At 64.7% G+C, this 57,671-nt stretch carries 51 protein-coding genes and 1 tRNA gene (2 of these 52 cut by a window edge); 27 read left to right on the top strand and 25 right to left on the bottom strand.

Annotated features, from left to right (window positions below; all coding sequences use genetic code 11):
- On the bottom strand, window positions 1–268 hold the 5' end (the start) of the coding sequence (locus AC5WEY_RS14715; RefSeq protein WP_057478713.1) for a TVP38/TMEM64 family protein. Its footprint begins 449 nt before the window's first position; the window shows 268 of its 717 coding nt (coding positions 1–268); its start codon is at window positions 266–268; its stop codon lies beyond the left edge, outside the window.
- Between the two features lie 169 nt (window positions 269–437).
- Here AC5WEY_RS14715 and mutA point away from each other — a divergent pair, with 169 nt between their 5' ends.
- Genes mutA through meaB form a run of 3 tightly spaced genes read left to right on the top strand, consistent with a single transcriptional unit; the run spans window position 438 to window position 5,619 of the window.
- On the top strand, window positions 438–2,330 hold the full coding sequence (gene mutA / locus AC5WEY_RS14720) for a methylmalonyl-CoA mutase small subunit (protein WP_495646377.1): 1,893 nt from the start codon (window positions 438–440) through the stop codon (window positions 2,328–2,330).
- Entirely contained in the window at window positions 2,327–4,597 is a 2,271-nt protein-coding gene (gene scpA, locus AC5WEY_RS14725; RefSeq protein ID WP_495646378.1) for a methylmalonyl-CoA mutase, read from the top strand. The genes mutA and scpA overlap by 4 nt, the downstream gene beginning before the upstream one ends.
- A gap of 2 nt (window positions 4,598–4,599) precedes the next feature.
- Window positions 4,600–5,619 carry a methylmalonyl Co-A mutase-associated GTPase MeaB gene (gene meaB, locus AC5WEY_RS14730; RefSeq protein WP_495646379.1) on the top strand — a complete coding sequence of 340 codons (1,020 nt, stop codon included), beginning with the start codon at window positions 4,600–4,602 and terminating at the stop codon, window positions 5,617–5,619.
- A 15-nt stretch (window positions 5,620–5,634) separates the two neighbouring features.
- Here meaB and AC5WEY_RS14735 read toward each other — a convergent pair whose 3' ends face one another.
- Window positions 5,635–6,672 (bottom strand): nucleoside hydrolase, encoded by a 1,038-nt coding sequence (locus tag AC5WEY_RS14735; RefSeq protein WP_495646380.1) that lies wholly within the window; start codon window positions 6,670–6,672, stop codon window positions 5,635–5,637.
- Window positions 6,669–7,139, bottom strand: a complete 471-nt coding sequence (locus AC5WEY_RS14740) for an OsmC family protein (protein WP_495646381.1) — start codon at window positions 7,137–7,139, stop codon at window positions 6,669–6,671. The genes AC5WEY_RS14735 and AC5WEY_RS14740 overlap by 4 nt, the downstream gene beginning before the upstream one ends.
- A 201-nt stretch (window positions 7,140–7,340) precedes the next feature.
- Between AC5WEY_RS14740 and proP the strand changes: the two genes are divergently transcribed.
- On the top strand, window positions 7,341–8,855 hold the full coding sequence (proP, locus tag AC5WEY_RS14745) for a glycine betaine/L-proline transporter ProP (RefSeq protein ID WP_495646382.1): 1,515 nt from the start codon (window positions 7,341–7,343) through the stop codon (window positions 8,853–8,855).
- Here proP and AC5WEY_RS14750 read toward each other — a convergent pair.
- The 6 genes from AC5WEY_RS14750 to AC5WEY_RS14775 all read right to left on the bottom strand — a co-directional run bounded on the left by AC5WEY_RS14750 (window position 8,762) and on the right by AC5WEY_RS14775 (window position 14,453).
- Window positions 8,762–9,295 carry a CoA transferase gene (locus AC5WEY_RS14750; protein ID WP_495646583.1) on the bottom strand — a complete coding sequence of 178 codons (534 nt, stop codon included), beginning with the start codon at window positions 9,293–9,295 and terminating at the stop codon, window positions 8,762–8,764. The genes proP and AC5WEY_RS14750 overlap by 94 nt on opposite strands.
- A complete protein-coding gene (locus AC5WEY_RS14755) occupies window positions 9,192–9,815 on the bottom strand; it encodes a hypothetical protein (protein ID WP_495646593.1) in 624 nt (207 codons plus the stop codon). Before AC5WEY_RS14755 ends, AC5WEY_RS14750 begins: the two co-directional genes overlap by 104 nt.
- Window positions 9,815–11,080, bottom strand: a complete 1,266-nt coding sequence (locus AC5WEY_RS14760) for a saccharopine dehydrogenase family protein (RefSeq protein WP_495646383.1) — start codon at window positions 11,078–11,080, stop codon at window positions 9,815–9,817. The genes AC5WEY_RS14755 and AC5WEY_RS14760 overlap by 1 nt, the downstream gene beginning before the upstream one ends.
- A gap of 43 nt (window positions 11,081–11,123) precedes the next feature.
- Window positions 11,124–12,620: a glutamate-cysteine ligase family protein gene (locus AC5WEY_RS14765; RefSeq protein WP_495646384.1), complete on the bottom strand. Its 1,497-nt coding sequence runs from the start codon at window positions 12,618–12,620 to the stop codon at window positions 11,124–11,126.
- Between the two features lie 126 nt (window positions 12,621–12,746).
- Window positions 12,747–14,207, bottom strand: a complete 1,461-nt coding sequence (locus tag AC5WEY_RS14770; protein WP_495646385.1) for an SDR family NAD(P)-dependent oxidoreductase — start codon at window positions 14,205–14,207, stop codon at window positions 12,747–12,749.
- A 160-nt stretch (window positions 14,208–14,367) separates the two neighbouring features.
- A tRNA-Leu gene (locus tag AC5WEY_RS14775) sits at window positions 14,368–14,453 on the bottom strand.
- Window positions 14,454–14,631: 178 nt separating this feature from the next.
- Here AC5WEY_RS14775 and AC5WEY_RS14780 point away from each other — a divergent pair.
- The gene (locus tag AC5WEY_RS14780; RefSeq protein ID WP_495646584.1) at window positions 14,632–15,990 is read left to right on the top strand and encodes a M20/M25/M40 family metallo-hydrolase; all 1,359 of its coding nucleotides are present in this window, start codon (window positions 14,632–14,634) and stop codon (window positions 15,988–15,990) included.
- A gap of 16 nt (window positions 15,991–16,006) precedes the next feature.
- Window positions 16,007–16,534 (top strand): YbhB/YbcL family Raf kinase inhibitor-like protein, encoded by a 528-nt coding sequence (locus AC5WEY_RS14785; RefSeq protein WP_032377863.1) that lies wholly within the window; start codon window positions 16,007–16,009, stop codon window positions 16,532–16,534.
- Window positions 16,535–16,591: 57 nt separating this feature from the next.
- Here the strand turns inward: AC5WEY_RS14785 and AC5WEY_RS14790 are convergent, their stop codons facing one another.
- The 3 genes from AC5WEY_RS14790 to AC5WEY_RS14800 form a co-directional block, all read right to left on the bottom strand.
- The gene (locus AC5WEY_RS14790; protein ID WP_057478811.1) at window positions 16,592–17,662 is read right to left on the bottom strand and encodes a quinone-dependent dihydroorotate dehydrogenase; all 1,071 of its coding nucleotides are present in this window, start codon (window positions 17,660–17,662) and stop codon (window positions 16,592–16,594) included.
- A 94-nt stretch (window positions 17,663–17,756) separates the two neighbouring features.
- Window positions 17,757–17,978, bottom strand: coding sequence for a DUF5703 family protein (locus AC5WEY_RS14795; protein ID WP_495646585.1), 222 nt, complete (start codon window positions 17,976–17,978; stop codon window positions 17,757–17,759).
- 94 nt (window positions 17,979–18,072) lie between these two features.
- On the bottom strand, window positions 18,073–19,098 hold the full coding sequence (locus AC5WEY_RS14800) for a YncE family protein (RefSeq protein WP_495646386.1): 1,026 nt from the start codon (window positions 19,096–19,098) through the stop codon (window positions 18,073–18,075).
- Window positions 19,099–19,258: 160 nt separating this feature from the next.
- Here AC5WEY_RS14800 and AC5WEY_RS14805 point away from each other — a divergent pair, with 160 nt between their 5' ends.
- Window positions 19,259–19,624, top strand: coding sequence for a hypothetical protein (locus AC5WEY_RS14805; RefSeq protein ID WP_495646387.1), 366 nt, complete (start codon window positions 19,259–19,261; stop codon window positions 19,622–19,624).
- Between the two features lie 27 nt (window positions 19,625–19,651).
- On the opposite strand, the gene AC5WEY_RS14810 is transcribed toward AC5WEY_RS14805, so the two are convergent.
- On the bottom strand, window positions 19,652–20,584 hold the full coding sequence (locus AC5WEY_RS14810; protein WP_495646388.1) for an aldo/keto reductase: 933 nt from the start codon (window positions 20,582–20,584) through the stop codon (window positions 19,652–19,654).
- 259 nt (window positions 20,585–20,843) lie between these two features.
- On the opposite strand from AC5WEY_RS14810, the gene AC5WEY_RS14815 reads away from it, so the two are divergent.
- The 5 genes from AC5WEY_RS14815 to mshC all read left to right on the top strand — a co-directional run bounded on the left by AC5WEY_RS14815 (window position 20,844) and on the right by mshC (window position 25,209).
- Window positions 20,844–21,674: an undecaprenyl-diphosphate phosphatase gene (locus AC5WEY_RS14815; protein ID WP_032378487.1), complete on the top strand. Its 831-nt coding sequence runs from the start codon at window positions 20,844–20,846 to the stop codon at window positions 21,672–21,674.
- A gap of 25 nt (window positions 21,675–21,699) precedes the next feature.
- Window positions 21,700–22,407, top strand: coding sequence for a histidine phosphatase family protein (locus tag AC5WEY_RS14820; RefSeq protein WP_495646389.1), 708 nt, complete (start codon window positions 21,700–21,702; stop codon window positions 22,405–22,407).
- Between the two features lie 136 nt (window positions 22,408–22,543).
- A complete protein-coding gene (locus AC5WEY_RS14825; protein ID WP_057478728.1) occupies window positions 22,544–23,134 on the top strand; it encodes a DUF3090 domain-containing protein in 591 nt (196 codons plus the stop codon).
- 35 nt (window positions 23,135–23,169) lie between these two features.
- Window positions 23,170–23,943 (top strand): SCO1664 family protein, encoded by a 774-nt coding sequence (locus AC5WEY_RS14830; protein WP_200936639.1) that lies wholly within the window; start codon window positions 23,170–23,172, stop codon window positions 23,941–23,943.
- A 24-nt stretch (window positions 23,944–23,967) separates the two neighbouring features.
- Entirely contained in the window at window positions 23,968–25,209 is a 1,242-nt protein-coding gene (gene mshC, locus AC5WEY_RS14835; protein WP_495646390.1) for a cysteine--1-D-myo-inosityl 2-amino-2-deoxy-alpha-D-glucopyranoside ligase, read from the top strand.
- Here the strand turns inward: mshC and AC5WEY_RS14840 are convergent.
- The 8 genes from AC5WEY_RS14840 to AC5WEY_RS14875 form a co-directional block, all read right to left on the bottom strand.
- Entirely contained in the window at window positions 25,206–26,444 is a 1,239-nt protein-coding gene (locus AC5WEY_RS14840; RefSeq protein WP_495646391.1) for a DUF2399 domain-containing protein, read from the bottom strand. The genes mshC and AC5WEY_RS14840 overlap by 4 nt on opposite strands.
- Window positions 26,434–30,618, bottom strand: coding sequence for a TIGR02680 family protein (locus AC5WEY_RS14845; RefSeq protein ID WP_495646392.1), 4,185 nt, complete (start codon window positions 30,616–30,618; stop codon window positions 26,434–26,436). The genes AC5WEY_RS14840 and AC5WEY_RS14845 overlap by 11 nt, the downstream gene beginning before the upstream one ends.
- Window positions 30,619–30,622: 4 nt before the next feature.
- Window positions 30,623–32,041: a DUF2398 family protein gene (locus AC5WEY_RS14850; RefSeq protein WP_495646393.1), complete on the bottom strand. Its 1,419-nt coding sequence runs from the start codon at window positions 32,039–32,041 to the stop codon at window positions 30,623–30,625.
- Window positions 32,038–33,534 carry a TIGR02677 family protein gene (locus tag AC5WEY_RS14855; protein WP_495646586.1) on the bottom strand — a complete coding sequence of 499 codons (1,497 nt, stop codon included), beginning with the start codon at window positions 33,532–33,534 and terminating at the stop codon, window positions 32,038–32,040. Before AC5WEY_RS14855 ends, AC5WEY_RS14850 begins: the two co-directional genes overlap by 4 nt.
- A 73-nt stretch (window positions 33,535–33,607) precedes the next feature.
- Entirely contained in the window at window positions 33,608–33,907 is a 300-nt protein-coding gene (locus AC5WEY_RS14860; protein WP_495646394.1) for a Rieske (2Fe-2S) protein, read from the bottom strand.
- The gene (gene nirB, locus AC5WEY_RS14865; RefSeq protein WP_495646395.1) at window positions 33,904–36,393 is read right to left on the bottom strand and encodes a nitrite reductase large subunit NirB; all 2,490 of its coding nucleotides are present in this window, start codon (window positions 36,391–36,393) and stop codon (window positions 33,904–33,906) included. The genes AC5WEY_RS14860 and nirB overlap by 4 nt, the downstream gene beginning before the upstream one ends.
- Window positions 36,393–36,740, bottom strand: a complete 348-nt coding sequence (locus AC5WEY_RS14870; protein WP_495646396.1) for a molybdopterin oxidoreductase — start codon at window positions 36,738–36,740, stop codon at window positions 36,393–36,395. Before AC5WEY_RS14870 ends, nirB begins: the two co-directional genes overlap by 1 nt.
- A 101-nt stretch (window positions 36,741–36,841) precedes the next feature.
- Window positions 36,842–37,744, bottom strand: a complete 903-nt coding sequence (locus tag AC5WEY_RS14875) for a PAC2 family protein (protein ID WP_495646587.1) — start codon at window positions 37,742–37,744, stop codon at window positions 36,842–36,844.
- A gap of 173 nt (window positions 37,745–37,917) precedes the next feature.
- On the opposite strand from AC5WEY_RS14875, the gene metH reads away from it, so the two are divergent.
- The 4 genes from metH to hisG are packed head-to-tail and all read left to right on the top strand — an operon-like array spanning window position 37,918 to window position 43,372.
- Complete coding sequence (gene metH, locus AC5WEY_RS14880; protein ID WP_495646397.1) at window positions 37,918–41,487, top strand: methionine synthase; 3,570 nt, start codon at window positions 37,918–37,920, stop codon at window positions 41,485–41,487.
- On the top strand, window positions 41,480–42,148 hold the full coding sequence (locus AC5WEY_RS14885; protein WP_495646398.1) for an HAD family hydrolase: 669 nt from the start codon (window positions 41,480–41,482) through the stop codon (window positions 42,146–42,148). The genes metH and AC5WEY_RS14885 overlap by 8 nt, the downstream gene beginning before the upstream one ends.
- Before the next feature lie 59 nt (window positions 42,149–42,207).
- Window positions 42,208–42,471 carry a phosphoribosyl-ATP diphosphatase gene (locus AC5WEY_RS14890; protein ID WP_027497080.1) on the top strand — a complete coding sequence of 88 codons (264 nt, stop codon included), beginning with the start codon at window positions 42,208–42,210 and terminating at the stop codon, window positions 42,469–42,471.
- 49 nt (window positions 42,472–42,520) lie between these two features.
- On the top strand, window positions 42,521–43,372 hold the full coding sequence (hisG, locus tag AC5WEY_RS14895) for an ATP phosphoribosyltransferase (RefSeq protein WP_057478738.1): 852 nt from the start codon (window positions 42,521–42,523) through the stop codon (window positions 43,370–43,372).
- A 20-nt stretch (window positions 43,373–43,392) separates the two neighbouring features.
- On the opposite strand, the gene AC5WEY_RS14900 is transcribed toward hisG, so the two are convergent.
- Together AC5WEY_RS14900 and AC5WEY_RS14905 are read right to left on the bottom strand one after the other, a co-directional pair.
- Window positions 43,393–44,220 (bottom strand): thioesterase family protein, encoded by an 828-nt coding sequence (locus AC5WEY_RS14900; RefSeq protein ID WP_495646399.1) that lies wholly within the window; start codon window positions 44,218–44,220, stop codon window positions 43,393–43,395.
- Window positions 44,217–45,056 carry a RecB family exonuclease gene (locus AC5WEY_RS14905; protein ID WP_495646588.1) on the bottom strand — a complete coding sequence of 280 codons (840 nt, stop codon included), beginning with the start codon at window positions 45,054–45,056 and terminating at the stop codon, window positions 44,217–44,219. The genes AC5WEY_RS14900 and AC5WEY_RS14905 overlap by 4 nt, the downstream gene beginning before the upstream one ends.
- A 305-nt stretch (window positions 45,057–45,361) precedes the next feature.
- Here AC5WEY_RS14905 and AC5WEY_RS14910 point away from each other — a divergent pair, with 305 nt between their 5' ends.
- The gene (locus AC5WEY_RS14910; protein ID WP_057478816.1) at window positions 45,362–46,261 is read left to right on the top strand and encodes a tRNA (adenine-N1)-methyltransferase; all 900 of its coding nucleotides are present in this window, start codon (window positions 45,362–45,364) and stop codon (window positions 46,259–46,261) included.
- A gap of 2 nt (window positions 46,262–46,263) precedes the next feature.
- On the opposite strand, the gene AC5WEY_RS14915 is transcribed toward AC5WEY_RS14910, so the two are convergent.
- Window positions 46,264–46,458, bottom strand: coding sequence for a hypothetical protein (locus tag AC5WEY_RS14915; RefSeq protein WP_495646400.1), 195 nt, complete (start codon window positions 46,456–46,458; stop codon window positions 46,264–46,266).
- A gap of 184 nt (window positions 46,459–46,642) precedes the next feature.
- Between AC5WEY_RS14915 and arc the strand changes: the two genes are divergently transcribed.
- The 5 genes from arc to prcA all read left to right on the top strand — a co-directional run bounded on the left by arc (window position 46,643) and on the right by prcA (window position 52,095).
- Entirely contained in the window at window positions 46,643–48,406 is a 1,764-nt protein-coding gene (gene arc, locus AC5WEY_RS14920; protein WP_057478740.1) for a proteasome ATPase, read from the top strand.
- Window positions 48,407–48,486: 80 nt separating this feature from the next.
- Complete coding sequence (gene dop, locus AC5WEY_RS14925) at window positions 48,487–49,986, top strand: depupylase/deamidase Dop (RefSeq protein WP_057478741.1); 1,500 nt, start codon at window positions 48,487–48,489, stop codon at window positions 49,984–49,986.
- A 194-nt stretch (window positions 49,987–50,180) separates the two neighbouring features.
- Window positions 50,181–50,375, top strand: coding sequence for a ubiquitin-like protein Pup (locus AC5WEY_RS14930; protein WP_008716348.1), 195 nt, complete (start codon window positions 50,181–50,183; stop codon window positions 50,373–50,375).
- The gene (prcB, locus tag AC5WEY_RS14935) at window positions 50,372–51,313 is read left to right on the top strand and encodes a proteasome subunit beta (protein WP_495646401.1); all 942 of its coding nucleotides are present in this window, start codon (window positions 50,372–50,374) and stop codon (window positions 51,311–51,313) included. Before AC5WEY_RS14930 ends, prcB begins: the two co-directional genes overlap by 4 nt.
- Window positions 51,310–52,095 (top strand): proteasome subunit alpha, encoded by a 786-nt coding sequence (gene prcA / locus AC5WEY_RS14940; protein WP_057478743.1) that lies wholly within the window; start codon window positions 51,310–51,312, stop codon window positions 52,093–52,095. The genes prcB and prcA overlap by 4 nt, the downstream gene beginning before the upstream one ends.
- A gap of 36 nt (window positions 52,096–52,131) precedes the next feature.
- Here prcA and AC5WEY_RS14945 read toward each other — a convergent pair whose 3' ends face one another.
- The gene (locus AC5WEY_RS14945) at window positions 52,132–53,601 is read right to left on the bottom strand and encodes a bifunctional phosphatase PAP2/diacylglycerol kinase family protein (protein WP_495646402.1); all 1,470 of its coding nucleotides are present in this window, start codon (window positions 53,599–53,601) and stop codon (window positions 52,132–52,134) included.
- Between the two features lie 76 nt (window positions 53,602–53,677).
- On the opposite strand from AC5WEY_RS14945, the gene pafA reads away from it, so the two are divergent.
- The 5 genes from pafA to tatC all read left to right on the top strand — a co-directional run.
- Entirely contained in the window at window positions 53,678–55,036 is a 1,359-nt protein-coding gene (pafA, locus tag AC5WEY_RS14950) for a Pup--protein ligase (protein WP_170944814.1), read from the top strand.
- A gap of 70 nt (window positions 55,037–55,106) precedes the next feature.
- Entirely contained in the window at window positions 55,107–56,099 is a 993-nt protein-coding gene (locus AC5WEY_RS14955) for a helix-turn-helix transcriptional regulator (protein WP_057478745.1), read from the top strand.
- Window positions 56,096–57,091 carry a helix-turn-helix transcriptional regulator gene (locus AC5WEY_RS14960; protein WP_495646403.1) on the top strand — a complete coding sequence of 332 codons (996 nt, stop codon included), beginning with the start codon at window positions 56,096–56,098 and terminating at the stop codon, window positions 57,089–57,091. Before AC5WEY_RS14955 ends, AC5WEY_RS14960 begins: the two co-directional genes overlap by 4 nt.
- Window positions 57,092–57,176: 85 nt before the next feature.
- Window positions 57,177–57,443 (top strand): Sec-independent protein translocase subunit TatA, encoded by a 267-nt coding sequence (gene tatA, locus AC5WEY_RS14965; protein WP_495646404.1) that lies wholly within the window; start codon window positions 57,177–57,179, stop codon window positions 57,441–57,443.
- A 110-nt stretch (window positions 57,444–57,553) separates the two neighbouring features.
- Window positions 57,554–57,671 carry the start of a twin-arginine translocase subunit TatC gene (gene tatC / locus AC5WEY_RS14970; RefSeq protein ID WP_495646405.1) on the top strand. It continues 854 nt past the right edge of the window, so the window shows 118 of its 972 coding nt (coding positions 1–118); the start codon lies at window positions 57,554–57,556; its stop codon lies off the right edge, out of view.

Consider the following 57,671-nt stretch of genomic DNA (forward strand, 5'->3'; position numbering starts at 1 on the left):
CCGTCGATGCTCCGATTGTGACGGCCAGACCGGTCAACGGTCCGAACAGAACTCCGGCACTGAGTGTGAACAGGGTTCTCGGAACCGGCGCAATGGTCACGATCGCGTGCACGGCGAAGAAGGCCAACGGAAACGCAGGCCCTACGGCTGTTCCCCACTGCCGAATCTGCTCGACACTCGGATGAGGAGCGAACACGGCCACGAGGGCGAAGACGACGATCACCGCCAGCAGCGCGATCAGTCGTAGGTCGCGCAGGTGCCGGGTCACGAGAGGCCAGCGTACCGGCGCAGGGTGACACCTTCGCTATCTCGGAGTTCGACGACCGGGCGGTACGACCGAACGTGAGGTGATCCTCACGATAACCTGCAAGGAAGTGGGGTTAGCATCACTTCAAGTCGGGTGTAGAACTGCCCGCCGAACCGAGGGAGCAGCACACGTGTCCATCGCGTCGCACGAAGATGCCGCACGCAGTGCTCATGCGGCCTGGCAGAAGTCAGTGGCCGGAGTGCTGGCAAAGTCCCGCAGGATCGAGGTGGCCGATCTGCCCGACGATCCCGAACATCTTCTCGATTCCACGACCTACGACGGGATCACAGTTACCCCGTTGTACACCGCGTTCGACGAGCGACCGGAAGGTCCTCTACCGGGGCAGTTTCCGTACGTACGGGGTCGTGATCCCCATCGCGACGTCAATGCAGGTTGGAAGGTGTGCACTCGGCACGGCTCGACTGCCCGTGACGCTGCCGACGGTGACCCGTCCGTTCTCAACACCCAGATTCTCGACTCGCTGTCGAACGGCACCAGCGCTCTGTGGTTGACGGTTGGCCGTCGCGGAGTCGACCCCGCCGCACTTGCGGAGGCTCTCGGTGGGGTGTTTCTCGAGCTCGCACCGCTGACGATCGACGCCGGCAGCGATGCAGCCGCAGCGGCAGCGGCCGTGTTCTCGTTGCTCGACTCGGCGGACATCGACGATCGCGCCGCAGTCGATGTCCGACTCGGAGTGTCCACCTTGACCGCACAGTTGAGCGGAACCGAGTCGATCGAGCTCGCCGAGGCGCTCGAGCTGGTCCACGAATCGATCGGCCGCGCCGAGACGGTTCGTACGATCACCGTCGACGGCACCGTCTTCCACAATCTCGGAGCCGGCGACGCGCAGGAACTCGGTGCGTCGATCGCCGCCGGGCTCGAGTACGTCCGCTCCATGACGAACGCGGGCGTCGGCATCTCGGATGCTCTGCGCCAGATCGAATTCCGATCGGCCGCCACCGACGATCAGTTTCAGACCATCGCCAAGTTCCGGGCCGCGCGCACACTGTGGGCGCGCGTGGCGCAGGTGTGTGGAGCCCCGGACGCCGGTGATGCTCCACAGCACGCGGTGACCTCGGAAGCGATGATGTCGCAACGAGATCCGTGGGTGAACATGCTGCGCACCACTCTCGCGTCGTTCGGTGCCGGGGTGGGCGGCGCGGATTCGGTGACGGTACTGCCGTTCGACGCTGCGCTACACGGCGGCGCAGCGGGAGTGTCGAAGACGTTCGCGGCCCGCATCGCCAGAAACACCCAATTGCTGCTGCTCGAAGAAGCCCATCTGGGGCGGGTGCTGGATCCGGGTGCCGGGTCCTGGTACATCGAGGAGCTGACGGCCGCGGTCGCCGCGAAGGCGTGGGAGTTCTTCCAGACCATCGAAGCGTCGGGTGGATTCCGCGCCGCCGTCGACGACGGTTCTCTCGTGGCGGCGATCGAGAAGACCCGCGCAGAGCGCGATTCCGACATCGCCCACCGGCTCACCCCACTGACCGGTGTCAACGAATTTCCCAACCTGGCCGAGGCTCCACTGAGTCCCGAGCAGACCGCACAGCAGGGCTCGGCGGCGGTACACCGGTACGGCCGAGCTTTCGAGGCGCTCCGGGATCGGTCGGATGCATTTCTGGCCGAGCGTGATTCGCGGCCCACCGTGCTCCTGATACCGCTGGGAAGCGTCGCCGAACACAACGTCCGAACGACGTTCGCATCGAACATGATGGCCTCGGGCGGAATCGAGGCCGTCAATCCAGGTCCACTGACCGTGGACGGAATCGCCGCGGCGGTCGAGTCCTTCCAGGCCTCCGTTGCCGTGGTGTGCGGTACCGACAAGCGATACGCCGACGAGGCCCCCACAGCCGTGGATGCAGCACGTGCCGCTGGTGTTTCTCGGGTTCTGCTCGCCGGACCCGAGAAGATCTTCGCCGGCATCGACGGCGCGTCGCGCCCGGACGGATTCCTGACCGCGAAGGTCGATGCCATCGCGGTGCTGACCGAACTTCTCGACACCCTGGGAGCCTCGAAGTGACGACCGACGAGAACCGCATCTCGCACACCATCGGCAGTTTTGCCGACGTGCCCCTGGTCGATCCCGACGAGCCGACGCCATCGCCGCCGTCGGCCGAGGACGTCACCGCTCATGTGGAGCAGGGCGCGAAGGCAAATTTCTACACCCCGGAGCAGGTGGTGTGGTCCACCCCCGAGGGCATCGACGTCAAGCCGGTGTTCACCGAGGCGGATCGTGACGCCGCGGAGGCCGAGGGCTATCCGCTGCACAGCTATCCGGGTGCCCCGCCGTTCCTCCGCGGGCCGTATCCCACGATGTACGTCAACCAACCGTGGACCATTCGTCAGTACGCCGGATTCTCCACCGCGGCCGAGTCCAACGCCTTCTACCGCCGCAACCTCGCGGCCGGCCAGAAGGGCCTGTCGGTGGCGTTCGACCTGGCCACCCACCGCGGGTACGACTCCGATCATCCGCGAGTGCAGGGTGACGTCGGAATGGCCGGTGTGGCAATCGATTCCATCTACGACATGCGTCAGCTGTTCGACGGTATCGACCTCGGTAGCGTCTCGGTGTCGATGACGATGAACGGTGCGGTGCTGCCGATCCTGGCGCTGTACGTCGCCGCCGCGGAGGAGCAGGGCGTCGGACCGGAGAAACTCGCCGGCACCATCCAGAACGACATTCTCAAAGAGTTCATGGTGCGCAACACCTACATCTATCCGCCGAAGCCGTCGATGCGCATCATCTCGGACATCTTCGCGTACACCAGCGAGAAGATGCCGAAGTACAACTCGATCTCCATCTCCGGCTACCACATCCAAGAAGCCGGTGCCACAGCCGATCTCGAACTGGCCTACACCCTCGCGGACGGTGTCGAGTACATCCGCGCCGGTCTCGACGCGGGCATGGACATCGATACGTTCGCACCGCGACTGTCGTTCTTCTGGGCCATCGGAATGAACTTCTTCATGGAGGTCGCCAAGCTCCGCGCCGGGCGCCTGCTGTGGGCCGAGCTCGTCCAACAATTCGAGCCCAAGAGCGCCAAATCCCGTTCGCTGCGCACTCATTCGCAGACATCGGGTTGGTCGTTGACCGCCCAGGACGTGTTCAACAACGTCTCGCGTACCTGCGTCGAAGCCATGGCCGCCACCCAGGGGCACACCCAGTCTCTGCACACCAATGCGCTGGACGAAGCACTGGCACTGCCGACGGACTTCTCGGCTCGTATCGCGCGCAACACCCAGCTGCTCATCGCTCAGGAATCCAACACCGTTCGGCCGATCGATCCGTGGGGCGGTTCGCATTACGTCGAGTGGCTCACCCATCAGCTCGCGAATCGGGCCCGGGCGCACATCGCCGAGGTCGAGGAAGCGGGCGGAATGGCTCAGGCCATCGGTGAGGGAATTCCCAAGCTGCGCATCGAGGAGGCAGCCGCTCGAACCCAGGCGCGCATCGATTCCGGTCGTCAGCCCCTGGTGGGCGTCAACAAGTACGTGCCCGACGAGCCCGACACCATCGAGGTGCTCAAGGTCGAGAACTCGAAGGTCCGCCGAGAGCAGATCGAGAAACTCGAGCGACTGCGGGCTGAGCGCAACACGGCCGATGTCGAGGCCGCGCTGGAAAATCTGACCCGAGCCGCGGCCTCGGACCAGCCGGGAATGGAGAACAACCTGCTCGCTCTCGCCATCGACGCTGCACGCAAGATGGCCACCGTCGGCGAAATCTCCGACGCGCTCGAAAAGGTCTACGGGCGCCATCAGGCGGAAATCCGGACAATCAGTGGTGTGTACCGCGACGAAGCAGGTAAATCCGAGAACATCACCCGCGCCACCGCGCTGGTCGAGCAGTTCGCCGAGGACGAAGGCCGTCGGCCTCGCGTCCTGGTGTGCAAGATGGGGCAGGACGGGCACGACCGTGGCCAGAAGGTCATCGCAACGGCGTTCGCGGACATCGGCTTCGACGTCGATGTCGGCCCTCTGTTCCAGACGCCGGAAGAGGTGGCCCGCCAGGCCGCCGACAACGACGTGCACGTGGTCGGTGTGTCGTCCCTAGCAGCCGGGCATCTGACGCTGGTCCCGGCACTGCGCCAGGCACTGGCCGACGTCGGCCGTGAGGACATCATGATCGTCGTCGGTGGCGTCATCCCGCCCGGAGACTTCGACGAGCTCTATGCGGCCGGTGCCGCTGCCATCTTCCCGCCGGGTACCGTCATCGCCGACGCTGCAATCGGGCTGGTGGAGAAGCTGTCGGTTGCGCTCGGACATGCACCCCGCGAGGCCAACGCCTGAACATGGCTTCTCCGAACGACAACACGAATTACTCGAGCAGGGGCCGCACCATAGACATCGACGCGGTCGCGGAATCGGTCCGAGCCAACGAACGATCCGGCCTGGCACGCGCCATCACGCTCGTCGAATCGACTCGATCGGATCATCGAGATCTAGCGCAGCAATTGCTCTTGCGGGTGCTGCCCGATGCGGGTGGTTCGCACCGGGTCGGCATCACCGGAGTGCCGGGCGTCGGCAAGTCGACCTTCATCGACGCGCTGGGGATGCGGTTGATCGAGAAGGGACACCGAGTCGCGGTGCTTGCGGTCGATCCGTCGTCGACGCGTACCGGTGGTTCCATCCTGGGCGACAAGACCAGAATGTCGCGGTTGGCGGTACAGGAGAACGCCTACATTCGGCCGTCTCCGACATCAGGGACTCTGGGCGGAGTGGCGCGTGCGACCCGGGAGACCATCGTCTTGCTCGAAGCAGCCGGTTTCGACGTCATCCTGGTCGAGACAGTGGGCGTCGGACAGTCGGAGGTGACGGTCGCGAACATGGTCGACTGCTTCACGTTCCTGACGCTTGCACGAACCGGAGATCAGTTGCAGGGCATCAAGAAGGGTGTTCTCGAACTGGCCGATCTGGTGGCTGTCAACAAGGCCGACGGCAAGCACGCGACCGACGCGAAGAACGCCGCGCGGGAGTTGGCGGGCGCCCTACGGCTCATCTATCCGCACGACGCCATCTGGAAGCCTCCGGTGTTGACGATGAGTGCCATCGAGGGCACCGGACTCGACGAGTACTGGGATACTGTGCTGCGCCACCAGCAAGTGCTCAGTGACGCGGGCGAATTCGCGGAGAAACGTCGAAAGCAGCAGGTCGATTGGACGTGGACGATGGTCAACGACCAACTGCTTCGCCGACTGGCGCAGAATCCCTCCGTCAAAGCCATCCGCGGCGACGTCGAGGCCCGGGTGCGCGACGGTTCCCTGACCGCCGCGCTCGCGGCCCAGGAGCTACTCGACGCATTCGATTCCTGATTCGATTCCTGGTCGCTACACAGCGGGGTAGAGCCGGGCGGCGAGAGCTCCGACACGATCGATCAGGCGGTCGAAGAACGCTTCCGGATCGGTGTGTGTCGCGATCGCCACGTTCGCGTCCCTGCCCCACATACCGCGCCAGTCCGCGACCGTCGTTCCGCGCGTGAGGGTTCCGGCGAGTTCGACGTCGACGGTCGCGTGTCGGTAGGTGGCGATATCCGCATCCAGTGCGACAGCGGCCGCAAACGGATCGTGCATGTGCGCCAGGAATCCTTGATCGTGGTCGCGATGAAACTCCATGTAGAACCGCACCGCGTCGGAGAAGTGCCGAACGATCGGATTCGACGCGGTCGACCGAATTCCTGGTGCATCGTCGGGCGAGATCACCTCGCCCGGAGAGCTCGCGGCCCGTTCGGCAAGCCGCCGGACATGTTCCGGCGTCATCTCGATGGTCTCGGTGATGTCGAGCGCACAGACGATGGGTCGACGGTCTGCAGGCAGTCCGTCGAAGGCCGCGAACACCTCTGCGGCTGCCTCCGGGTCCACCGCGATGTTCCATTCGCTGGTCGGCGTCGTGTTGCCCTGGTGTTGAAACGCTCCTCCCATGAGCACCAACCGCTTCAACAATCGGGGCAACTCGGGATCGCGGCGAATCGCCGACGCGAGATTGGTCAGCGGACCGGTAACGAGCCCGGTGATCTCGCCCGGACGTGAACGCACGAGCTCGATCCACATCGTGGTGGCATCTCGGGATGACAGCAGACGAAGGGAGACCGGTAGCTCTGCATACCCGATCCCTTGCGGTCCATGGGTCTCCTCCGTGGTCATCAGCGGTGCTACCAGCGGCACCTGGGCGCCGAGCGCTACCTCGACATCACCTGCGCGGCACAGATCGAGCCACGCCAGATTGTTCGCGGCCACCTGGTTCACAGGAACATTGCCTGCGGTGGACGCAATGCCGAGTATGTCGGCCTCCTCGCTGGCCAACAGGTAGAGCAGAGCCAGCGAATCGTCGATTCCGGTGTCGACGTCGACGATCATCGGTACGGTCATGCGTCCACCTTCGTGGTCGGATCGTGGCGTACGGGGAAGTTGACAGAGCGGGCGATGAAGCACTTGGCGGCGGCATCTGCGTGCAGCTTCTCGGCGCGGGTCACCATCGAGGACTCGGCGACCGTCACCACCGGGGTGAGGGTGACCTCGACGAAGTGCCCGGAGCCGTCGGACTGCTCGGTCATCACCCCGGTGGGGGAGTCGACGTAGCCGGTGACGGTCACGCCCGATGCAGCGGCGAGTCCGAGGTACCACAGCATGTGGCAGCTCGACAGCGAGGCCACGAGTAGCTCCTCGGGGTTCCAGCGCTCCGGATCGCCCCGAAAACTTGGATCGGAACTGGCCCGGAGATCGGGCTTGCCGGGTGCTGTGACGAGATGATCGCGGTCGTATGCGGCTGCGCTCGCCGTTCCGTGTCCGCGGTTGCCGGTCCAGCTCACGGCGAGGGCGTAGTCGTGGGTGGGCATCTGTCCATCGTGCCAGGCCTTGTTTCACTGCCGATACGCACGACGAGGAGACCTGTCCGTATTGCGATAAATGCGTCAATTGTCAAGGTAGCAGCGCAGATTCGATCGACCGACTTCTACCTGGGGGAATGTACGTTCATGCTTGCCGATGTCCGATTCGGCGTTTGTCCGCTGGTCGTTGTGCTGGCTAACGTTGCTGCAATGACGGTTGCGCAAGATCCAGAATCGCCCGAGTCGTCACCCCAGATCCCGAAGTGGGGTCAGCGCCACGTTCAGCGTCTTCGGCGTGACGCATTCTTCACACGCATGCGTCGCAAGCCGGCGATGTCGGAAGAGAGCATCACGGTCGTCGACCAACCCATGCTCAAGCGCGCGGTGTCCGCGGCGGCGCTGGGCAACACGATGGAATGGTTCGACTTCGGTGTCTACGGCTACCTTGCCGCGACGCTGGGCAAGGTGTTCTACCCCGACGCATCACCCGCGGTCCAGTTGCTGTCGACCTTCGCCACGTTCGCGGCAGCATTTGTCGTACGGCCACTCGGTGGACTCTTCTTCGGCCCTCTCGGCGACCGCATCGGACGCCAGAAGGTCCTGGCCGCCACCATGATCATGATGTCGATCGGTACGTTGGCCGTCGGCCTGATTCCGAGCTACGCGACCATCGGAATCTGGGCACCGATTCTCCTTCTGGTCGCACGGTTGGTTCAAGGCTTTTCCACCGGCGGTGAGTATGGCGGTGCCACGACCTTCATCGCCGAGTACTCCCCGGACAAACGGCGGGGCTTCCTCGGGAGTTGGCTCGATTTCGGCACCTTCGTCGGATACGCGATGGGGTCCGGGTTGGTGACGATTCTGAATGCGGTTTTGGGCGACGCCACCATGGTCGAATGGGGTTGGCGCATACCGTTCTTCATTGCCGGACCGATGGGCATCATCGGTTTGTATCTACGTCTCAAGCTCGAGGACACTCCCGCATTCCGTAAGCAACTCGACGAACACGACAGCAAGGTGAAAGCGCAGGAGAGTGCACGGAGGTCGGTGGGAAAGATCTTCACCGATCACTGGCGGGCTCTGCTGATCTGCATGGGAATCGTGTTGCTGTACAACGTCACCAATTACATGGTGACCTCGTACCTGCCCACGTACTTCACCGAGGTCGTCGGGCGTAGCCAGCTCAGTGCCGACCTGTTGGTCCTGTCCGCAATGGTCGTGGTCGTGTCCATCATCGTGGCCGTCGGACGGTTGACGGACAGAATCGGCCGCAAGCCGGTGTTCGTGTTCGGTGCAGTCGGCCAGATCGTCCTGGCCATTCCATGCTTCCTGCTCATCCAGCAGACCGGGTGGATCGGGCCGCTGGTCGCCTGCTTGCTGCTGGGAGTGGTGTTGGCATGTTTCGCTGCCCCCAGTGCATCGACGCTGCCTGCCCTGTTTCCGACCCGGGTGCGCTACGCCGCACTGTCGATCGGATTCAACCTGTCGGTATCGATCTTCGGCGGCACCACTCCGCTGGTCACCTCGGCGCTGGTCACGTCTACCGGCAGCAACATGATTCCGGCCTACTATCTGATTCTCAGCGGGGTCATCGGTCTCATTGCCGTCGGTTTCCTCCGTGAATCGGCTACTCAGCCGCTCGATGGTTCTCCGCCCCAGGTGGATTCGACCGAAGAGGCCAAGGATCTGTACACCGAGGCGTCGGCGTTGACCGGGCGTAGCTGAGCACGCCGATCAGTGCGGAGCCACACGGCGTCGTCGTTACCCCAGACATGAGCGGGGTAGGTGTAGTCGGAATAGTCGTCGAATACCGGTCGCGCTGCTGTCACCGATCCGTGCGTGACAGCGCACTCCGGTGGCGGTACAACGGCGGTGCCATGTTCTGGTTCCCTACCGGAAAGCTCGGTCAACCACGCCGCCGTTCTGGCGAGAGCGACGTCGACCGGTGCAGCCGTGCCGGACCCTTCTGCCCGCGCCGTCAGTTCCGAGACGATTCCGGCAGCCAACAGGTAGCCGCTCGCGTGGTCGAGGGCTTGGGCCGGAAGCCGACCGAGCAGAGCGTCACGTCCTTCGAGAATCGAGATCCCACTGGCGGCCTGAACGAGGCTGTCGAAGCCGCGCCGCTGTGACCACGGCCCCTCGGTGCCCCATGCGCCCTCGTGCAACAGCCGGACCGGAACGTGCCGCAATGCCGGCAGGGTGAACGGACCATTGCTCTTCCGTGCGTACCTGCACGGCAAGCGCGCCGGACGCCGCGCACAGCTCTTCGAGCTCGAACCCGGACATCCCGCGGAGACGATCGCCGAACCCATCGATGTCGAGCGACTCCGGAGAACCGTCACCACCGAGGCCGACCACACCGAGCAAGGCGTCTCGGTGATGGGGGTAGTTGGCGTGAGTTCGTACCCAGCCGTCGGACACGGGGAAAAAGCCGGACAGCTGGGCGAACGCCTGTACCGGTTCGCCATCGATCCGTAACACGGTGTCGCCCATGAACGACGCGGCAATGCGGGCCATGGAGGCTGTCGGCGTCACCAGGTCGGTATCGGTCGACACCAGGCCCAGTGCGCTACACAAACGGGTGACGGCGGTGCCGAGAGCACCCACCGACTCGCCGGCGAGCGTGGCCACGGGGAGCGTCGCGGCGAGAAACCCGGACGTGACCGGCGATCCCCCCACCGACATCAGCTCCGCTTGGCCCAGATTTCCATCCCGGCCGCGTTGAGACGGTCGATCAGGACGTCGCCGATCGCCGTGGCCGGAGTGAGAACGCCACTGGCCTTCGGCAACGCGTCCCCACCGAGCACCAGCGCGAGCGCAGACTCGGCGAGCATCACCGCCGTTGCCTTGTAGCCGGGGTCGCCCGACGCCTTGACCCGGGCCCGGTAGCGAGCACCGGAAGTCGTGAGGGTGTACAGGTCGACCGTGAAGTGTCCCTTCTCACGGGCCTTCTCGCTGGGACCGGTTCCTGGCTTGGGCAGGATGCGGTCGAGGACCTTACCCGGCAGCACCGTCATGGCGGACACTCCCACGAACAAGCCCGCCGAGAGCGCGCCGGCGAGGACCGGGCTGGCGAACGACGACCCCACGCTCATCACTTCGCTGTAGCGGAACTGCTTGCCGTAGGCCCAGTCACGAAGTGCATTGCTGCGCCGGACGACGCGCGTGTTGTACGAGGCCATCACGAACGGGGCCTTCCACCCACGCAGACTCGGGTCGATCTTCTTGCCGTCGATCAGGACGGTGTCGAGTTGACGGCCGAGCTGTGGCTCCAGACCTCGGTCCGGACTGAGTGAGTACGGACGAGCGGCGATCCGTCGGGCTCGCTTGTCCTTCTTCATCGCCTCGATCTGTCCTCGCAGCGAGTCGATGGTGCCGCCGCTGACTCCGCCGGACATCGAGGTGACCACCAGCGTCGTGTCGGTGAGTTCGCCCGCGTTGTCGGCCGTCACGGCCTCGTACAGGGCATGTACTCCGATGTCGGACGGAACGGAATCGAATCCGCACGAGTGGACGATCCGTGCTCCGGTGCGCTGGGCGATCTCGTGATTGGCGTCGATGCTCTCGCGGGCGAACAGGACCTCGCCGGTGAGGTCGACGTAGTCCGTCCCGGCTTCGGCGCAGGCCGTTGCCAGGGCCAAACCGTACTTCGCGTAGGGGCCGACCGTGGTGATGACGACCTTGGTGGACCGGGCCATGGTCTCCAGCGACGCGACATCGGTGGCGTCGGCTTCGAGGGCGGACCAGTGTGCGGCCTTCGGTCCGAGTTCCTTCTGCGCGGCATGTACCCGTGCGGTCGAACGACCGGCCAGAGCGATGCGAGTTTCCGCCGGAGCGTGCTCGGCAAGGTACTTCGCGGTCAGTTTCCCGACGAAGCCGGTGGCTCCGTAGACGACGATGTCGTAGGTGCGATCGGGGCCGATGGTCGAGTCCGAAGCAGGCGAGTTCATAGCAGCGACACTAACGCGGTTGCCGCACCGAGTCGAAGCGCCGTCAGTTGGTCCAGGTGTGTACGGGCTCTCCGGAGTTCATCCGGGTGACGTAGTCGCCCAGCATCCCGGCGAGAGCTCGATCCCGCTTGTCGCCTGCGCGTTCGCGGGCGACGACCGAGTTGCGTTGCCAGACCGAACCGGACTGCTTCGCCAGGCAACGAGCCTCGATCACCCCGAGGTACCGGTCGCGCACGGCCGTGTCCACGCCGTAGGCGGTCAATCCGGCATCGGCCATCGGCAGCAGTCGACGCAACACCAGTTCTTGCGGACTCACCCAGCCGACTTCGGGCCAGTACAGCATCGAATCGAAGCCGCCGCGTGCGGCGGAGTGCACGTTCTCCTCAGCGGCGTCGAACGACATCTGTGACCACAGCGGTCGGTCGGCGTCGGCCAGAGCCCGCACCGTGCCGTAATAGAACGCGGCATCGGCAAGGGTGTCCACCACCGAGGGTCCGGCCGGGAGGACGCGGTTCTCGAGCCGTATGTGGTGACCGTCGCCGGACCGGTCGTAGATCGGACGATTCCATCGGTAGACGGTTCCGTTGTGCATGCGCAGTTCGGACAGCGACGGCGTCTTTCCCTCTGCCAGGGCGGCCTTGGGGTCCTCGTCGCTGCACACGGGCAGCAACGCCGGGAAGTAGCGCGAGTTCTCCTCGAACAGATCGAATATCGACGTGATCCATCGTTCGCCGAACCACACCCGGGGCCGAACACCCTGATTCTTCAGCTCCTGGGGGCGGGTGTCCGTAGCCTGCTCGAACAGCGGTATGCGGGTTTCGTGCCACAGCGCACGGCCTGCGAAGAACGGCGAGTTGGCGGCGAGGGCCACTTGCACTCCCGAAAGCGCTTGTGCCGCATTCCAATACGACGCGAATTCCTCGGGCGCGACCTGCAGGTGCAACTGCACAGAGGTGCACGCAGCCTCGGGCAGGATGGTGTCGGTGACGATGTCCAGGTCCTCGGTGGCAGCGGCACCGGGCAGTCGAACACCACCGATCTTCAGTTCGATGTCCTCGCCTCTCGCGGCAAAGATCTGTTGGTTGAGCAGGTCGTATCGAGGATTGGCCGACAGCCATCGGTGCTCGAAGTGTTCCTCGTCGAGCGTCGGAAGCATCCCGATCATGGCAAGACGGCTACCCGAGGTGCGTGCACGTTCGTCCGCTGCATTCAACGAGCGCCGCAGGTCCGTTTCCAACTCCGCGATGGAGGCGCCACGCAACGGCCGAGGGTCGACGTTGATCTCGATGTTGAACTGCCCGAGTTCTGTCTGATAGTCGGGGTCGGCGATGGCGTCGAGCACGGCGGCGTTGGCCATCGAGGGTGCCATGTCGTCGTCGACGAGATTGAGCTCGATCTCCATACCGATCTGCGGCTCGCCGACGTGGAAGGTCTCGTCGGCCAGCATTGTCGCCAAGGCGTCGAGACAGTCCTGAACCTTCTGCCGAAACTCGTGTCGATCTTGCCTGGTGAACTTACGACGCTCGACGTCCTCGCCCATGGTGACCGCCTATCGGTGCGTCTGAAGGGCCGTCCGCTGACGCGAAACAGCTTCGGCTTTCGAGTATCGCAGCCCGTGATCGCCGCGGGGGACACACGTCGAAATCTTCTGCCGGACGACGCGATATCACCAGGGTGACGGTTGGTAATCCTTGAGGAAGGAGCCGTACAGATCGGTTCCCGATTCACCCTGCACGATCGGGTCGTACACCCGAGCCGCACCGTCCACCAGGTCGAGCGGAGCGTGGAATCCCTCGTCGGCCAGCCTCATCTTGGTGGGGTGCGGACGCTCGTCGGTGATCCAGCCGGTGTCGACTGCGGTCATCAGGATTCCGCTGGCCGACATCTCTTTCGCGCTCGTGCGGGTCAGCATGTTCAGTGCTGCCTTGGCCATGTTGGTGTGCGGGTGTCCGGGGCCCTTGTATGCGCGTCCGAACTGGCCCTCCATCGCCGAGACGTTGACGACGTACTTACGTCTGGCGTCCGAGGCTTCCATTGCCGGACGCAGACGCGACACGAGAATGAACGGGGCCACCGAATTGCACAGCTGCACTTCGAGCAACTCGACCGGGTCGACCTGTTCGACTGTGTGGATCCAGCTGTTCGTCTCGGCGAGGTCGGGCACCAGGCCGCCTGCATCGATGGCGAGCCCACGCTCGATTCTCTCGGCGGTGACCGAGCCCGCGACCATGGCGAGCGAGGCCACGTCGTCGGCACTCAACGCTGCGGCCGGCTGCCCGCCGAGCGCGGTTGCCGGCAGTGAACTCGCGAGTGACGCAGGGTGGGCGTCACTGGTCTTGCCGAACGTGATGCGCTCCGGACCCGCTCCGTCGGTCAAGGCGGCCGGCAGAGGTTCGGCCTCGGCGTCGGCCAGCGCGCTGTACGAACCGGGGGAGCGCTTGACGGTTTGCGCGGCGTTGTTGATCAGAATATCGAGCGGACCCTCCGCCGCAACCGAGTCGGCAAGTGCCACAACCTGAGCCGGGTCGCGCAGATCGATCCCGACGATGCGAAGACGATGCAGCCACTGGTCGCTGTCGTCCATCGCAGCGAACCGCCGAACCGCATCGTTGGGGAATCGGGTGGTGATGGTCGTGTGGGCACCGTCGCGAAGCAGCCGAAGCGCAATGTACATTCCGATCTTCGCCCGCCCACCGGTCAACAACGCGCGGCGTCCGGACAGATCCGTCCGCGCGTTGCGCTTACCGCGATTGAGCGTCGCGCACTCCGGACAGAGCTGGTGGTAGAACGAGTCGACATCGGTATAGCGCTGCTTGCAGATGTAGCAGGGGCGAGCCTTGATCAGCGTGCCCGCGATGTCACCCTCGGCGCGCGAGGTGAGTGAAAGACCCGCAGTCTCGTCGTCGATACGGTCCGGGGATCCGGTTGCGGTGGCAGCGACGACGGCACGGTCGGCGGCGTTGACGGCATTTCGTGCGGCGACGCGTCGGGCACGCTTGAGATCTTTGAACATGGCGCCGGAGGCACGTTGAACGGCAATGGAATCAGGGTGATTCTTGTCCAGTTCCGCAGCCTGCTTCAGCACCCGCAGACACGTCTCGAGTTCGGTGGGGTCGATCGAGTCCATCGTCAGTCTCCTAGCGCGTCAATCTCCGAGCTACTGGCCGGTCGAGCCGAAAGATGTGAGGGAGAACGAAAAAGACCCCGATTCCGAAGAATCAGGGTCCGTTTCGTCTGTCTCAACTCAGATCTCTGAAAATCTTTGTCTGTCTTCATCGTTCAGACGGTGTCCGAGGGGGGACTTGAACCCCCACGTCCGTTAATAGGACACTAGCACCTCAAGCTAGCGCGTCTGCCATTCCGCCACTCGGACAAGCGCGACTGTTGTCGCATCTATTCTTCCTGCATTCACAGCCGGCCGCTGTGCGCTGCGTAAGATTATCCGACGGGTTCCCGATAACCCAAATCCGCACGTCAGTTCATGCACGAAGCCATTGCATGTGGTGCTCCCGGCGAATTCTGGTGGTAGGAACAACGGTGTGCCCAACGATGTGAGCAACCCCGGACATCATTCCGCCAGCAACCCCACCGTCGCTCTCGACGAGGTCGTGGATCTGGTCAGTTCCCTCATTCGGTTCGACACGTCGAACACCGGAGAACTGGAGACCACGGTCGGCGAGAAGGAATGCGCCGAGTGGGTGGCGAGCAAGCTCGAGGAGGTGGGGTACGAGACCGAGTACGTCGAATCGGGCGCTCCCGGCCGTGGCAACGTGTTCGCCTGGTTGCGTGGAGCGGACTCCTCGCGCGGTGCCCTCCTGGTCCACGGCCACCTGGACGTCGTGCCGGCCGAGCCTGCCGACTGGAGTGTGCATCCGTTTTCCGGCGCCGTCGAGGACGGGTACGTGTGGGGCCGTGGTGCGGTCGACATGAAAGACATGGTCGGTATGGCCCTTGCGCTGGCCCGGCAATTCAAATCGAACGGAACCGTGCCGTCCCGCGACATCCTGTTCGCGTTCCTCGCCGACGAGGAGGCAGGTGGCAAGTACGGGTCGCACTGGCTGGTCGACAACCGGCCCGACCTGTTCGAGGGCGTCACCGAGGCAGTCGGCGAGGTCGGCGGGTTCTCGCTGACAGTCGCACGCCCGGACGGCACCGAGAAGCGGCTCTACATGGTCGAGACCGCGGAGAAGAGCCTTGCCTGGATGCGGCTCACCGCCAAGGCTCGCGCCGGGCACGGATCGTTTCTGCACGAAGACAACGCGGTGATTTACCTGGCCGAGGCCGTCGCCAAACTCGGCAATCACACGTTTCCGTTGGTTCTCACCGAATCGGTGTCGCAATTCCTGCACGCGGTCTCCGAGGAGTCCGGCCTCGACTTCGACCCCACCTCGCCGGACATCGACGGCACCCTGCTCAAACTCGGCAGCATCGCGCGCATCGTCGGAGCGACCCTGCGTGACACCGCGAATCCGACGATGCTCTCGGCGGGGTACAAGGCCAACGTGATTCCGCAGACGGCGACGGCGGTAGTGGATTGCCGGGTGCTTCCCGGTCGGCAGGCGGCCTTCGAGAAGGAGGTCGACGACTTGATCGGCCCCAACGTCGAGCGGGAATGGATCACGAAGCTCGAGCCGTACGAGACCACGTTCGACGGTGATCTCGTCGATGCGATGAACGAGGCCGTCCTTGCGCACGATCCGAACGGTCGAACGGTTCCCTACATGTTGTCGGGCGGCACCGATGCGAAAGCGTTCGCGCGCATCGGGATTCGCTGTTTCGGGTTCGCTCCGTTGAAGCTTCCGCCGGAACTGGATTTCGCGGCGTTGTTTCACGGGATCGACGAACGAGTACCCGTGGAGTCGTTGGAGTTCGGTACACAGGTACTCGAACACTTCTTGATGCACAGCTGACACGAAAGGAACCATCGTGGCGTACAACCCATACGACTCGCTTCCGGACCTACCGTCCTTCGAGTTGACGTCCGAGGACGTCGAGGACGGCCAGGCGTTGGCCGCTCAGCAGGTCAGCGGAATCATGGGAGCCGGTGGGCACGACAACTCTCCGCAGCTGTCCTGGTCCGGCTTTCCCGAGGGCACCAAGAGCTTCGCCGTCACCGTCTACGACCCCGATGCGCCCACTGCGTCGGGATTCTGGCACTGGGCAGTGGCGAACATCCCCGTCGAGACGACGTCTCTGGTGTCGGGCGCAGGAGACGACGGCGGCACCGGGGTGCCCAGCACCGCGGTGACGCTGAAGAACGACGCGGGCCTGTTCCGCTACATCGGAGCCGCTCCGCCGGCCGGTCACGGTCCGCACCGGTACTTCATCGCCGTCCATGCGGTGGATGTCGAGCGACTGGAGGTGGACGAGACGGCCACCCCGGCCTACCTCGGCTTCAATCTGTTCTCGCACGCCATCGGGCGCGCGGTCATCACCGGCACGTACGAGGCCTGAGGTCGTGCGCGTTTTGCGTACCTGTGCGTACGCAAAACGCGCACGAGGGGGGAGTGGTCAGACCCTGTTCGCCGATCCCACGGCCTCTGCGATGGTGGCGAACCCGTTCTGCGCCAGGCGCGCCGACAGTCCCCGGTGAATGCCCTTGATCCACAGCGGGCCGCCGTAGATGAACCCGGTATAGCCCTGAACCAAAGACGCTCCCGCAGTGATGCGCTCCCAGGCCTGCGCCTCGGTTTCGATTCCCCCGACGGAGATCAACGTCAGTCGGGTACCCACTCGGCGGTACAGCCGCCGCAGTACCTCGAGCGATCGCTCAGCCACCGGTGCGCCGGACAGGCCTCCAGCTCCGATAGCGGACACCACGTCTGCCTCGGTGCGCAGGCCCGCGCGCGAGATCGTCGTATTGGTGGCCACGATGCCGTCGAGTCCGAGTTCGACGGCCAGATCGGCCACGGCATCGATGTCCTCGTCGGAGAGGTCAGGGGCAATCTTGACCAGTACCGGCACGGTCACCACCGATTGCACCGCGACCAGGATCGGTCGTAGCGATTCGACTGCCTGTAGGTCACGGAGACCCGGCGTGTTCGGTGAGCTCACGTTGACGACGACGAAGTCTGCCAGTGGGCCCAACAAACGAGCGCTGGACGTGTAGTCCGCAGCAGCGCCGGCGGGCTCCACGATCTTGGTCTTCCCGATGTTGGCACCGATGGGGATGCGGGTACGCCTCGAGCGCAACCGCTCGGCGGCATGCGCTGCACCGTGGTTGTTGAAGCCCATGCGGTTGACGATGGCGCGATCGAGAGGCAACCGAAACAGTCGAGGCGTGGGGTTGCCGGGCTGGCCCTGCGCCGTCACGGTACCGATCTCGGCAAACCCGAACCCGATGGGCTCCCAGGCATCGATGCCGTCTGCATTCTTGTCGAAGCCGGCCGCCAGACCGAGCGGAGCTGGGAAGTCGATGCCGAACACGGTCGAACGAAGCCGCGGGTCTCGAACCACGAAAGCCTTCTCGGCCAGGACGCGCAGCGGAGGTACCACCGCCACGGCACGGAGAACGGCGAAGGCGAGATGGTGTATCCGCTCCGGTGGCACGAGGAACATCAGGCGCAACAGCGCGCGGTACAGACGGTCTCCCACGGTCTTCTTTCCGATCGATCAGGCTTCGGCGGACATGCTGAGGCGGAATGTTCACTGCGGTCGGACAGTACTGCTGCGAACGTCAGCTTCCAGGCTCCGGGATGTGATGCGCAGTCTTCTTCCGCTTCAGCAGAACGCGCCGGCTGCCGTCGGTGTACAGCCGAACTCGCGACAGTTCCCAGCCGCCGAACTCCGCCTGGATCGCCAGCCTCATCGACGCCGTGACCCGGGTGACGTCCGGTGGCAGCCGCAGCGGAACGTATTCCCAATCGTCGGAGGGCGACACTTCCCATCCGACGGGCATCTTGGCTCGTCCCGGCGTCGAATTCTCGTGTGCGTTCACATGCCTCCTTGGCTTCCTGATGGGTCGTTCCTGCAGGCTCCACTCCTGCCCCAGCTCAACGACCCGCGGAAGGGATGCGCTGCAGCCCGTCGCCCGTCGCCGATCCGATGTACAGGTCGCCGGTGTTGTCGTCGACGGCAATCGAATCAGGCTGCCGCACAGTGGCCAACCGCTCGGTCTCGACGGGAATTCCGGTATCGAGTGTGTACCCGACCACCTCGTTGAGGGCGGGCAGTGTCACCCACGTGACGCCGGACTGTTCATCGTAGGCGATCGCCCATGGCTTCGACCCGACCGGAAACCGCTGTCGCATGAGCAGGTCGTGCGAGGTGAAGACGAGCAACTCCGTGCCGGTCGAATCGGTGACCAGAAGCCGACCGAAGTCGTCGCTGGTCATCTCCGCGGCACCTTCGCCGGCCCGCAGAGCCACTCCGAGGGTGCCGTCGTCCAGATTCACATCGGTCACCGACGTCTGGCTGCGATCGAGAACCGAGACGCCCTTCGGCGTACTGGCCAACGCGTCGGCCGAGGTGACACTTCCCCCGGAGACCGTGCTGCTCACCTGTCCGCTCGCGTCGAAGAGGCGGATTGCGCCGGTATCGTCGCCGACGGCAGTCGTGCCGTCGGGCAGGTCGGCAGCCGACAGGGCATTCGATTCGACGGCCAGATCGGTGCGCTGCCCGTCCGAGACATCGATCCTGGCCACGGAACCGTTCATGGGAACCAGGACGGTCGAATCCCGGCCTGCAACCAGTGCTGCGCCGGTAGAGCCTAGGTCGATCACACGCGCCTCCGCCGACGCGTCGCTGCGAACCAGACTGACCGAGGTCGATTGCTCGGTCAGCGCCACCAGGGTGCGGGTGACAGGATCGAAGGTGAGCGCGTCGATCGGCGCGAAGTCGGTGACGATTCCGGCAGGACTCACCGCCGTCTCGGGGGACTGGGCCGGTGGCAGCGGTTCGACGGATATCTCGTCGGCATTCTCGTCGTCGCTCGAACACCCGCTCACCGACACCACTGTGATCACGGCGAGTGCGGATGCAACTGCCGCTCGAACGGTACGAGCCGACGGTGTTGGCATGGAACCGAACCTACTTCCTTGGTGACACTGCCCTGTTGTGCCGATGCCACATCTGTACCAGCGTGCGACGATCCCGGTGAAACCGACCGTGTTGGATCGGGTGTCGACCGGCCGTGCCGGGTGAAGCGGTAGCGTTGATCGTCCGAGGTGAACGCACGACATGGGAGCGGACGTGGAATCCGAGGAAGCACACTTCGCCGTCGAAGAAGTCAATGCCGGAACGCATGCGAACGGTTTCGGGCACACCGACGACGGTCGGGCGTTCGCGTTTCGGGTGCACCGCAGCACGTTGTACGTGGAGATCTACCGGGCCGACGTACGGTCCCCGGTGCCGGATCGGTCCGAGGTCGAAGCGGTGTCCGAACACTCGGTCACCGAGATCGATCTGACCGACGAACGCAGCATCATCGGTGTGGTGCGTGACGCGGTCGTACATGCACAGCACTTGTCCGATGCGTCACAGCGAGACACGACGGCCGTCCGAGCCTTCTTCAACCGAGTCAATTCGGTGTTGGAGGGTTTCTGACGCGCAACGCAGTTCGCGGACGCGCGATCAGGCGCTGACGTCGTCCAGCGCGGACGCGATCGCCGCCGGTAGCTCGAGTTCCTCGGCCATCAGGGCACCCATCAGTTGGGCAAGATCGCGAGCTCCCACGATGGCACTGCTCACGCCCGGACGATCCCGAGCCCACGCCAGTGCTACGACGAGGGGAGAGGTCGCGAGCCCGTCGGCTGCGGTGACGGCAGCATCGACGATGCTGACCGCAGAATCGGTGAGGTAGGACAGCACGGACTCGGCGTGCAACTCGTCGGCACCGCGGGAATCTGCAGGAATGCCGTTGCGATACTTGCCCGTCAACACGCCACCCGCGAGCGGAATTGCGGCCAGCACACCGATGCCGTGGTGATGTGCTGCAGGAATCAACTCGTCCTCGATACCGCGGGCCAGCAGGGAGTACTCCGCCTGCGTGGCCACGATTCGACCGGTATCGGCTGCGCCCGCTGCCGTCGCCAACTGCCAGCCGAGGTAGCCGCGGGCACCGGTGTAGCGAACCCGTCCGCTGGTGACGGCGTAATCGAGCGTCGCCGCGACCTCGTCGACAGGTGTCATCGGGTCCCAGGCCGCCACCTGCCACAAGTCGAGATAGTCCGTTCCGAGCTCGCGCAGCGTGGCATCCAGCTGTCCGAGAAGACCACGTCGTGAGCAGTCGATGTCGTATCGGCCGTGCCGCGGGTTCAACCCCGCTGCACTGCTGATCACCAGATCGTGTCTGGGGACCACGTCGTCGAGCAACTCGGCGAGGACGCGCTGCGCCCGACCGTCCCCGTACGCCGGGGAAGTGTCGACCAGGGTGCCACCGGCCTCGGCGAACGCCGACAGTTGCGCTGCGGCGTCGTCGCCGTCGGTTCCGCTGCCCCATCCGAGCGTGCCGAGCCCGAGCCTGGAGACTCGGAGTCCGCTGGTGCCGACCGATCTCTGCTTCATATGTGCCGAATGTCCTTTTACGTGTGATCGTCGGTGTCGAACTGCACTGCCGCCAGTGCACAGTAGTGCGCCCGGCTGCTGTCTGTGAATGTGCCGCGCCGCGTCGTTCGGCTCGGTACGAACCTGTGGCGCCGGGTACGGTCGTCCCCGTGAATCGCGAATTCAGGGGGCGGGCCGTGGGCCACGCATCGGTAACGAAGAGTCCATCCGCTTCCATGTCGGAGATGTCGATGTCGGATCGGGGTTCCGCATGATCGACATGACGTGGCTGCAAGCGATCATTCTCGGCGCGGTTCAGGGCCTGACCGAATTCCTGCCGATCTCGTCGTCCGGGCACCTCCGAATCGTGTCCGGAGTGTTCTGGAACGAGGACGCCGGTGCCTCGTTCACCGCCGTGACGCAACTCGGCACCGAAGCCGCAGTGCTGCTGTTCTTCTGGCGCGACATCGTCAGGATTGTCAAAGCTTGGTTCGTCGGACTGACGAAGAAGGACGAACGTGGTCTCGACTACCGGATGGGGTGGTACGTGATCATCGCCACCATCCCCATCGGTGTGCTCGGTCTGCTCTTCAAGGACCAGATCCGAACCGGTGCCCGCAACCTGTATCTCATCGCGTTCATGCTCATTGCGTTCGCCATCGTCATCGCGGTAGCGGAGAAGGTCGGCCGCAAGGAACGTCCGATCGAGAAGTTGACCACCCGCGACGGCATCGTCATGGGTCTAGCGCAGTGTCTGGCATTGATTCCCGGAGTGTCTCGCTCCGGCGCGACGACCAGCGCAGGCCTGTTTCTCGGCCTCGAACGCGAAGCAGCCGTGCGATTCTCGTTTCTGCTCGCCATTCCGGCGGTGACCGCCTCCGGATTGTTCTCGCTGCCCGACGCCTTCGAGCCGGTCGGCACGGGACTGGCCGCGTCCGGCCCGCAGTTGCTGGTGGCAACCGTCATCGCTTTCGGCCTCGGCTACGCCTCGATTGCCTGGCTGCTCAAATTCGTTGCGAACCATTCGCTGTACTGGTTCGTCGGGTACCGGATCGTGCTCGGAGTTGTGGTTCTCGGCTTGTTGGCCGGCGGGGTCGTATCCGCTACGTGAAGCCCGCCTCGTTAGGCTCGGAGCAATGACAGTCATCTTGCTTCGGCACGGCCGCTCGACGTCGAACACCGCGGGCACTCTCGCGGGTCGCAGTGCCGGCATCGAACTCGACGACCGCGGGCGCGAGCAGGCGCAGGCGGTAGCGGATCGCCTCGGTGAGCTTCCGGTTGCCGAGATCGTCCGTTCGCCGTTGCTCCGGTGTGAGCAGACGGTGGAGCCGTTGGCCGCCAAGCTCGGCGGGTCGCCGGTGGTCGAGGACCGTCTGGTGGAAGTGGATTACGGGCAGTGGACCGGTCGGACGATCAAGGAGTTGCTGGCCGAGCCGCTGTGGAAGGTGGTTCAGCAGCATCCGTCGGCAGCTGTGTTTCCCGACGGCGAAGGTCTGGCGACGGTGCAGCAGCGCGCGGTGCAGGCCGTGCGGGAGCACGACGCCCGGTTGGCTGCGAAGCACGGCCGGGACGTGCTGTGGGTTGCCTGCTCACACGGCGATGTCATCAAGTCGGTGCTCTCGGATGCGATGGGTGCCCACCTGGACTCGTTCCAGCGCATCGTCGTCGACCCGGCGTCGATCAGTGTCGTTCGCTACACCTCCACGCGGCCGTTCGTTCTGCGGACCAACGACACCGGGTCCGATCTCAGCGCCTTCGTTCCGAAGGCCGAGGAGCCCGACGCGTCGGAATCGGACGTTTCGAGCTCTTCGGACGCGGTCGTCGGCGGTGGCGCGGGCAGCTAGGGCGGGCGATTCGGCGCCGAAGCCCCCATCGGTGGCAGGCTGGAGAGCAAGCAATACCGTCCATGGTCCATCTGTGGCCGATAATGAAGGTTCCGCGATGTGCCACGCGGAGTTGTTCGAGTCGTTAGGAGGTGCAATGCCGCGCGCAATACACGTTTTTCGCACCCCTGATCGTTTCGTTGCCGGGACCGTTGGTGAACCGGGCGACCGAACGTTCTTTCTGCAAGCAGTGCACGACGCACGGGTGGTGTCGGTCGCGTTGGAAAAGCAGCAGGTTCAGGTCCTGGCCGACCGGGTGGGGCTTCTGCTCGAAGAAGTGCATCGCAGATTCGGAGCCGATGTGCCGGCCGAGGAAGCGGACACCGTCGATACCAGCCCACTTCTGACTCCGATCGATACCGAGTTTCGCGTCGGCACGATGGGGCTCGGCTGGGATGCCGATGCCAATGCAGTCGTGGTGGAACTGTTGGCGGTCAGTGAGGTCGAGGTCGACGAGTCCGTCGTTCTCGACGACACGGACGAAGGCCCCGATGCAGTGCGGGTGTTCCTGACCCCGGTTCAGGCTCGCGAATTCGCGGTCCGATCCGAACGTGTGATCGCAGCGGGTCGCGCGCCGTGCCCGTTGTGCGGACTGCCGTTGGCACCCGAGGGACACGTCTGCATCAGAACCAACGGATATCGTCGCGGCGCGACCTTCGGACCGGTGACCGAGGTCGACGAGTCTTGACCGTCGAGCTGCCTCCGTTCGAGGGACGAAAGACCATGGAGACCGGCGAGCTCACGATCGTCGGGCGGGTGGTGTCGGCCAGCAATGCCACACTGGTGTGCGAAGCGGGCGAGGGCGATTCTTCTGTCCGATGCGTGTACAAGCCCGTTCGTGGGGAGGTGCCGCTCTGGGACTTCCCCGACGGCACGCTCGCCGGTCGCGAAGTGGCGTCCTTCGAGATATCCGAGGCACTCGGCTGGGGTGTCATACCGCCGACAGTTCTGCGCGACGGGCCGTTCGGGCCCGGAATGGTGCAGAAGTGGATCGACACACCCGAGGCTCACGCCGAAGGACGAGTCGACCTCGTCGACATCTGTCGACCCGATCTGGTTCCTGCAGGGTGGATTCCGGTGCTGCAGGCGTACGACGGCGAGGGCGAAGAGATCGCGCTGATCCACGCCGACGATCCGCGTCTGCAGCGGATGGCAGTACTCGACGTGATCCTCAACAACGCCGACCGAAAAGGCGGACACGCGCTCGAAGGTCTCGACGGATACGTATACGGAGTCGATCACGGCATCTGCTTGCATGCCGAGAACAAATTGCGCACAGTGCTGTGGGGATGGGCCGGCCAGGCAGTCGACGACGCCCTGATGAACGACGTCGTTCGGTTCGTCGAGACCTTCGACGCCGTCACCGCGCCGCGCATCGTCGACAAGATCACCCTGGCCGAAACTGTCGCAGTCCTCGATCGGGCGCAGGAGCTCATCGCACGCCCCGTCATGCCGGAGCCCCGTTCGAGCAGACCCATACCCTGGCCCGCCTTCTGATCGGGCTCGGATAGGCTCGGCTGCATGCATTCTTGGTCCAGCCCGGAGATCCCGACAATCCCAGGACAGGGTCCAGCGCTTCGATTGTTCGACACAGCCGACCGCCAGGTCCGTCCCGTCACCCCGGGTTCGACCGCCCGCATGTACGTCTGCGGCATCACCCCGTACGACGCCACCCATCTGGGACACGCAGCGACGTATCTGACGTTCGACCTGATCAACCGACTGTGGCTCGATTCCGGTGTCGATGTGCACTACGTACAGAACGTCACCGATGTCGACGACCCACTGTTCGAGCGCGCCGATCGAGACGGTGAGGACTGGCGCGACCTGGGGGCGCGCGAGATCGAGCTCTTCCGCGCCGACATGGAAGCACTGCGAGTGATACCTCCGCGCGACTACATCGGTGCCGTCGAGTCCGTCGACGAGGTCGTCGAACTGGTGGAGAAGTTGGTCGCGTCCGGTGCCGCGTACGTCGTCGACGACGCCGAGTACCCCGACGTGTACTTCCGCGCCGATGCCACCGAGCAGTTCGGCTACGAGTCCGGTTACGACCGCCCCACGATGGACAGGTTCTTCGCCGAGCGCGGCGGGGACCCGGATCGGCTGGGAAAGCGAGATCCACTCGATGCGCTGCTGTGGCGCGCGGTGCGTCCCAGCGAACCGTCGTGGCCGTCGCCGTGGGGCCCCGGGCGCCCCGGCTGGCACATCGAGTGCGCCGCGATCGCACTCAATCGCATCTCGACCGGCTTCGATATCCAGGGTGGCGGAAGCGATCTCATCTTCCCGCACCACGAATTCTCGGCGGCCCACGCCGAGGCCGCGACCGGTGACCCTCGCTTCGCCCGTCACTACGTGCACACCGGAATGATCGGCTTGGACGGCGAGAAGATGTCCAAGAGCCGCGGCAACCTCGTATTCGTCTCGAAGCTCCGCGCGGAGGACGTCGATCCGGCCGCTGTGCGTCTCGGTCTGTTGTCCGGTCACTACCGGCAGGACCGGCCATGGTCCGACGAGGTGCTCGAACGCGCCCACACGCGGCTCGCGCTGTGGCGTCGGGCAGCCGCGCTCGAGTCCGCAGCGTCGGCAGAGGACGTCGTGAACCGCCTACGTCAGCACCTCGCCGACGACCTCGACACACCCAAGGCGCTCGACGCTCTCGACGCATGGGCGAGTTTTGCGGTCGAGCGGGGTGGAAGGGATGCGAGCGCACCCGGAGCCTTCGCCGATGCCGTGGACGCTCTGCTCGGAGTGCCGCTTCGCTAGTCGTCGAGTCCTACGCGTAGGTCCGCCAGTAGATCCGGAATCAGTCGTTCTTCCATGACTGCTCGACCCGAATCACGAAGTGCGGCAGTCAGTTCCGGGTCCCACGGACTGTCCGTGGGGTGTCCTTTCAGTGGTTCCGAATTGCGCGCGTCCAGTGCGCGGCGGTAGGAGTCGACGTCCATCCGCCACGGTGACGCGTCGTATCGGTCCATCGCTCGTTTCACCATGTGCAGTCCGGCCCAGTCGAAGTCGGCACGCCATTCGATCGTGGTGCCGGGGGCGCGCGACGCCAGCAGCCGATGCACCGCCGCCGAGGGCTGGCCGTCGGTGCAGATCACGCTCCCGCTGCGAGAGCCGAGAGTACGGGCCGCGGCGGCGAGCACAGCGATGTTCTCGCAGACGAACACCGTCGACGAGGTGTTGGTGAGCGGGCCGCGCGCGAGCATGTCCACGGTGAGGGGAAAGGGTACGCCTTCATCCGCGGCGTCGTTGAGCCAACGAGCCACGGTGTGGTTCTCGACGACGCGGTAACCGAGGACCAGTACCCGACTCGACAGTGCATCGACCGACACCCCGGCCGTTTCCCACAGCGCCCTGATGCCCACCGGATCGACGGGTCGAGGCACGTTCTCCCGCAACGACAATGCGTCGAGGACGAGCTTCGCCGCGCCACCGCCCGCGAGGGCCTTGGTATCACCGGTGGCCAGTTCCGCAAGCTCGGTGAGCGACATCCCGTCCACCGGAAGCAGGGCCAGGACCTGCGTTGCCACCGCCAGTGCATCGACGGAGACGCGGCCGCCGAGGGTACCGTCCTGATTGAGCAGCGAGGCGATCCAGTACTCGATCCAGTCGCGATCGGTACCACCGCCGAGTACCTCCCTGGCTCGATCGAGTGCGTCGGCGCGCACCTGGGCTTTGTCCGAAGCGATGCGCTTCTTGTCCTGTAATGGGGCCTGCTCGGCCAGTGTGTCGATCAATCCGGTGCCGCCGTTCAGCGGATGGCTCAGCCACGCGTCGAACCGCTCGAGGTCGAGCTTGGTGCTCCGCGCCCGAGAATGCAGACTGGAGTTGGACCGAGAGATGGCACTGCACAGACGCCACAGCTCCGGGGCATCGCTGAGATCGACGGTGATGTTGCCGCCGACCCGAAGCCAGTTGGACTCCAACTTCTTTCGTGCAGCATCGAGCAGCGCAGACAATTCCGCGCTGCCCCGCCATTCGCCGCTACCGGTCAAACTGCAGCCCACCTTCGGTTCGGGTCGGCACGCGGCGCGTCAACGGTGATCCGAGTGCGGCCGCGAGGTCGGTGCCGTCGTGCTCGGCGAACAGTTCGCCGTTCTCCCACACCAGAAGCGCTGCGCTCACGGTGTTCTCGGCCGTCGAATGCGCCAGGTCGTAGTGCGCGCAACCGGGAACGTCCGCGTATGTGATCCACAGGTCGTAGCCGGTCATGAACAGGTCGAGGTCGAATTGCACGCTCAAGCCGAGCAATTCGCTGCGGCCGTTGTCGTCGACACCGGCGAACGCCTCGTCGAGGGCAAGCAGACGAGGGGAGTGCGGATCGGCGGACGACAGCATCACATGCGCTGCCGCGAACAGTGGTAAGTGCAGCGACACCGATTGCTCACCACCGGAGAGCGCACTGTGCCGAGCGACGGTCAGGCGATCCTCGCTGCCGTCCCCGCTGACGAGCGTGAACGCGAACACCCGCCAACGGCGATAGTCCAATGTCGCAGAGAGGATTTCGGGGTACGACCGTTCCGGATGTGCCGCACGGGCAATCCTGATCTCCGACGCGAAGTGGGCGCGCATCGCGGCCAGGTCGTCCTGGTTCAACGCCGAGGCGTCGCGATCCAGCAGTTTGGACACCGCCCGCGCCCCGTCGTCGAGGTTGTCCGCGAGCACCCAGTGCACGCCGATCGTGTTGCCCGAGGACATCCGTCGTTGCTTCATCTCGGCGGACATCTGTGCGATCAGCTCGCGTGCGTCGACGGTGCGCTCGTGGATCTGCTGCGCCAGACCGGTCAGCAGGGCATCCTCGAGAATGCGCCGCTCCTGCTCGGTCAGCAGCAGTTCCTGGTCGGCCCTGGCCGCACCGATTCGGTCGGCGAAGTCTCCGACCGACGAATAGCCCTGCTCGTCCTGCACGCGTACCACCGTCAAACCGTCCGGCGCATCCCACTGCAAACGGTAGTCCTGACCCGATGCCGCCAGTTGCGAGTCGAACTCCTGCAGCGCACTCGTCAGCGCCGTGCGGGTCGACTTTCGGCTCGAGTCACTCACTTTCACCGATGCCGTCGCCTCGTCGAGTGCCGAATGCAGGGCGTGCACGACCGGTGGTAGTACCGGAACCTCGTCGTCCGGGCCGTCGGCCTGCTGAACTCGATACAGAATCTGTTCGACAGTCAGCCACGCCGAGTCACTGGCAGGCCAGGCGTGCGTCTGGTGGACGCCGAGGATGGCCAGCAGGTCCTTACGGGCGTACGGCGCCAGCCGGACTGCATCGCTCAGAGTTTCGGTGACGGCGGCGCGCAGGCTTTCGAGCGCCGTGTTGCAGGCTCCCTCGGCTTTGCCGATCGCTTCGCCGGCTTCCTTGTCCGCTTTTCGGGCCGCTCGCTGCTCGGCGCGGCACTTCTCGATGCGATCGCGTGCGTTCTCGAGATCGATGTCGATCTGTTCGGCCGTGGCACCGAGCTTCTCGCTCAACAACTCCAGGCGTTGCAACTGTTGGCGATAGTTCTCGTCGGCTATCGCAGCTTCCTCGGCGAGCTCCTCGGCCAGACCGGTTGCTTCTTCGAGCCGGTTGGTTGCTTCGCGGGCTCTCTCGCTCTCGCGCGCGTGGTCGCTGCGCTTGCGGATGACCGCCGCGCCCTGGTGCTCGAAGTGGCGAATCGCGGCGGCAAGGGCATCGACGTCACGGCCGATGTGCGGGGTGCGATGAGCGACGGCGACGGTGCGCAGTTGCTTCTCCTTCGCGGACAGGTCCGCGATCGCCTGATCGAATTCGCGGTCGGCGGCTACCGAACCATCCTTGGAGGTGCGCAGCGCTCCTGCGGCGGCCGTGACGGCGCGTTGAGCCTTCACGATGGACGAGACACGGGGGAGTTGTTTGGCGGCGGCACCCAGAGCCTGCACCAGCTCGCGGGCTGCCAGCTCGTCGGCCGTCGCGGTCTCGAGCGCGGCCGTTGCACTATCGATCGCGCCGCCGAGTTCGGTGATGCGTTGTTCCCGCCGGCGAGCCCGAGCCGTTGCACCGATGTACTCGGCATCCGGTTTCGTGTGGCGACCCTGCTGCACTCCCTGCCAGTACCGACCGTCGACGCCTATCGAGATCGAACTGCCCGAGTGATCGGACCGATTCTGCTGCAACGCAATCGAATTCAGGACATCGAGGATTCGCGATTCCAGGACGGCGGTTCCGGGCTCGGGTTCCAGAACCGACGCCAACGTTGCCCCGGACGGCCTCGCGGCCGCCGGTAGTGCCGAAAGAAACTGCTCCGAGTCGGCGTCGACGGGGAAGTCCGCGGTCGGGTGAATCCAACCGTCGAGCAGATTGGCGGCCTGCAATGCGGATTCGATGCCCGCCGCGTCGGCGGGGGACACCACGTCGGCAAATCGAACCAGTTGCCACAGCGGTGCGCCCGAGAGATCTGCACGGCTGTCGGTCCGCGCAGCGAACGGCGGCGGGGCGTCGTCGTGTTCGGCTCGTACCAGGGACAGTTCGTCGCGCAGCGCGTTCAGTTCGGCCGAGCGCGTGGCCACGTCGACGCGTGCCTGTGCCTGCCGGGCACGAATCGCGTCGATACCGTCTGCGGTCTGCTCGGCGAGCACCGATTCCAGGCTCGGGGCGTCGTCGTCGCCGATGCCTGCCAAGGCTGCGTCGAGGGCATCGAACGCAGCGGAAGTGATACCCGCGGAGGCGTACAGCGACGAAGTGTTCGACCACCAGGTTCGCATGCCCGAGGCGAACTGCGCCTTCTCCAGATCCACGGTCGCCTCGGCCTCGGTGACCGCCGCCGCCGCTGCCTCGAGCTGATCACGCGCCTTCGTCGCAGCCTTCTCCGCGCGAGCACGTTCCGTCGACGCCTTCTCGACGGTTGCCAGTGCCTCACGAACCGCGCGTACGTCACCGTCCCGCTCCTCGGCGTGCCCGCGAAGAGCGGTACTGATCTGATCACTGCGAGCCGTGCCTGGCAGCGGTGTCCACACGATGCCCGCATCCTCGGCTGCAGTCTGCAGCTCTTCCTCCGCGCGCGTCACGCCGGCAACGGAGTCACGGAGTGCGGAGTCCGCCCGAGCGGCCTCGACGGTGCGCTGTTCCAGTTCTGCTTGCGCTTTCCGTGCCCGGTCGGCCTGCTGTGCCGTCGACACTTCGAGCTTGGCAGCAGATTCGGCGAGGTCGTCCAGTTGCTGCTTGCCCTCGTACGCGCTCGAGCGCTGGAGAGTCTCGCGGTCTGCGACGGCCTGATCCAATGCGCGTTCGGCCTCGTCGAACCGGGTTTCTGCCGCCGCTCGTTCCAGCAGCCGCCGATCCTTCAGCGCGGCCGCGGCAAAGTGGGCGGTGGTTGCATGGGTCACTGCCTCGAGCCGACGTGAGACCTGCTCCACATCCGAGCGGGTTTGCACCCGAAGGTATTTGGAGTAGACCGAGACGAAGTTCTTGGCGGCGTGATCGGCCTGCGCCAGTCCTTCGAGTGCGCGGCCCACTTCTTCCATGTCGCTGAACGAGCGCGCTGCCTCGAGCACGAGCTGCTCGTCGAGCGGACGCAGACCGTCGGTCAGCGCCTGCGAGAGACCCTTGGGGTCGAGGTTCTTGGCCAACTGCGGACGGCGAAGTGTCAGAATCAGATTGATCAACTGGTCGTACCGTTGGGCGCCGAGCCCGAACATTCGGGCATCGATCGCGGCGCGATAATCGACCGGACGATCGGTCAGTGCATCGCTGCCGAGTTGTTCGGCCAGCTGCTTCTTCGTCAGCGGCCGGTCGTCGGAGCCCAACAACGAGAAATCGACGCCCACCCGGCCGTCGGCCACGAAGTACCAGCGGGTCACCTTGTCGTTGTGACGGCTCGCCCGCATGCCGATGCCGACCGTCACCGATTCGGGGTCCTCGCGGGAGCCGCGGCCGAATTCCATCCAGACGTACGAGTGTGCGCTCTCCTGCCCTCGGTAGAGCAGGTTGGACTTCATGGTTCGCTCTTCACCGGCGAACGGATTGAGGCGACGTGGTTCGATCCGGCCATCCAACACGAAAGGGAAGAGCACTTCGAGGGCTTTGGTCTTGCCGGATCCGTTGGGCCCACGCAGCACCAGGCGACCGTCGGCGAAGGAGAACTCCTGATCGCGGTAGTCCCACAGGTTGACGATCCCTGCTCGTGTCGGCCGAAAACGTGTCGAGTGTGCGGTCATCTGCTCAAGCCTCTACTTCGGATGGATCGGTGCTGGGGGCTTGCTCGTTGCCGAACAGTGAGTCCTGCGGGGTCCGATCACGCACGCTGACCATCACGTCTCGGTAGCGCGCGATTACCGGCAGCACCAGCGCGCCGCCGGACACGCAGTGCACCAGGCGAAGTCGATGCAGTAGTGCCAGTGCACGCAGTCGTAGGCCGTCCCGGTCGCTCTGCCATTGCGCGGCAAACGTCCGCCCGAATCGTTCGACGAGATCGTCGACGACCGTGGTCAGCCAACTGTCCTCGATCAGCGGATACAGCTTCTTCTGTTCCGCATCGACGAATGTCGTTGCATCGGAACCGAATCCGAATTCGGCGAGATCACCGAAGATCCCGCCGTCGGGAATGGCGCTGTCCAACTGTTCGATCAAGGCGTCAGCGTCGGGAAGGGGGTAGGTCGCCAGCGCGGGTGCATCCGGATCGATCACCCGGTCCGAGATCTCGCCCGCGATCAGCAACGCGACCTGGGCAATGGTTCCGGTGCTGGGGAATCGATAGTCCGAGAGTCGTCCGGAAGTGTCGATGAGGGCCACTCCCTCGGAACGGCGCTCGGCGATCAGGCCGGTGAGCAACTCGACGTCGGCGACCGTACGGGACGTGGCCAGCGCGGCGCGACCGTCACGATCGAGGTCGTCCAGGTAGACGACCGGTTGTTCGACGAGTGCTCGTCGTACGGCACGCACCGTCTCTTTCGGGTCCGCTTCGCGCCCGGACTCGGTGTGGATCCCGAGCTCGGAGTCCTCGGGATCCGAGGGGGCATCGGCACCGGCCAGCAATCCACGGATCGATCGCAGATGCTGGACGGCGCGAGGCGGCCGGAACAGAGCGACGACGACGGGTCGGTCGATGTCGTACAGGGCCTCGCCTGCGGACGGATTGTTCGCCCAACCGGTTGCATCGCCGTCGGCCAATGCGATCGCACCGCGGGTCGCAAGCCAGCCGATCGCGTCGACGAAGGCGTCTCGGTCGCTTGCTCGGTCGGTCGTGAGCTCTACTCCGTCGACTTGACTTGCTTCTGCCGCAACATGATCGGCAAGCTCCGACAGCGTGATCTGGTTGCCCGCCCGGCCGAGTGCCGCCAGTGCCAGCGCCAGATACGCGTATCGACGCCGGTCGAAAATTCGGTCGGTGGCTGTTCGGGCGGGTTGGCTGTCGTCGAGTCGATCGATCACCGGGTACAGGCGCGCCGTGGTCTCGGTGACCTCGAGACGATATCCGAACAGTTCGAGCAGGTCCTCGCGCAAGTCGGTGGCCCACCGGCGCAACAGAGGCAGTGCGATCCTATCGGGATACGTGCTGGTCACCAGGTGATTCGACAGCGCGACCCGGGCGGCCCGCTGGTAGGAATCCAGTGCAAGGGTGGAGATTTCGCGAGCTCTCATCGGCGAGCGACCTCACTGACATCGAGGGACAACCGGTCCAGATGCAGTCGGCCACGGCTGGTCCGCACGATCGTCGAACGGTCACTGTCGCTGAGCGTCAAGCGCACGCCGCTGTCCGATCCCGACGAGTCGGAAGTGCGTCCGCTCACGCGTACCCGCGCCGTGAGAGCTGCGTTCAGCAGGCTCAGCAGCACCTCGGTTTCCTGCTCGTTCAGAACCCGGTCGTGGATTCCGGCCGAAGCAAGCGACTGTGCTGCGGCACTGCGTGATCGCTGCGACTCGAGTTGCTGCTCCCGAAGCCGTCTGATGCCGCCGTCGTTGCGCTGCACCCGTCCCGGAACGCCGGGGGTCGGGGTGCGTCCGGTCTCGGCCAGCGTGCGCGAGATCTCGACCGGTGGAGCCTCCCACCACGATCGGGACGTGGAGATGATGTCGGCATCGGGATGCACCATCGACAGGTGCCGAGGCCTGCCGAGACCGAACACGGCATGGAACAGAGCATGTGCGCTGTCCTCGGTCGGCGTGGCAGCGAACCACCCGGCCAGGTGCCGCAGTTGGCTCTCGCGGCTCACGCCGCCCCTGCGGGTCTCGGTGACGCGGCGTAGCAGCGACAGCACGGCGGCAATGGCGCTCATAGTGCCCTCGCGGAGTCGCTCGGACTCGCTGAGTTCGGACTCCGCCGCGACGAACCAGTGCGAGAGGCCGGCCCAGCGGTCGGTCCAGTCGGCTCGACGTTCGTCGACGGTGAGAAATACTCGTTCGTCGCTGATCGCGGCTCGCTCGACGAGCTCCTCGATGCCGGTGCTCTCGACGAGCGCGATCGCCTCGGCCAGCTTCGGGGCGTAGCGGGTGAGATCGGAGCTGAACTCGCGCATGTGCGTCAGTAACGCGTCCTTGTGGACCAGAAACGATTCGGGAGTGATCTCGGTGGTGCGCACCAGATCGCCCAGCACCAAGTAGAAATGTGCGGCGCGGGTCGCCATCTCCGACAGCGTCGAATCGAGTCGACTGAGTTTGCGATAGATGCGATCGCCGTCGGCCTGCCGGTTCGCCTCGGCCAATTCGTGCATGTCGGCCAGCAGCTCCGGCAACACCAACCGCGACAGCGAGGCGTCGTCCAGGCGGGCACCGAGCACGTCCTCGACCGCGCGGTACGCCTTGTAGCCGGCCTGGCCGAACTGGTAAACGAAGTGACGGTTGCGGTATTCGGCGAGGGTCGCCGCGCGGGTGCCGTCGTAGCTGCGTTCGAGCAGGCCCCATGCGTGGAGCTGATCGAGAAGGGGCGCGATGTCGAGGGTGGTCAGTGCGGCGTGCCGACCGGGGCTGCGTGCGATGAGGTCGGCCACATCTCCGGAGTGCAGCAGGACGACGTAATTGGCTCGTGCGGTGTCGAAGGCCCGCAGGACTGCCAGATACTCGGATCGCTTCTCGGCAACGGCGAACGAGAACAGACCGAGACGGTCCTCCTCCACGAACGCGTTCACGGCACCCAGCCGTGCGTCCTCACCTGAATCGCTCACTGGAACAGGGTAGGGGGTCAGGGCCTCGGTCGTTCAACCGTGCCGGTCAGAGCTCGACGGTCACTTTCCCGTCCACCACTGCGGCGGGGTAGGTGCGCACGGCGTCGATACCGCTGGGGCAGGAGCCGTCGTCGAGCGAGAACGTGTACTGGTGGAGTGGGCAGACGACTACAGACCCGTCGATCTGACCGTCTGCGAGTGGCCCGCCCTTGTGCGGGCAGACGGCGTCCATCGCCCGCACCGAGCCGTCGCTGAGCAGGAAGACAGCCACCTGCTTGCCGTCCACCACGTAGGCCCTGCCCTCACCGGGTGTCAGGTCCTCGACCGCACCCACCGGCACGCTCATCGGACCGGTACCTGTGGCAGCGGAAGCAGGGGCAGCGACGGGGTGAACTGCGCGGGTGATTTGGGTGCTGCGCGGTCCTGCCACGGGTCGACGTAGCCGTCCACCGATGCCTGCATTCGTTCGTCGAGTCCGGCCACGATGCCGTCACGGTCATCGATCAGCACGCTCTGTAGTTCTTCCAGGCCGAGACGCGGAACCCACGCGTACGTTCGCTCGAGCCATTGGGCGTTCTCGCGGTAGTGCTGAATGAACCTGCCTGCCACGGTCAGAACCTCCTCGGCCCCCGTCACGGTCGCCAGTAAATCGCCCTTGCGGATGTGTGCACCTGCCGCGCCTCCGACGTAGATCTCCCACTTGTCCTCGCCCACCGAGACGACGCCGAAGTCCTTGCACAGTGCCTCCGAACAGTTGCGCGGACAGCCGGCGACCGCGAGCTTGAGCTTGGCAGGCGTCTCCAATCCCTGGAAGCGCTCTTCGAGAGCGATGCCCAACGCGGTCGAGTCGCCCAGACCGAAGCGGCAGAAGTCGCTGCCCACGCAGGTCTTCACCGTGCGCATGCTCTTGCCGTACGCAAATCCCGAGGGCATGTCCAGATCGCCCCACACCTTCGGCAGGTCTTCCTTCTTGATGCCGAGCAGGTCGATGCGTTGTCCGCCGGTCACCTTGACCAGCGGAACGCTGTATTTGTCTGCGACGTCGGCGATCTTGCGCAGCTGATCCGGCGTGGTGACGCCACCCTTCATCTGCGGCACCACCGAGAACGTGCCGTCCCTCTGAATGTTGGCGTGCACACGATCGTTGATGAACAGCGCGCCGCGCTCGTCCACCCAATCCGGACCCCACACGGTGCGCAGCAGTGACGCCAACGGCATCTTGGCGGCGGCGTCCTCGAGGCCGCCGGTCGCGAGCGCGGTGAACACCTGCGACACCGCCCGCAGATCCTGGGCTCGGACGGCATCGATCAGTTCCGGCTTCGTCATCGGGATACACGGCACATACCAGTCTGCGGTGGGGTCTGCTTCGACGGCACCGCCCGCTGCGCACGCGATGATGTCTTTCACCAGCCCCTTGCACGAGCCGCACCCCTTGCCTGCGCGGGTCTTCGCGGTCACGTCGCTCAGATTCTTGGCACCCGCGTGCACGCAGGCCACGATGGCACCCTTCGTGACGCCGTTGCAGTTGCACACCTGGACGTCGTCGGCCAATTCGGCGGCTCCTGTTGCCGCAGAGGGAGTTCCCATGTCGAAGAGCATGCTGATGCGCTCGTCGGGCAATGGTACTTTCTCGTCGAACGCCTGAGTCAGGAAATTGGCCTTGGAGATGTCGCCCAGCAGAGTGGCACCGACCAATTTGTTGTTGCGGACGATCACCGATTTGTACGTGCCACTGCGCGGCTCGTAGAACTGGACGAACTCGTCGTCGTCGCGCTCGGGGGCGGTGATCCCCATCGAGGCGACGTCGACACCGGCCACCTTGAGCTTGGTCGTCAGTCGCGAACCATGATACGCCGCAGCGGGATTCGCACCCGTGAGCACGTCGGCCAATACGACGGCCTGCTCCCACAGTGGAGCAACGAGGCCGTAGACCTCGCCGCGATGTTGGCAGCATTCACCGACGGCGTATATGGAACCCTCGTCCTCGCAACGCAATTGGTCGTCGACGACGATTCCTCGTTCGATCACCAAGCCGCCCGCACGGGCGAAGTCGACACTGGGGCGGATACCGGCGGTGACGACGACCATGTCCGCAGCCAGCGAGGTGCCGTCGTTGAACCCGACACCGGTGACGACACCGTCCTCGGAACGCAACACCGAGGTGGTTCTCTTCGAGGTGTGCACGCCGACACCGAGCGACTCGATCTTGTTGCGCAGCACTCGTCCACCGCGTTCGTCGAGCTGTTGGTTCATCAAGTGTCCGGGGGAGTGCACCACGTTCACGTCGAGCCCCTGGGTCCGCAGACCGTACGCGGCTTCGAGTCCGAGCAGTCCGCCGCCGATGACGACAGCGCAGACGTCGTCGCGAGACTCTGCCATCTGCAGCATGCCATTGGTGTCTGCGATGGTCCGGAAGCCGAACACGCCGCGTGCCAGTCTGCCGTCGGATTCGCGGAGACCGTCCATGTTCGGGAAGAACGTGTTGCTTCCTGTGGCGATGATCAGTACGTCGTAGTCGACGGACCGACCGCTCTCGCACACAACGGTCTTGGAGAATCGATCCAACGACACGGCACGATCGCCCACGTGCAGTGTCACGCCGTTGTCGCTGTACCAACTCATGGGATTGAGAATCAGATCCTCGTCATCGACGGTGGTCTCACCGGACAGCACGTGCGAGAGCATGATTCGGTTGTAGTTGCCGTACGGCTCGTCGCCGATCATCGTGATCTCGAACAACGAGCTGCCGTCACGCTCGAGGATCTGCTCGACCGTTCTGGCACCGGCCATTCCGTTGCCGATCACCAACAGCCGCTGCTTGCCTGCAGTCATCAGACGAGCACCAGACCGAAATCGACGACGACCTCTCCGGTGGTTCCGGCCGGAGCAGCGACGACCAACTCGAAAACGGTGTCCGGATCGACGTCCTCGACCACACGGAGTGGGATGTTGACCCCGCTCTTGGCTCCCATCGGGAAGATGCGCATCGGGCTACCGTCGCGCAGCAGAGTCACGACCACGAGTTCGTCGCTGGAGTTTCCACCCCGGAAGTACAGCGGTTGGGCCGTCACACCCTCGGGCACGACGAAACTCAGGCTGGGATCGATCAATTCGGGCTTGTCCAGGCCGTGGCCGGAGAAGGAGAAGACGCCTTGCAGAAATCGCGGTGTGCTGGCCATACCCACGAGGTTCCGGTGTCGCGGTGACGCCACCGCTGCGGTGACGTTACGTCGGCATCAGAAAGACCTCACCGGGCCCCGGTCGATCGTGTGCGCTCCGGTCAGAGCCCGAAGTTCCCCGGGCCCCGACGCCTGAGGTATTTCTCGAACTCGGCTGCGATGGCGTCGCCGTCGATCTTCGCGATCGCGTCGGACATGTCCACCTCGGCATCGCCACGCTCTTCGAGGCTGCGCACGTATTCGCTGATCTCCTCGTCCTCTTTGGTCATCTCGTTGACCGCTTCTTCCCACTCCTCGGCCTGGGTGGGCAGTTCGCCGAGCGGTACTTCGATGTCGAGCACGTCCTCGACCCGCTGCAGCAACGCAACGGTGGCCTTGGGATTCGGCGGTTGCGAGACGTAGTGGGGCACGGCCGCCCAGAACGACACCGCGGGGACGCCGGCCTTGACGCACTCGTCCTGCAACACGCCGGTGATTCCGGTCGGGCCCTCGTACCGGGTCTGTTCGAGATTGAACTGTTCGGCCGACTCGGTGCTGTAGGCAGTGCCCGTGACCGGAACGGGCCTCGTGTGCGGGGTGTCGGCCAGCAGTGCCCCGAGGATCACGACGGTCTCGACCCCCAGCTGTTCGACGAATTCGAGGAGATCGTCGCAGAAGCTGCGCCACCGCATGTTCGGCTCGATACCGCGCAGCAGCACCACATCTCGTTCGCTACCGGGAGGCGAACACACCGACAGCCTGGTAGACGGCCATTCGATCTCACGGGTGACGCCATCGACCTGCCGAACCGTCGGCCTGTTGACCTGGTAGTCGTAGTAGTCCTCCGAGTCCAGCTCGGCAAGAGGACTGGCATCCCAGATCAGCTCCAGGTGCTCGACGGCACCGCTCGCCGCGTCGCCCGCGTCGTTCCAGCCCTCGAAAGCCGCCACCAGGATGGGCGAGCGCAATTCGGGAATGTCCTCGTCGAGATCGTCGAGGTCGTCGACATCTGTGGCGTTGGCCACAGCGTCGTGTACGGCCTCGATCAACGCTGCGTCGAGAGGCACAGCCGAGTCGGCATCCGGAATGTCCGCTTTTTCGGTACCGTCGTCGTTCGGGGACTGGCCATCGAGGTTTCGGGGACTCACCACGACAGCCTACGACCCGGCGGAACCCCGGTGCCCACTACTCTGTAGTGATGCCCGATCAACACAAGCCCGGTCTGCTCGATGCCATTTCACGGCGCGTTGTGATCGGCGACGGAGCGATGGGCACGATGCTCCAGGACGCCGACCTGACTCTCGACGACTTTCTCGGTCTCGAAGGATGCAACGAAATCCTGAATGCCACCAGGCCAGACGTGCTGCGTGAGATCCACCGTGAGTATTTCGCGGCCGGTGCGGACGCCGTCGAAACGAACACGTTCGGATGCAATCTGCCCAACCTGGCCGACTACGACATCGAGGATCGAATCCGCGAGTTGGCCGAGAAAGGCACTCGGCTCGCACGTGAGACCGCTGACGAGATGGGTCCCGGCCGCGACGGAATGGACCGATACGTCCTGGGTTCGATGGGTCCCGGCACCAAGCTCCCCACACTCGGGCACGCACCGTTCGCCCGGCTGCGCGACGCGTACACCGAAGCCGCGCTGGGAATGATAGACGGCGGTGCCGATGCCATTCTGGTGGAGACCTGCCAGGACTTGCTTCAGGTCAAGGCCGCGATCATCGGCAGCCAACACGCGATGGACAGGCTCGGCGTCCGCATTCCGATCATCACCCATGTGACGGTCGAGACGACGGGTTCGATGCTCGTCGGCAGCGAGATCGGTGCAGCACTGACTGCGCTGGAACCACTCGGTATCGACATGATCGGTCTCAACTGCGCCACCGGTCCGGCCGAGATGAGCGAGCACCTGCGCCACCTGTCCAAGCACTCGCGGCTTCCGGTGTCGGTGATGCCCAATGCCGGTCTTCCGACGCTGGGTGCAAAGGGCGCGGAGTACCCGCTGACCGCCCCCGAACTGGCCACGGCCCTGAGCGGTTTCGTCAGCGAGTACGGCTTGGCTCTGGTCGGCGGTTGCTGCGGCACCACTCCGGAGCACATCCGTCAGGTCGCCGACATGGTGCACGGAGCCACGAAGCTCGAGCGTCTGCCCGCTCCCGAGCCGGGTGTCTCCTCGCTGTACACCGCCGTTCCGTTCGAGCAGGACGCCAGCATCCTGATGATTGGTGAGCGCACCAACTCCAACGGGTCCAAGGCATTCCGCGACGCGATGCTGGCCGAGGACTACGAGAAGTGCCTCGACATCGCCAAGGATCAGACGCGCGACGGCGCACACATGTTGGATCTCAACGTCGACTACGTCGGCCGCGACGGTGCCGCCGACATGGCCGCACTCGCAAGCAGATTGGCGACCGCGTCGACGCTCCCGATCATGCTCGACTCCACCGAACCGGCCGTACTCGAAGCCGGTCTCGAGCACCTCGGCGGCCGTAGCGCCGTCAACTCGGTCAACTACGAGGACGGCGACGGCCCGGATTCGCGGTTCCAGAAGATCATGCGTTTGGTCAAGGAGCACGGTGCCGCCGTCGTCGCCCTGACCATCGACGAGGAGGGACAGGCCCGAACGGCCGAATGGAAGGTGCGAGTCGCAGATCGACTGATCACCGACATCACCGAGAACTGGGGCCTGCGGCACGAGGACATCATCGTCGACACCCTGACCTTCCCGATTTCCACCGGCCAGGAGGAGGTTCGACGCGACGGCATCGAAACCATCGAGGCGATCCGGCAGCTCAAGGAGAAGTACCCGAAGGTGCACACCACCCTCGGGTTGTCGAACATCTCGTTCGGTCTCAATCCCGCTGCGCGCCAGGTGCTGAACTCGGTCTTCCTGCACGAGTGCACCCAGGCAGGCCTCGACACCGCCATCGTGCACGCGTCGAAGATCCTGCCGATGAACAAGATTCCCGACGAGCAGCGTGAAACCGCTCTGGATCTGGTGTACGACCGTCGTAGTGAAGGCTACGACCCACTGCAGAAGCTGATGCAGCTGTTCGAGGGTGTCTCGGCAGCCTCGGCCCGAGAATCCCGCGCCGAGGAATTGGGTCGTCTGCCGCTGTTCGAGCGACTCGAACGGCGCATCGTCGACGGAGAACGCAACGGCCTCGACACCGATCTCGACTCCGCGATGGCCGAGAAGCCACCGCTGGAGATCATCAACGAGACGTTGCTGTCCGGTATGAAGACCGTGGGCGAGTTGTTCGGCTCAGGTCAGATGCAGCTGCCGTTCGTGCTGGCCTCGGCCGAGGTGATGAAGGCCGCTGTGGCGTACCTGGAACCGCACATGGAGGCGACCGACGACGACGGTAAGGGCCGCATCGTGCTCGGTACCGTCAAGGGTGATGTGCACGACATCGGCAAGAATCTCGTCGACATCATCCTGAGCAACAACGGCTACGAGGTCGTCAATCTCGGTATCAAGCAACCGATTTCGACCATTCTGGAAGCGGCGATAGACAAGCGTGCCGATGTGATCGGCATGTCCGGACTGCTGGTGAAGTCCACTGTTGTCATGAAGGACAACCTGATCGAACTCAACTCGAGGGGCGTCGCCGAACAATTCCCGGTGCTGTTGGGCGGAGCGGCTCTGACGCGGTCGTATGTCGAGAACGATCTACAGGACGTCTACGAGGGTGACGTGCACTATGCGCGTGACGCTTTCGAGGGACTGCGGCTGATGGACACCATCATGACCACCAAGCGTGGCGGCGGTCCGGCTCCGGACAGTCCCGAGGCACTGGCCGCGAAGGCCAAGACGGCCGAGCGCAAGGAACGCCACGAGCGGTCCAAGCGCATCGCGGAGAAGCGTAAGGCCGAGGAGGCTCCGGTCGTCGTGCCCGAGCGATCCGATGTCGCGGCCGATATCGACATTCCGGTTCCGCCGTTCTGGGGTACTCGCATCGTCCGAGGCGTGTCCCTGGCCGACTACTCGGGTCTGCTCGACGAGCGCGCCCTGTTCCTCGGACAGTGGGGTCTGCGCGGTGCCCGCAAGGGTGAAGGTGCCACCTACGAGGACCTGGTCGAATCGGAAGGTAAACCGCGCCTGCGGTATTGGCTGGATCGTCTGAGCACCGACGGCATACTCGCGCACGCCGCACTGGTGTACGGGTACTTCCCGGCGGTCTCCGAGGGGGACGACGTCGTCGTGCTCACCGAGCCCGAACCCGATGCACCGGAACGCTTCCGCTTCACGTTCCCGCGTCAGCACCGTGACCGGTTCCTGTGCATCTCGGACTTCGTTCGGTCCCGTTCGGCTGCACGAGAATCCGGGCAGGTCGATGTGCTGCCGATGAACCTGGTGACCATGGGCCAGCCCATCGCCGACTTCGCGAACGAGCTGTTCGCTGCCGACTCGTACCGCGATTATCTCGAGGTACACGGAATCGGTGTCCAGCTCACCGAGGCGTTGGCCGAATACTGGCATCGCCGAGTGCGCGAGGAACTGAAACTGTCCGACGGCAAGTCGGTCGCTGCGGAGGATCCCACCGAGGCCGAGGGGTACTTCAAACTCGAATACCGCGGTGCCCGTTACTCGTTCGGCTACGGAGCATGCCCCGATCTGGAAGATCGGATCAAGCTCGCCGCTCTGCTCGAGCCCGAGAGGATCGGCGTGAAGCTCTCCGAGGAGCTGCAGCTCCACCCCGAACAGTCGACCGACGCGTTCGTACTTCATCACCCGGAGGCCAAGTACTTCAATGTCTAGAACCCACCTGCAGGGCGTCCTGTGGGACATGGACGGCACACTGCTCGATTCCGAGAAGATCTGGGACGTCGCCATCGGTGAGTACTCACGAAATCTCGGGACGGAACTGAGCGCCGAAGTGCGCGAGAGCACCCTCGGGAATTCGATGTGGGATGCACTACGCAAGGTCCTGGCCAACGCATCGGTCGAGGTCACCGATGAGCACCAGACCGAGGGCCGCGAGTGGCTGACGGCCCGTGTCGGAGACCTGTTCGCCCAGGGAATCCCCTGGCGGCCCGGTGCCAAGGATGCGCTCGCTCTGGTACGCGAGATGGGTCTGTCCACCGGGCTCGTCACCAACACCGAGCGTGGCCTGGTCGAGCGAGCCCTGGACACATTGGGCCGCGAATATTTCGACATCACGGTCACCGGCGACGAGGTGGAGGCCGGCAAACCGCATCCGGCACCGTACCTACGCGGTGCGGCACTGCTCGGAATGGACGCCGGATCCTGCCTCGCGGTCGAGGACTCGCCCACGGGCTCACTGTCCGCGCACACTGCAGGATGTCCGGTGCTGGTGGTTCCCTCCGAGATCGCCGTGGCGCCGGCTCCTGGGTACACCATTCGTGACGGCCTTGTCGGTCTCACGGCCGAGGACGTCCGGCGAGCCTGGGCAGCCTGACTCCTCGAATCTCGACCGAATTGATTCCGCTGGATACCGACGTGAAAGAATACGAATCCGTGAAGACTTTCGATTCCCTGTTCGCCGAGCTCACCGACCGTGCGAAGACCCGCCCGGAGGGGTCGGGCACCGTCGCAGCGTTGGATGCGGGAGTTCATTTTCAGGGCAAGAAGGTTCTCGAAGAAGCGGGCGAGGTGTGGATCGCGGCCGAGCACGAAAGCGACGCGGCGCTCGCCGAGGAAATATCGCAGCTGTTGTACTGGGTTCAGGTGATGATGGTGGGCAGGGGCATCGAGCTCGAGGACGTCTACCGACATCTGTGAGTCGAGGATCCGCACGTCTCCCACGAACTCACCGACGAAGGAAAATTCCATGCTGCGCGTAGCCGTACCCAACAAGGGCGCACTCTCCGAGTCCGCCGCAGAGATTCTCAGCGAGGCCGGCTATCGACGCCGAAGCGACTCGAAGGACCTGACGGTTCTCGATCCGGCCAACGGTGTCGAGTTCTTCTTCCTCCGCCCCAAGGACATCGCGATCTACGTCGGATCCGGCCAGTTGGATCTGGGCATCACGGGCCGCGACCTGGCCCTCGATTCGGGTGCTGCCGTCGAGGAGCGCCTGGCGCTCGGCTTCGGCCGCTCGACGTTCCGCTACGCCGCACCCGCGGGCAAGGAGTGGGCACCCGAGGACCTGGGCGGACTACGCATCGCCACGTCGTACCCCAATCTGGTGCGCGCGGACTTGGCCCAGCGGGGGTTGGAGGCGACAGTAATCCGCCTCGACGGTGCCGTCGAGATCTCCATCCAGCTCGGGGTCGCGGACGCTATTGCCGACGTTGTCGAATCGGGCAGATCACTGCGCCAGAACAACCTCGTGGCCTTCGGCGAATCGCTCTGCGATTCGGAGGGCGTCCTCATCGAACGGGCAGGTGCCCCGGGTACCGATTCCGCACGTAAGCAGCTCATCGCCCGCGTGCAGGGCGTTGTCTTCGCCCAGCAGTACCTGATGCTCGATTACGACTGCCCCAAGTCGATCCTCGACGAGGCCGTCAAGATCACCCCGGGAATCGAGTCGCCGACCTTGGCGCCGATGGTCGACGACAACTGGGTTGCCGTGCGCGCCATGGTTTCTCGCAAAGTCCACAACAACGTCATGGACGAGCTCGCCGAGTTGGGAGCGAAAGCTATTCTCGCGTCCGACATCAGGTCGTGCCGCGCGTTCTAGATCCCGATCGGTCGCTGCCGTCAGCCGCGGCGGCGGACCAGGACTGTTTGGGCGATGCGGCCGACAGGCCCCAATTCGTCGCTGAGAGTCCCACCACACATGGCGATTCCGTCCGGACCGGTGGATGTTTCCGCCGAGACTCCCACCCATTCGCCCTGAGGCACCCGGAATATGTGCACCGTCAGATCGGTGTTCAAGAACGTCCATTCGTCGATCGGAAGCTGTGCACCGATACCGTTCGCGATGTCGGCAATGGAGAACAGTCGCTCCAGCGGGGTCATCGTTTCGCCCTGCACCAGAACGGGTCTGGGCCTCGCCCAAATTTCACCCGGTCCGGCGCCACCGAACTCGGTAAGGATCCTGAACTCGACCGCGTCGAGATAACCCGAGGACCACGAGTCACCGAAAGCGAAATCGACCCCATCGCCGGCCGGTGTCAACACTCGGTCGCCGGCGTGTGCGACGTCCTCGGTCGCAGAGGTGCGCATGCGCCACGCACTTCCTCGCGCCACCGCTCGCGAAGTTCCGGCAGAACCTTCGGCCCACAATTCAGCGACGACCAGTTCGACGTTGCTACCGGGACGCTCCGTCCATGCTCGGATCTCGATGTCCGCGACCGGGATCGGACCGAGAATATCGACCACCACCCGGCTGATCCTTGTGTCCTCCCGAGCGTCGACGCGCTCGAGCGCACGGACCAGCAGCGCTGACGGCGGAGCGCCGTGCTGCATCGTCGGTGCCCAGACGCTGACTGTGTTCTCGGTGGCCGTGACTTTCTCGAAGCCGTCCTTGCTGACACCGGCGGGAACGAAGAATGCGTCCGGCAGCGCCTTCGCGGTGAGGGTCACAACTCCGACTCCGGCTGTTGCGGTGCGGCCTGAGGCCAACCCGGGTACGGCGGGGGAGTACCACCGAACTCGGGGCACAGGGCCTGATGGTCGCACCACTTGCAGAGTGCGCCTTTCTTGGCTCGGAAGTCGCCGGTCTCACCCGCAGCCAGAATCGCTTTCCAGATGGCGGACAGCATGCGCTCGAACCTGCGCAGCTCGTCCTCGTCGGGGGCGTAGGTCAGTTCCTGCTTGTCGGCCAGGTACATCAATTTGAGCTGTGCGGGCACGATTCCACGCATCCTCATGATCATGAGGGCGTAGAACTTCATCTGGAACAGGGCCTTGGATTCGGTGAACTCGCGCGGCGCTCGGCCGGTCTTGTAATCGACAACCCGAATCATGCCATTGGGTGCGACGTCGATTCGGTCGATGAATCCCCGCAGCGGCGTTCCGTCGTCCAGATCTATCTCCACCCGCTGTTCACAGGACTCGGGCTCGAAGTGAGTGGGGTCCTCTAGTTCGTAATATCCGGCAACCAGAGCTCGAGCGCGGTCGAGAAATGCCGTCCGCTCGTCGACCGGCACCAAAGACTCGATGTCGGGCGACTGGGCAACGACCCGCTCCCATGCCGGATCCACCAGGTCGCGCGCAGTCGTCGGCACTCTGTCCTGCGCAGGCAGCGCGTACAGAGCCTCCAGCGCGGCATGCACCACGGTTCCCTTGACCTGAGCTTCGGTGGAGGTCTCCGGAATTCGGTCGACCGCACGAAAGCGGTAGAGGAGTGGGCACTGCTTGAAATCGCCTGCGCGGGAGGGCGACAAGGCCGGAGTGCTGCGGGGGCGAGGTGACGGCATCTGCAGTCGCGCACTGTCACCGAGGTCGAGTAGAGGCAAGTCGATGGGCGTCGACACGGAAATACTCACGACTGCGACCCTATGCCGCTGGTCCGACAACTTCGGTCAAGGCCGTAGTCTGGCACGTCGAGTCGTCCCCGACGCCCACCCGTTCCGGTCGGTCGTCGAACCGAACAACGAAAGCAGGTTCCGCTGTGTCCACCGGTGATTCCGCGTCCGCGTCGACCGACGGGGCCGAGGTCGACGCGCTCGTCGACGTCCCGGTTCCGAGTGCGGACGACGTGGTCACCGCCACGGTCGACGAGATCGAACTCGACCAGGTCCCGACTGCGGACGAGAGCGCCGTCGCACCGGTTCCGACCGGACCCGCCCGCAGTGGGCCGTTCCGTGTCGGCGATCGAGTGCAGCTCACCGATGGCAAGGGTCGCCATTACACGGTCGTTCTCGAGGCGGGTAAGGAGTTCCACACCCACCGAGGCGGAATCACGCACGACAAGTTGCTCGGAGCCGACGAGGGTAGCGTTGTCACCTCTGTCAACGGCACCCCGTACCTCGCGCTCCGGCCGTTGTTGACCGACTACGTGCTGTCGATGCCACGGGGCGCGCAGGTCATCTACCCCAAGGACGCAGCCCAGATCGTGCACGAGGGCGACATGTTCCCCGGGGCACGCGTACTCGAGGCCGGTGCCGGATCGGGCGCTCTGACGTGCTCGCTGCTGCGTGCCGTCGGCACCGCAGGAACGGTCATCTCCTACGAGATCCGTCAGGACCACGCCGACTACGCGATCAAGAACGTCGAGACGTTCTTCGGAGAGCGGCCGTCCAACTGGCACCTGACGGTGGCCGACGTGGATCGGTTCGGTGTCGATCGTCCCGGTGAGCAGGTCGATCGAGTCGTCCTCGACATGCTCGCGCCCTGGGATGCACTGCCTGCCGTATCGAAGGCTCTCGTTCCCGGCGGCGTTCTGCTGGTCTACGTCGCTACCGTGACGCAGCTGTCCAAGGTCGTCGAAGCCCTACGCGCACAGGAATGCTGGACCGAACCCCGTTCGTGGGAGTCGATGGTCCGCGGGTGGCACGTCGTCGGACTGGCAGTTCGGCCCGAGCATCGTATGCAGGGACACACGGCGTTCCTCGTCAGTGTTCGACGCCTCGCCGAGGGCACCGTCACGCCCAAGCCGCAGCGTCGGTCCGGTAAGGGCTGATCTCACGCCTGATCGGCCGTCATGGCGTCGAGTTCACCTGCCGTCTGCCGCGACAGCAGGCACATCGGTGGTCGTTCCGACAAATCCCTGACCGACGTCGAATTGTGATCGGCGTGATCGGATTCATCCGCGGTGTTGCACCCGGCCAGCGATATCGCGGCTGCCGTGAGGGCGACGCCCGCCGACATCCTGCGCATCTTCACTGGTGAAGGCCCTGTTTCCCTGGTCCGTCCACCGTTCGGTCAGGTGCGGCCGACATGACCCCGGCCGGGGCACGGGTGCAGCCGATACCCGCCGCCGGCACGCCCGATCGTGGTGTCGGTCCGCACATTCGGGCCGGTGCCGGTAGCGTTGATAGATCGTCACTGGGAGGAGTCGCTCATGAGCTCAACAGACAATCCGGATGTGGCCGCGGCCAGAGCCGAACTGGACGCCGTGCGAGCCGAAGCCGCTTCACTACGTCGTCAACTGGGGGAGTCCCCCGAACAGGTACGCGAACTCGAAGGCCGTGTCGATTCGCTGTCGCTGCGCAACACCAAGCTGTTGGACACCCTCAAGGAGGCCAGGCAACAGCTCATCGCGCTCCGCGAGGAAGTCGACCGGCTCGGCCAACCGCCGAGCGGTTACGGCGTTCTGCTGAGCGTGTTCGACGACGGAACGGTCGATGTGTTCACGTCCGGCCGAAAGATGCGCCTCACGTGCTCGCCCAACATCGAGGCCGACTCGCTTGCGCCGGGCCAGACGGTGCGGCTGAACGAGGCGTTGACCATCGTCGAGGCCTGCACCTTCGACCAGGTCGGCGAGATCAGCACTCTGCGAGAGCTTCTCGGCGACGGATCCAGGGCCCTCGTCGTCGGTCACGCCGACGAGGAGCGCGTCGTGTGGCTGGCCAAGCCCCTGATCGACATGGTCAACGACGACGGCCCGATCGACCCCGACGAGCCCTCACGCAAGCTCCGTCCCGGCGACTCGCTCCTGGTCGACACCAAGGCCGGCTATGCCTTCGAGCGCGTGCCGAAGGCCGAGGTGGAGGACCTGGTCCTCGAAGAGGTGCCGGACGTCGGTTACGAGGACATCGGTGGTCTCGGTCGGCAGATCGAGCAGATCCGCGACGCCGTCGAGCTGCCGTTCCTGCACAAGGATCTTTTCCGCGAGTATTCGCTCCGACCACCCAAGGGTGTGCTGCTGTACGGCCCTCCCGGCTGCGGAAAGACGTTGATCGCCAAGGCGGTTGCCAACTCGTTGGCCAAGAAGATCGCCGAGGCCCGCGGCCAGGATGCCAAGGAAGCGAAGTCGTTCTTCCTCAACATCAAGGGCCCCGAACTACTCAACAAGTTCGTCGGTGAGACCGAGCGCCACATCCGCATGATCTTCCAGCGTGCACGGGAGAAGGCGTCCGAGGGTACCCCGGTGATCGTGTTCTTCGACGAAATGGACTCGATCTTCCGCACCCGTGGTTCGGGCGTCTCGTCCGATGTCGAGACGACGGTGGTCCCGCAGCTGCTCGCCGAGATCGACGGTGTGGAGGGGCTGGAGAACGTCATCGTGATCGGTGCCTCGAACCGCGAAGACATGATCGACCCCGCGATCCTGCGGCCCGGTCGCCTGGACGTGAAGATCAAGATCGAGCGCCCCGACGCCGAATCTGCACAGGACATCTTCTCCAAGTACCTGACCGACTCGCTTCCGGTCAATGCCGACGATGTCGCCGAATTCGGTGGTGACCGCGCGGCCTGCATCCGGGGGATGATCGATCGGGTCGTCGAGCGCATGTACGCCGAGAGCGACGACAACCGCTTCCTCGAGGTGACATACGCCAACGGCGACAAGGAAGTTCTGTACTTCAAGGACTTCAACTCCGGTGCCATGATTCAGAACATCGTGGACCGGGCCAAGAAGTACGCCATCAAGTCGGTTCTCGAAACCGGCAACGCCGGGTTGAGGATTCAGCATCTCTTCGACTCCATCGTCGACGAGTTCGCCGAGAACGAAGATCTGCCTAACACCACGAACCCGGACGACTGGGCTCGAATTTCCGGCAAGAAGGGCGAGCGGATCGTCTACATCCGCACCTTGGTCACCGGTAAGAACGCCAGCGCGAGCCGGGCAATCGACACCGAGGCCAACACCGGCCAGTACCTGTAGATCCTGCACAGAGCAGAATCGGGGCGCGTCCGCACAGGGCGCGCCCCGATCTGTGTCCGGGTGCCGTCTAGGCTCGACTCATGCAGCGCATCATCGGTATCGAGGTCGAGTACGGCATTTCTTCCCCCACCGAACCCACCGCCAATCCGATCCTGACGTCGACCCAGGCAGTGTTGGCCTACGCGGCTGCTGCCGGAGTACCGCGGGCCAAGCGCACACGCTGGGATTACGAAGTCGAGTCGCCGCTACGTGACGCTCGCGGGTTCGACCTCGGACGCTTCAGCGGTCCGGCACCGGTCATCGATGCCGACGAGATCGGTGCGGCCAACATGATTCTCACCAATGGGGCACGTCTGTACGTCGACCACGCCCACCCCGAGTACTCGGCGCCGGAAGTACGGGATCCACTGGACGCAGTGATCTGGGACAAGGCCGGCGAGCGGGTCATGGAGGCCGCTGCACGCCATGCGTCCAGCGTGCCCGGAGCCCCGCGTCTGCAGCTGTACAAGAACAACGTCGACGGCAAAGGCGCGTCGTACGGCACGCACGAGAACTACTTGATGTCGCGCGAGACTCCCTTCTCGGCCGTCATCGCCGGGTTGTCCCCTTTCTTCGCATCGCGGCAGGTGATCACCGGGTCGGGGCGCGTCGGAATCGGCCAGTCCGGCGACGAGGCCGGGTTCCAGCTCTCTCAGCGAGCCGACTACATCGAGGTGGAGGTCGGCCTCGAAACAACACTCAAGCGCGGAATCATCAACACCAGAGACGAACCGCATGCCGATGCCGACAAGTACCGTCGGCTGCACTGCATCATCGGTGACGCGAACCTTGCCGAGATGTCGACGTACCTCAAGGTCGGTACCACTGCGCTGGTGCTCGACCTGATCGAAGCCGGAGTGGATCTGTCGGATCTTCAGCTCGCTCGACCGGTGACCGCCGTTCACCAGATCAGCCACGATCCGACTCTGCGTAAGGCCGTGGCGCTCGCGGACGGACGCGAGCTGACCGGGCTGGCGCTGCAGCGCATCTACCACCAGCGGGCCGCGAAGTTCGTGGCCGCCGAGGCGAGCGACGATGCCCGGGCCCTGGACGTGCTCGACAAGTGGGCCATGGTGCTCGACCTCCTCGAACGCGATCCGATGGAGTGCGCCCACCTGCTGGACTGGCCCGCGAAGCTCCGTCTGCTCGAAGGTTTCCGCCAGCGCGAGGGTCTGGGTTGGTCGGCACCGCGCCTTCATCTGGTGGACCTGCAGTACTCCGATGTTCGGTTGGACAAGGGTCTCTACAACCGACTCGTAGCCCGTGGATCGATGGACCGCCTGGTGACCGAACAACAGGTCCTCGACGCGGTGGGCACACCGCCGGACGACACCCGGGCCTATTTCCGTGGTGAGTGCCTACGCAAATTCGGGGCCGACATCGCCGCGGCGAGCTGGGACTCCGTCATTTTCGACCTCGGTGGCGACTCGCTGGTACGCATCCCGACTCTCGAACCGCTCCGCGGCACCAAATCGCATGTCGGCGCACTGCTCGAGTCTGTCGACAGTGCTGCAGAACTCGTCGATCAGCTCACCAACTGAGTACCGGGCAACGTAATCCGACGGTTCGATGGTGTCTCGACGACCCGAGCGGCAAGTCTGTCGGTAGGGTAAAGGTCCGTGCACTTTCGGCGGAACGTTCGGTTGCACTTGCACATCCACAACAGTGCATCTCGGATGAATCGATGAACGTGCAGTAGATGTGTTCTCTCGATACACGGAGGAGGTCGGCGACTATGGCACAGGAGCAGACACGGCGCTCTGGCGGCGGCGACGACGATGAGGTCCCAGGCGACACCGGAGCCGGTGGGCAGGAACGGCGCGAGAAGCTGGCCGAGGAGACCGACGACCTCTTGGACGAGATCGACGACGTCCTCGAGGAGAATGCCGAGGACTTCGTCCGCGCCTACGTGCAGAAGGGCGGCCAGTGACGGTGGATCGTTCGGACCCACGGTCGGCCGGTGACGGCATGGCGATCCCGCTCGGATCGAGTAGTTCGTCGTTCTCCGACTATCTCCGTCAGCACGCCCCCCATCTGTTGCCCGAGAGCGGTCTCGCCGCAGACCTGGCGTCCCACGCCGCCAACGGCAGCACCGACAAGTCCGGCATCGCACCGCACGGCACGACGATCGTTGCCCTCACCTACGCGGGCGGAGTTCTGATCGCCGGTGATCGCCGCGCCACGCAGGGCAATCTGATCGCCAACCGTGACATGCAGAAGGTCTACGTCACCGACGAGTACTCCGCTGCCGGCATTGCCGGGACCGCAGGCATCGCGATCGAGCTCGTCCGGCTCTTCGCGGTCGAACTCGAACATTACGAGAAGATCGAAGGCGTCCCGCTCACCTTCAACGGCAAGGCCAACAAGCTGTCGTCGATGGTGCGCAGCAACCTCGGTGCCGCAATGCAAGGACTGGCCGCCGTCCCGTTGCTGGTCGGTTTCGACATCGATATCTCGGACCCGGACAGTGCCGGGCGCATCGTCTCGTACGACGTTGTCGGCGGGCGTTACGAGGAGCGTTCGGGTTACCACGCGGTGGGCTCCGGATCGCTGTTCGCGAAATCGGCACTCAAGAAGCTCTATCGTCCCGGAATGACCGAGGACGAAGCGCTTCGCGCAGCGGTCGAATCGCTGTACGACGCCGCCGACGACGACTCCGCCACCGGCGGACCGGACGTCACCCGGGGGATCTATCCGACGGCAGTGGCGATCACGAGCGTCGGCGCGGACGACGTTGCACACGACCGCGTGTCGGCAGCAGCGCGTTCGGTTCTCGCCGAGCGGACCGCGAGTGCCGCACACACCGGTGGTGCAGACCATCACACCCGGTCCGGTCAGCAAGTGAGCGAAGGGGGTAGCGCGCCATGACAATGCCGTACTACGCATCGGCCGAACAGATCATGCGCGATCGTTCGGAGTTGGCGCGCAAGGGGATTGGGCGAGGCCGAAGCGTTATCGCGCTGACCTACGCGGACGGTGTGCTGTTCGTGGCCGAGAATCGCTCGACGGCGTTGCACAAGGTGAGCGAACTGTACGACCGGATCGGTTTCGCGGCTGTCGGGAAGTACAACGAGTTCGAGAATCTCCGGAAGGCCGGCATTCAGCATGCCGACATCAAGGGGTACACCTACGACCGCCGCGACGTGACCGGCAGGTCGCTCGCCAAGACGTACGCGCAAGCGCTGGGGACCATTTTCACGGAGCAGCTCAAGCCCTACGAGGTGGAAATCTGTGTCGCGGAGGTCTCGCATCAGGACGAGCCGATCGCAACGCAGCTGTACCGCATCACGTACGACGGGTCCATAGTCGACGAACAGGACTTCGTCGTCATGGGCGGAACGACGGAGCCGATCGTGGCGGCGTTGAAGGACACCTACCGCCCCGGACTCGGTCTGGCCGATGCGGTGCGCGTTGCGGTGGACGCACTGACTGCGGGACCCGCCGTGCCACCGGCCGCCGGCGGTGAGCCCGAGAAGAAGGTTCTCGAGGTGTCTGCGCTGGAGGTGGCCGTGCTGGACCAGGGTCGGCCCCGGCGTGCGTTCCGGCGCATCGCCGGAGCTGCGTTGGAGGACATGTTGCCGGCTGCGGCACCGGCCGCGCAGGCGACCGCCGACACCGTCGACGGTGTCCCCGACGCGGGACCCTCGTAGCTCTTTCGCAGATCGTCACGAGAACGGCCTCGGGCCCTACCGCTTTCGGTAGAGCGCGAGGCCGTTCTTGTCACTGGTGAACTCGAACCACGTTCCGTCACCCACTACTTCGCCGTCGGCGGCGAGTGCAACGGGAGCGCCCTCCACCTCCACGGTCAGTTGCTGCACTGCTCGGCGAACGTAGGCCGGTGACGAGCCGAGGGTGCCCGTCACCGTCGCCCAGAGCAGTCTGGTTCTCGACGCCTTCGGTTCGGAAGGAAGGAACCGGACGTCCAGCGTGCCCGTATGAATGCTGCTGCGCGACATGGGAACTTGGTCTTCCGGCACGTAGTTGCCGTTCCCCACGAAGAGCATCCACACCGAGTGGCCGGTGCCGTCGAGTTCTATGTTCAACGGTTCCGCGGCGACCAGCACCCTCGTCATCGCAACGGCTGCCGCGGGCCATTTGCCGATTCGGCGCTGAAGCTTCTGACGTAGCCGCACCGAGTCCGGATATCCACCGAAGGTGGCGGTGTTGACGAACGATACGCTGCGGCCGTCGATGGACACCTGGGCAAGATCGACCAGTTCGGCGGTGCCCGCCTCCACGGCTGCCGCGGTGTCTTCCACGGCAGTCAGACCGGTGTCACGGGCGAAGTGATTGAGGGTGCCGCCGGGGAACGCGGCGAGAGGCAGGCCGCTGCGCGCCGCCGACGCGGCGACGCTGACCACGGTTCCGTCGCCGCCGCAGACACCGAGAGCGCGCGGAGACGTGTCCCGAATTCGTTGTTCGAGTTGCTCGTTGAAATCCACCTCTGGATCCGGAACGAACAGATCTGCCTCGGGGAGCGCTCGGCGGATCGCGTCGGGCACCGACTCGGAGCCGTCGCCGGACCCAGGGTTGACGAGCACGAGCAGCCCCCGTCCTCTCTGAAGTGGCTGGACCTCGATCGGTGAGCCCAGATCTGCGGGCTTTTCCGAGCGCACGGCCCACCATCGACGGGTGGACAGCGCGATGGCCGAACCGAGGGCCGCACCTGCGATGACGTCGGTGGGCCAGTGCACACCGACGTGGACGCGTGAGTAGCAGACAGCGGCCGCCACGGGTGCCAGCACAAGTCCTGCCAGCGGAGATTCGATGGCAACGGCTGTCACGAAAGCAGCGGCAGAAGCCGAGTGACCGGACGGAAAGGAGGACGACACCGGCGGAGCCAATACCTGACGCAGGACGGGTACCGACTCGGAACCGGGACGAGTCCGCGGGAACAATGGTTTGAGCAGGCCGTTCGCAACAGAGCTCGCACCGGCGAGCGCCACGAGCCCTCGAACGCCGCCGCGTCGAGCCGGGCCACCTGCGGCCACGAGAAGCGCCGCCGCACCGAACCACAGGCGACCGTGATCGGCGGCGTTGCTCAGGGCGCGCAGACCGCCGTCTGCGCTGCTCTGCCGCAGAGCAGCACTCCGTGCCACCAGGGACAGATCCCACGCATGAACGGCCGTCGCAACAGAAGTACGCCTGGGTGTCATGACACCCAGCCTAAGCACGTGCGATTTCGGCGCGCTCCGACACATCGAATCGAAGGTTGCGTTGTAGTGTCGAAGTGTGCAGCGACGAATTATGGGCATCGAGACAGAGTTCGGTGTCACATGTACTTTCCACGGACATCGACGCCTCAGTCCGGACGAAGTGGCTCGTTATCTGTTCCGCCGGGTGGTGTCGTGGGGTCGTAGCTCGAATGTGTTCCTCCGCAACGGTGCCCGCCTCTACCTCGATGTGGGTTCGCACCCCGAGTACGCGACCGCCGAGTGCGACAGCCTGCTGCAGTTGGTCACCCACGACCGCGCCGGCGAGCGTGTTCTCGAAGATCTGCTGATCGACGCCGAGCAGCGCCTGGCCGAGGAGGGCATCGGCGGTGACATCTACCTGTTCAAGAACAACACCGACTCCGCAGGCAACTCGTACGGCTGCCACGAAAACTTCTTGGTACAGCGAGCGGGGGAGTTCTCCCGCATTTCGGACGTGCTGCTTCCGTTCCTCGTCACGCGTCAATTGATCTGCGGCGCAGGCAAGGTGCTGCAGACGCCGAAAGCGGCCACCTTCTGCCTCTCGCAGCGCGCCGAGCACATCTGGGAAGGTGTCTCGTCGGCCACCACTCGGTCGCGGCCGATCATCAACACCCGCGACGAGCCGCATGCCGACGCCGAGAAATACCGCCGGTTGCACGTCATCGTGGGCGATTCCAACATGGCCGAGACCTCGACGATGCTCAAGGTCGGGACGGCAGCCCTGGTCCTGGAGATGATCGAAGCCGGAGTGTCTTTCCGAGACTTCGCATTGGACAATCCGATTCGCGCCATTCGCGAGGTCAGCCACGATCTCACCGGCAGACGTCCGGTGCGGCTCGCCGGGGGACGGCAGGCCAGCGCCCTCGACATTCAGCGCGAGTACTACGCCCGGGCCGTCGAGCATCTGAAGACACGTGAGCCGAACACGCAGGTGGAACAGGTCGTCGACCTGTGGGGTCGGACGCTCGACGCCATCGAGACACAGGACTTCGCGAAGGTCGACACGGAGATCGACTGGGTCATCAAGCGCAAACTGTTCCAGCGCTACCAGGATCGGTACTCGATGGAGCTCTCCGATCCCAAGATCGCGCAACTCGACTTGGCCTACCACGACATCAAACGCGGACGTGGAGTATTCGACCTGCTGCAGCGCAAGGGCTTGGCCAAGCGAGTCACCGAGGACGAGCAGATCGACGAAGCCGTCGATCTACCTCCGCAGACCACCCGCGCCAAGCTGCGAGGAGAGTTCATCACCGCCGCGCAGGAAGCGGGCCGCGACTTCACCGTCGACTGGGTGCACCTCAAGCTCAACGATCAGGCGCAGCGAACCGTGTTGTGCAAGGACCCGTTCCGTTCGGTCGACGAGCGAGTGGAGAGACTGATCGCGTCGATGTAGGCCCGGCGACCGTCCGGTGCCTCGAGTCGCTACCGCTCCGGCACCCACGGAGCAACTAGGCTCGACAGTTGTGGCCACCACCAAAGTCGAACGCCTGATGAATCTTGTCATCTGCTTGCTGTCGACACGTCAATTCCTCACCGCGGAGTGGATCCGTGACAGCGTGGCCGGATACGACGACTCGTCCAGCCACGAAGCCTTCAGTCGAATGTTCGAGCGGGACAAGAACGAACTCCGTGACCTCGGCGTTCCGCTGGAAACCGGAGCCGCAACCAGGTTCGGCGGAGTCGAGGGCTACCGCATCAATCGCGACGCCTACGAGCTGCCCGACATCGACCTCACCAGCGAGGAATCGGCCGCCGTCGCTGTCGCCGTCAAGCTCTGGGAGTCGCCCGAGCTCACGTCGGCGGCGCAGAGCGCGTTGCTCAAGCTTCGTGCCGCCGGTATCCAGGTCGACCAGAACGAGTCCGCGGCGGCGGTGACCGCGGTGCCCGCGCGGACTCGGGGTTCCGAACCTGCTCTCGGTGCGTTGCTGGCCGCCATCGACGAAGGTAAGTCGGTGAGGTTCGAGCACCGACCGTCGTTGACGGATCCGTTCACGACCAGGACTGTCCAGCCGTGGGGTGTCGTGACGTTCCGTGGACGTTGGTACCTGGTGGGGCACGACGTCGACCGCGACGACACCCGCACTTTTCGTCTCTCCCGCATCGGTGACGAGGTCAAGTCGTTCGGGTCGCCGCAGAGTGTCCGCAAACCCGACGGTATCGACCTCCAGGACATCGTCCGTCGCGTAGCAGGAACGTCCTCGGTGTCGGGCACAGCACGGGTCTGGTTGCACGATGGAAAGGCATTGGAGCTGCGTCGAATGGGAACGATCGTGGGTGCGATGAATCTGGGCACCAGGAGCGGCACGGTCGTCGAGGTTCCCGTGCGGTCCTGGGATTGGATCTCGCGGTTGATCGCGGGCCACGGCGCCGATGCGGTGGTGCTCGAACCGGCGGAACTGCGGGCCGATGTCATCTCGACTCTGCGGACCGCAGCCGCCACGGAGAACGAACGATGAGCGCGCGCCTGTCGGTCCGGTTGGCCAGGCTCCTCAACATGGTGCCGTTCTTCATGGCCAATCCTGGGTTGAGCGCCGAGGAGGCTGCGCGCGAACTGGGTGTGTCGACGGCAACGCTGATGGCCGATCTCAACCAGCTCTGGATGTGCGGCCTACCCGGCTACGGCCCGGGCGACCTCATCGATCTGTCGTTCTCCGAGGAGAGCATCGACGTCACGTTCTCTGCGGGCATCGACCGTCCACTGCGTCTGACGTCGACCGAGGCCACAGCCCTGCTGGTTGCGCTCCGATCGCTGACGTCGATGCCAGGAATGGTCGATCCGTCCGCCGCGCAACGGGCTATCGCGAAGATCGAAACCGCGGCGGGTTCAGCGGCGGCCAACGTGCCGCTCTCGTCCGATCACGACAGTGTCGGCACCGAGGAAGGGGCGGTCTCGAGCACCGTCCGGGCCGCTTTGCGACACCGGCATGCTCTCGACCTGACGTATTACTCCGCGTCGCGGGACGTCGTCACCGAACGAACCGTCGACCCGATCCGGACGGTCGTCGTCGATGACAACAGTTATCTTCAGGCATGGTGCAGACGAGCCGAGGGCGTTCGGCTCTTCCGGTTCGACCGCATCGACTCGGCAGTCGAGCGGGACGAGCCTGCCGCGCCCCCGGAGTCGGTTCAGGACGAGGACGCCTTCGAGATCTTCAACGACGATCCCTCGTTGTCGCAGGCGCGACTGAAGGTATCGCCCGCGTATACCTGGATTCTGGACTACTACCCGATGACCCAGGTCGCAGCGGAATCCGACGGTTCGATCGAGGTCACCATGCGGTTCGCGACCTTGCAGTGGATGACCCGTCTGACGCTCGGATTCGGCGGCGGCGTCACGGTACTTTCACCTGAATCCTTGGTGAACTCCGTCCGCGAACGCGCACGTTCTGCGCTGGACGTGTATTTCGAGCTGGACTCGACCAGCGCAGACAGCACCCCTACAACATGAACACAGGGCAAACCAGCGCTCGCCGGTGCTGAACGAGTCACCCGTAGTCGGGTACGCTCGATTCATCTGATCTCAGGAGGTTCACATGGGATTCACCAGTCCCTGGCACTGGGCGATCGTTGCGGTGGTCGTCATCATTCTGTTCGGTTCCAAGAAGCTGCCCGACGCTGCTCGTGGACTCGGCCGCTCGTTGCGCATCTTCAAGAGCGAGGTGAAGGAGATGCAGAACGACGGTAAATCCGACACCGACACCACCACGGCACAGCAGCCGACCGCTCCTGCACAACTGCCTCCGCCTGCGCCCGTAGCCCCGGCGAACGTCGACGCACAGCACGACGCGAAGTCTGCCTGAGCGCAGACCGCTCAGCACACCTTCGGTGCCACGTGGGCACCGAAGGTTCACTGCTGTCGGTGACGGCCCGGTGCCGTCGGCCGACCGAAGAAGGCTGACCGAACAACACCATGCGCATTCCGTTCGATCCGCGGCGTAGCAAGCGCCGAGTCAATCCCGACGGCACGATGTCGTTGGTCGATCATCTGTACGAGCTGCGGACCCGGCTCCTGTGGTCGCTCGTCGCTG

Source organism: Rhodococcoides sp. S146-33, from assembly GCF_059489205.1.

Excerpts from the sequence above, each read along its gene's own strand:
- meaB (WP_495646379.1), top strand. The coding sequence starts at position 4,600 with ATGGCTTCTCCGAACGACAACACGAATTACTCGAGCAGGGGCCGCACC.
- AC5WEY_RS14735 (WP_495646380.1), bottom strand. The coding sequence starts at position 6,672 with ATGACCGTACCGATGATCGTCGACGTCGACACCGGAATCGACGATTCG.
- AC5WEY_RS14740 (WP_495646381.1), bottom strand. The coding sequence starts at position 7,139 with ATGCCCACCCACGACTACGCCCTCGCCGTGAGCTGGACCGGCAACCGC.
- proP (WP_495646382.1), top strand. The coding sequence starts at position 7,341 with ATGACGGTTGCGCAAGATCCAGAATCGCCCGAGTCGTCACCCCAGATC.
- AC5WEY_RS14755 (WP_495646593.1), bottom strand. The coding sequence starts at position 9,815 with ATGTCGGTGGGGGGATCGCCGGTCACGTCCGGGTTTCTCGCCGCGACG.
- AC5WEY_RS14760 (WP_495646383.1), bottom strand. The coding sequence starts at position 11,080 with ATGAACTCGCCTGCTTCGGACTCGACCATCGGCCCCGATCGCACCTAC.
- AC5WEY_RS14765 (WP_495646384.1), bottom strand. The coding sequence starts at position 12,620 with ATGGGCGAGGACGTCGAGCGTCGTAAGTTCACCAGGCAAGATCGACAC.
- AC5WEY_RS14770 (WP_495646385.1), bottom strand. The coding sequence starts at position 14,207 with ATGGACTCGATCGACCCCACCGAACTCGAGACGTGTCTGCGGGTGCTG.
- AC5WEY_RS14795 (WP_495646585.1), bottom strand. The coding sequence starts at position 17,978 with ATGCCCGTCGGATGGGAAGTGTCGCCCTCCGACGATTGGGAATACGTT.
- AC5WEY_RS14800 (WP_495646386.1), bottom strand. The coding sequence starts at position 19,098 with ATGCCAACACCGTCGGCTCGTACCGTTCGAGCGGCAGTTGCATCCGCA.
- AC5WEY_RS14805 (WP_495646387.1), top strand. The coding sequence starts at position 19,259 with ATGGGAGCGGACGTGGAATCCGAGGAAGCACACTTCGCCGTCGAAGAA.
- AC5WEY_RS14810 (WP_495646388.1), bottom strand. The coding sequence starts at position 20,584 with ATGAAGCAGAGATCGGTCGGCACCAGCGGACTCCGAGTCTCCAGGCTC.
- AC5WEY_RS14815 (WP_032378487.1), top strand. The coding sequence starts at position 20,844 with ATGACGTGGCTGCAAGCGATCATTCTCGGCGCGGTTCAGGGCCTGACC.
- AC5WEY_RS14820 (WP_495646389.1), top strand. The coding sequence starts at position 21,700 with ATGACAGTCATCTTGCTTCGGCACGGCCGCTCGACGTCGAACACCGCG.
- AC5WEY_RS14825 (WP_057478728.1), top strand. The coding sequence starts at position 22,544 with ATGCCGCGCGCAATACACGTTTTTCGCACCCCTGATCGTTTCGTTGCC.
- AC5WEY_RS14830 (WP_200936639.1), top strand. The coding sequence starts at position 23,170 with ATGGAGACCGGCGAGCTCACGATCGTCGGGCGGGTGGTGTCGGCCAGC.
- mshC (WP_495646390.1), top strand. The coding sequence starts at position 23,968 with ATGCATTCTTGGTCCAGCCCGGAGATCCCGACAATCCCAGGACAGGGT.
- AC5WEY_RS14845 (WP_495646392.1), bottom strand. The coding sequence starts at position 30,618 with ATGACCGCACACTCGACACGTTTTCGGCCGACACGAGCAGGGATCGTC.
- AC5WEY_RS14850 (WP_495646393.1), bottom strand. The coding sequence starts at position 32,041 with ATGAGAGCTCGCGAAATCTCCACCCTTGCACTGGATTCCTACCAGCGG.
- AC5WEY_RS14860 (WP_495646394.1), bottom strand. The coding sequence starts at position 33,907 with ATGAGCGTGCCGGTGGGTGCGGTCGAGGACCTGACACCCGGTGAGGGC.
- nirB (WP_495646395.1), bottom strand. The coding sequence starts at position 36,393 with ATGACTGCAGGCAAGCAGCGGCTGTTGGTGATCGGCAACGGAATGGCC.
- AC5WEY_RS14870 (WP_495646396.1), bottom strand. The coding sequence starts at position 36,740 with ATGGCCAGCACACCGCGATTTCTGCAAGGCGTCTTCTCCTTCTCCGGC.
- metH (WP_495646397.1), top strand. The coding sequence starts at position 37,918 with ATGCCCGATCAACACAAGCCCGGTCTGCTCGATGCCATTTCACGGCGC.
- AC5WEY_RS14885 (WP_495646398.1), top strand. The coding sequence starts at position 41,480 with ATGTCTAGAACCCACCTGCAGGGCGTCCTGTGGGACATGGACGGCACA.
- hisG (WP_057478738.1), top strand. The coding sequence starts at position 42,521 with ATGCTGCGCGTAGCCGTACCCAACAAGGGCGCACTCTCCGAGTCCGCC.
- AC5WEY_RS14905 (WP_495646588.1), bottom strand. The coding sequence starts at position 45,056 with ATGCCGTCACCTCGCCCCCGCAGCACTCCGGCCTTGTCGCCCTCCCGC.
- AC5WEY_RS14915 (WP_495646400.1), bottom strand. The coding sequence starts at position 46,458 with ATGCGCAGGATGTCGGCGGGCGTCGCCCTCACGGCAGCCGCGATATCG.
- arc (WP_057478740.1), top strand. The coding sequence starts at position 46,643 with ATGAGCTCAACAGACAATCCGGATGTGGCCGCGGCCAGAGCCGAACTG.
- dop (WP_057478741.1), top strand. The coding sequence starts at position 48,487 with ATGCAGCGCATCATCGGTATCGAGGTCGAGTACGGCATTTCTTCCCCC.
- AC5WEY_RS14930 (WP_008716348.1), top strand. The coding sequence starts at position 50,181 with ATGGCACAGGAGCAGACACGGCGCTCTGGCGGCGGCGACGACGATGAG.
- prcA (WP_057478743.1), top strand. The coding sequence starts at position 51,310 with ATGACAATGCCGTACTACGCATCGGCCGAACAGATCATGCGCGATCGT.
- AC5WEY_RS14945 (WP_495646402.1), bottom strand. The coding sequence starts at position 53,601 with ATGACACCCAGGCGTACTTCTGTTGCGACGGCCGTTCATGCGTGGGAT.
- AC5WEY_RS14960 (WP_495646403.1), top strand. The coding sequence starts at position 56,096 with ATGAGCGCGCGCCTGTCGGTCCGGTTGGCCAGGCTCCTCAACATGGTG.
- tatA (WP_495646404.1), top strand. The coding sequence starts at position 57,177 with ATGGGATTCACCAGTCCCTGGCACTGGGCGATCGTTGCGGTGGTCGTC.